A 55,841-nucleotide genomic window follows, 5' to 3' on the forward strand; every position below is an offset into this window, starting at 1 on the left:
GGGACCCTCGTACGGGACCGAGACGAACTACCTGCGGGTCTACATGGCGCAGCTGCGGCGCAAGCTGGAGCAGGACCCCTCGCACCCGCGGCACTTCGTCACCGAACCGGGCATGGGATACCGCTTCGAACACTGAGTTCGGTGCCGGGTTCGCTGTCGTCGGGGGCCGGTACGCTTTCTGTATGAGTGCTGCACCGCGTACTGAGAAGCCGGTCGGGCGGTTCCGCCGGATGCTCGACCGCCTGTCCACCTCGCAGGAGGAACTGGAGTCGGTGGAGCTCCAGGAGGACTCCGCGGCGTCGGGGTGCACGCGCATCTCCGACTGCTCGGACCGCCAGATAGTCAAGGTGACTGGTACGTTGCGGACGGTCACCCTGCGTCCCAGGGCCGGTGTGCCCGCGCTGGAGGCCGAGCTGTTCGACGGCACGGCCCCGCTGGACGTCGTGTGGCTGGGCCGCCGGTCCATCGTGGGCATCGAGCCGGGCCGCAAGCTGATCGCCTCCGGCCGGATCTCCATGAGCCACGGCCGGCGGGTCCTCTTCAACCCCAAATACGAGCTCCGACCGCTCGGACAGGAGTAGCCGGTGACGTCAGTCGACAAGCCGACCGCCGACAAGCCGCCCACCGACAAGCCGACCGCCGACCAGGACGCCCAGGCCGACAGGGCGGTGACCGAGGCCGCCCTCTTCGAGGCGTTCGGCGGCGTGCGCGGCATGGTGGAGACGGTCCTGCCGGGCCTGCTCTTCGTCACGATCTACACGATCAACAAGAACCTGCACTTCTCGGCGATCGCCGCCCTCGCCGTGTCCCTGGTCCTCGTCGCCGTCCGGCTGATCCGCCGCGACACCGTCAAGCACGCCTTCAGCGGCGTCTTCGGCGTGGCCTTCGGCGTGGTCTTCGCGATGATGACCGGCAACGCCAAGGACTTCTACCTGCCGGGCATGCTCTACACGCTCGGCCTCGGCCTCGCGTACATCATCACGACCCTCGCGGGCGCCCCGCTGATCGGCCTGATCCTCGGCCCGGTCTTCAAGGAGAACCTCTCCTGGCGCACCCGTAACCCCGGCCGTAAGAAGGCGTACGCGAAGGCCAGCTGGGCCTGGGGCCTGATCCTGCTCGCCAAGTGCGCGATCCTCTTCCCGCTGTACTGGTGGGCCGACACCACCCAGCTGGGCTGGGTCCTGGTCGCCCTGAAGATCCCGCCGTTCCTGCTCGCGGTCTATCTGACCTGGGTCTTCCTCGCCAAGGCGCCGCCGCCGATCGACGTCTTCGCCGAGATGGAGGCCGAGGAGAAGGCCGAGAAGGCGGAAAGGGCCGAGAAGGCGGAGCAGGCCCGCAAGGCCGAGGCTCAGGGCCGCCCGGAGGCGTAGACCCGCTCGGCCTGCTCGCTCGTACGCGAAAGGGGCCCGGGACCTGTCACAGGTCCCGGGCCCCTCCTCGTACCCCTGCACGGGTCAGGACTCGGTCGGCTCCCGGCGGACCGACAGCAGGTCCTCCAGCTGCTCCTCGCGCGCCTGGGCGGCCACGAACAGCAGCTCGTCGCCCGCCTCCAGGGTCTCCTCCGCGCTCGGCGTGAGGACCCGCGAGCCGCGGATGATGGTGACCAGCGAGGTGTCCTGCGGCCAGGCCACATCGCCCACCTGCGTCCCCGCGATCGCCGACTCCGGCGGCAGCGTCAGCTCCACCAGGTTGGCGTCGCCGTGGCTGAAGCGCAGCAGCCGGACCAGGTCGCCGACGCTCACCGCCTCCTCCACCAGGGCCGACATCAGACGCGGCGTTGAGACGGCGACGTCCACGCCCCAGGCCTCGTTGAACAGCCACTCGTTCTTCGGGTTGTTGACCCGCGCGACCACGCGCGGCACGCCGTACTCGGTCTTGGCGAGCAGCGAGACGACCAGGTTCACCTTGTCGTCGCCGGTCGCCGCGATGACGACGTTGCAACGCTGGAGCGCCGCCTCGTCGAGCGAGGTGATCTCGCAGGCGTCGGCGAGCAGCCACTCCGCCTGGGGCACCCGCTCCACCGAGATGGCGGTCGGCGCCTTGTCGATGAGCAGGACCTCGTGGCCGTTCTCCAGGAGCTCGCCCGCGATGGAACGGCCCACCGCGCCGGCGCCGGCAATAGCGACACGCATCAGTGACCGCCCTCCTCAGGACCCTCGGCGAAGGCTGCCTCGACCTTGTCGATCTCGTCCGTCCGCATCATCACGTGCACGAGGTCGCCCTCCTGCAGCACCGTCTGCGAGGTCGGAAGAATCGCTTCGCCCAGCCGGGTGAGAAACGCCACGCGCACCCCCGTCTCCTCCTGGAGCCGACTGACCTTGTGACCGATCCACGCGGCGGAGGTGTGCACCTCCGCGAGCTGCACCCCGCCGCTCGGGTCGCGCCACAGCGGCTCGGCCCCGGACGGCAGCAGTCGCCGCAGCATCTGGTCGGCGGTCCAGCGGACCGTCGCGACGGTCGGAATGCCCAGGCGCTGGTAGACCTCGGCGCGCCGCGGGTCGTAGATACGGGCGGCGACGTTCTCGATGCCGAACATCTCGCGCGCGACCCGCGCGGCGATGATGTTGGAGTTGTCACCGCTGCTCACCGCGGCGAAGGCACCGGCCTCCTCGATCCCCGCCTCACGCAGCGTGTCCTGGTCGAAGCCCACGCCCGTGACACGGCGGCCGCCGAAACCGGAGCCCAGACGGCGGAAGGCCGTCGGGTCCTGGTCCACGACCGCGACCGTGTGCCCCTGCTGCTCCAGGGTCTGCGCGAGAGCGGCTCCCACTCGCCCGCAGCCCATGATGACGATGTGCACGTCCCCTTACCCCGCACTCCTGATCGCCCTACTGACCTGCGAAAACACCCTGCTCACAACTTTCTGGCCACATCTCGGCCATGTACCCGGCCCGACCGGCCCGGGCCATGGCGGACACGCACAAGCGTGCTGTCCGGTCCGAGCTTATGCGGCAACGATGGCCGGGACCTCATCCGAGGCGGTAACCAGGGAGATTCGGTGCCTATCGGGGGTGCTGGTCGGCATGGCTCTTTTCGAACGCTTACGATCCTCTGCGTGTCCAAACTGACCGACGTGCCCAAACGGATCCTCATCGGGCGGGCCCTGCGCAGCGACAAGCTCGGCGAGACCCTTCTGCCGAAACGCATCGCCCTCCCCGTCTTCGCCTCCGACCCGCTGTCCTCGGTGGCGTACGCACCAGGTGAGGTGCTGCTCGTCCTCTCCGTCGCGGGCCTGTCGGCCTACCACTTCAGCCCGTGGATCGCGCTGGCCGTCGTGGTGCTGATGTTCACGGTCGTCGCGTCGTACCGGCAGAACGTCCACGCCTACCCGAGCGGCGGCGGCGACTACGAGGTCGCCACTACCAACCTCGGCCCGAAGGCCGGACTCACCGTCGCGAGCGCCCTGCTCGTCGACTACGTCCTCACCGTCGCCGTCTCCATCTCCTCCGGCATCGAGAACCTCGGCTCGGCCGTGCCCTTCGTCGTCGAGCACAAGGTGGCCTCCGCCATCGCGGTGATCGTGCTGCTCACGCTGATGAACCTGCGCGGCGTGAAGGAGTCCGGCGGTCTGTTCGCCATCCCGACGTACGTCTTCGTCTTCGGCGTCTTCGCCATGATCGTCTGGGGGGCCTGGCGCGGCATCGTCCTCGACGAGACCATGCGCGCCCCGACCGCCGACTTCGAGATCAAGGCCGAACACCAAGGGCTGGCCGGATTCGCGCTGATCTTCCTGCTGCTGCGCGCCTTCTCCTCCGGCTGTGCGGCGCTCACCGGAGTCGAGGCCATCTCCAACGGCGTGCCCGCCTTCCGCAAGCCCAAGTCGAAGAACGCGGCCACCACCCTCGCGCTCATGGGCGGCCTCGCCGTCACCATGTTCTGCGGCATCATCTTCCTGGCCATGGCCACCGACGTCCGGATGGCCGAGAAGCCCGCCGAGGACCTGCTGCACAACGGTCAGCCGGTCGGCGCGGGCTACGTCCAGGACCCGGTCATCTCCCAGGTCGCCGCCGCCGTCTTCGGCCAGGACACCTTCTTCTTCATCCTGCTGGCCGCCGCCACCGCGCTCGTCCTCTTCCTGGCCGCCAACACGGCGTACAACGGCTTCCCGCTCCTCGGCTCGATCCTCGCCCAGGACCGCTACCTGCCGCGCCAGCTGCACACCCGCGGCGACCGCCTCGCCTTCTCCAACGGCATCGTGCTGCTCGCCGGCGCCGCGGCGCTCCTGGTGTGGATCTACGGGGCCGACTCGACGCGACTGATCCAGCTCTACATCGTCGGCGTCTTCGTCTCCTTCACGCTCAGCCAGATCGGCATGGTCCGGCACTGGAACCGGCACCTGCAGTCCGAGCGGGACCCGGCCAAGCGCCGCCACATGATCCGCTCCCGCGCGATCAACACCTTCGGCGCCTTCTTCACCGGCCTCGTCCTGGTCGTCGTCCTGGCCACCAAGTTCACGCACGGCGCCTGGGTCGCCCTGCTCGGCATGGTGATCTTCTACGTGACGATGACCGCGATCCGCCGGCACTACGACTCCGTCGCCGCCGAGATCGCGGCAGCGGAGGAGCGCCCCGACGAGTACGTCCGCCCCTCCCGGGTCCGCTCGATCGTCCTCGTCTCCAAGCTGCACAAGCCGACCCTGCGCGCCCTGGCGTACGCCAAGCTGCTGCACGCCAGCGAACTGGAGGCGCTCACGGTCAGCGTCGACGCGGCCGAGACGAAGGCGCTCAAGGAGGAGTGGGAGCGGCGCGGCATCAACGTGCCGCTGAAGATCCTCGACTCGCCGTACCGCGAGATCACCCGGCCGGTCGTCGAGTACGTGAAGAACCTCCGCAAGGAGAGCCCGCGCGACGCCGTCTCGGTCTACATCCCCGAGTACGTGGTGGGCCACTGGTACGAGCACCTGCTGCACAACCAGAGCGCGCTCCGCCTCAAGGGCCGCCTGCTCTTCACGCCGGGCGTGATGGTCACGTCCGTCCCGTACCAGCTCCGTTCCTCCGAGGCCGCGAAGAACCGGGCGAGGAAGCGCCAGGAGTGGAACGCGCCGGGATCGGTGCGCCGGGGCCCGGTGGAGAAGCGCGCGAAGGAACCGGCCGCGAAGAGCAACTAGACTGGTGGGCTGCTGTCCGAACAGCAGCCCACGGTCTCTCTTTCTCCTCATCTGATCTCCCTGGAGCCCCCGATCATGCAGAACACCCCTGTTTCGTCGCTGGTCGGGGAGGAGTACGAGGTCGAGGTCGGCCCGGTGGCCCACGGCGGCCACTGCATCGCCCGTACGGAGGCGGGCCGGGTCCTCTTCGTCCGCCACGCCCTTCCGGGCGAGCGGGTGCGGGCCCGGGTCACCGAGGGCGAGGAGACCTCCCGCTTCCTGCGCGCCGACGCTGTCGAGATCCTCGAGGCCTCGAAGGACCGGATCGAGGCGCCGTGCCCCTTCGCGGGCCCCGGCAAGTGCGGCGGCTGCGACTGGCAGCACGCCAAGCCGGGCGCGCAGCGCCGCCTCAAGGGCGAGGTCATCGCCGAGCAGCTGAAGCGGCTCGCGGGCCTCACGCCCGAGGAGGCCGGCTGGGACGGCACGGTCGTGCCGGCCGAGGGCGACAAGCTCCCCGCCGGGCAGGTCCCGCAGTGGCGCACCCGCGTCCAGTACGCGGTCGACGTCGAGGGCCACGCGGGTCTGCGACGTCACCGCTCGCACGAGGTCGAGGTCGTCGACCACTGCATGATCGCGGCCGAGGGCGTCTCCGAGCTCGGCATCGAGAAGCGCACCTGGGAGGGGATGGCGTCGATCGAGGCGATCGCCGCGACCGGCTCCCAGGACCGCCAGGTGATCCTCACCCCGCGCCCGGGGGCGCGCCTGCCCATCGTCGAGCTCGACAAGCCGGTCTCCGTCCTGCGCGTCGAGGAGAAGGACGGCGGCGTCCACCGCGTCCACGGCCGCCCCTTCGTCCGCGAGCGCGCCGACGACCGCACGTACCGGGTCGGCAACGGCGGCTTCTGGCAGGTCCACCCGAAGGCCGCCGACACCCTGATGAAGGCCGTCATGCAGGGCCTGCTGCCCCGCAAGGGCGAGATGGCCCTCGACCTCTACTGCGGCGTCGGCCTCTTCGCCGGCGCCCTCGCCGACCGCCTGGGCGACCAGGGCGCCGTCCTCGGCATCGAGTCCGGCAAGCGCGCGGTGGAGGACGCCCGCCACAACCTGGCCGGCTTCCCGCGCGTCCGCATCGAGCAGGGCAAGGTCGAATCGGTCCTCCCGCGCACGGGCATCACCGACGTCGACCTCATCGTCCTCGACCCCCCGCGCGCGGGCGCCGGCAAGGACACGGTCCGGCACCTGACAAACCTGGGCGCCCGCCGCATCGCCTACGTCGCCTGCGACCCGGCGGCCCTGGCCCGGGACCTGGGCTACTTCCGCGAGGGCGGGTACCGGGTGCGGACGCTGCGGGCGTTCGACCTGTTCCCGATGACGCATCACGTGGAGTGTGTCGCCATCCTGGAGCCGGTGAAGAAGGACGCCTGACCTGGGGTTTTGCGGGTGCGCGGTATGTGCCGTGTGGGCGTTACGGGCGATGTCTTGACGCTGAGATGACGTTCGTGACGCTCATTTGACGCTCGTTCTGATGGGGTGTCAGTCAATTGTCGGGGAGGGCCAGGCCGTGGCGCGCAGCGACGAACAGACGCGCTGCGGCGAAAGCGACGGAGCAACGGCAAGCGAGGCTCGTCGGTTCCGTTTCTCTTTTGTGCGCTCGATGAGGAAGCGTTGCCGACCATTGCCTGAGAAGGCAGTGCCTATCGCCTCGACGCGCGGGCATCGGCCCCTACCGGATCATGGGTCGCCTTGGATCAGGGGGCATGGGCACGGTGTTCGCCGGCCTTGACGACGCCGGTCTACGGGTCGCAGTCAAGGTCGTCCACCCTGCTCAGGCCGACGACGCGGAGTTCCGGGCGCGCTTCCGCCGAGAAGTCCAGCTGTCCGCTCGTGTCCAGGGCCCGTGCCTCATACCCCTGATCGCGGCCGACGTCGAAGCCGCGTCGCCGTGGCTGTCCACTGCCTATGCTCCAGGGCTCACCCTCGATCGGTACATCGCCGCGCACGGGCCGCTGGCCGGTGGAGCCCTCTACGCCTTTGCTACGGGCACAGCCCAGGCTCTCGCGGCCATTCACGCCGCGGGTGTCGTCCACAGGGACGTCAAGCCGCAGAACGTCATCCTGACCCCGGTCGGTCCCCGCGTGCTGGACTTCGGCATCGCTCATGCCGCCGACGGCACATCCGTGACGCGCACCGGCATTCTGACCGGAACCCCAGGATGGATCAGCCCCGAGCACTACCGCACCGGTACAACGGGTCCTGAGGGCGACATGTTCGTCTGGGGCGCCCTCATAGCCTTCGCAGCCACCGGTCGCGCGCCCTTCGGCGGGGGAGCCCCCGACGCGGTCGCCTACCGGGTCATGTCCGAGGATCCTGATCTGCGTGGCCTTCCTGGCGAACTCCACGCCATCGTGCGCAGCGCTCTCGCCAAGGAACCGGGGGACCGAGCCACCGCGTGGGACGCTGCCGAGACATGTGCCGTCCTCCTCGCAGCACAGGCCACACAGGTCGCGCCGACGGGTGCGGAGCTGACACTGGTGGGCGACCCGCTTTCTTCCTTGTGGTCGTCTCCGGTTTGGAGGCCGGAGCCGCACCGGTCACCGTACGGATCATCCTGGAGCCGTTGAAGCACCTGCCCTACCGTCCGAGCAGCAACGTACTCGTCTCCGGCATCAGGGGCGCGCAGAGCCTTGTCTACCCGTTCGAGAGCGTGGAGTAATCCTCGGCCGTGACTGCCATGAGAATGATGACAGCGACGCGAGAACGTGATTTCGGACCGCCCCTTGACGTGGGCGCCGAAGTACCGCAGGGGTGGCGGAGGAGGGGACGTACCAGCATGCGCAGGGTTCCGCCGGAGATGTTCCGGTTCACCACGGGGGAGACGGCCGACCTGAACGGGGCCGTGCTCGAGGCCTTCGGGGTGGCCGGCGAGCACCTGGAGACCGAGCTCGGGCTCGACGGCGTACGGGAGCGGCTGCGTGCGGTGGGCTGGGTCTCGGACCTCGAGGACGAGGAACTGCACGAGACGCTGAAACGGCTGGTGAAGTGGGAACTCCTTGACGTGGTCCACAACCACGCCCAGAACTACCGCACGGCCGAGGAGTACGAGCGGCGCAACCTGCACTACTCGCTGACCCGCCGGGGCGAGGCCGCGCTCGCCGGGGTACGACACGCCCTGGAGGTGCTCGCCTCCACAGGGGCGCTGCAGACCGCGGTGCTGGAGGCGATCGCCGACCGGCTCGACGAGCTGACCGTGCTGTCCGGTGAACCCGCTGCGGCCGACCGGCGGATCTTCAGCACCCTGCGGGAGCTGGAGGGCCATCTGGAAGGCCTGGTGGAGAACACCAAGGCCTTCAACGGCCAGCTGCAGAGGCTCCTTCGCGCCGAAGGAGTGGATCTGGACGTGTTCCGTGAGGTGAAGGCCGCCACCGTCGCGTATCTCCAGGAGTTCCTGGTCAATCTCGACCGGCGTGGCGAGACGGTGGCCGCCGCCGTGGCCCGTGTGGAGGAGCGGGGCATCGCGGTGTTGCGTGAGCGGGCCCTGCGCGGCGCCGAGCTGCCTCCGGCACCGGGAGAGGCCCCGGCGGCCGGCTGGCTGGAGAGCCGACGGGCGCGCTGGGCGGGGCTGAGGGCCTGGTTCCTGCCGGACGACGGGGCGCGCCCCCGGATCGAGCAGCTGCACGACATCGCCCGGCGTGCCATCGTCTCCCTTCTCCAGGTCCTGGAGCGGATCAACGAGTCCCGGCGCCGCTCCTCCAGTGCCGTGCAGGACTTCCGGGAGCTGTCACGCTGGTTCGCGGCGGCTCCCGAGGAGGACGATCTGCACCGGCTGTGGTCGGCCGCCTTCGGCCTCGGCCCCGCGCGCCACGCCCATCTCGCCCACCCGGACCCGGAGCTGATCCCCTCGTCCCATTCCTGGTCCGAGGCACCGCCGGTGGAGGTGTCGGCGCTGCTGCGGACCAGCGGACGGACCGAACGCTTCACCCGTACGGCCAAGGTGCGGGACGTCACGGCGGTCAGGGCGGAACGTGCCGAGCGGGCCCGGGCGGAACGGGCGGAGCTGGCGCGCGCCTGGCAGGCGCTGGAGACGGACGGCCCCGTACGGCTCTCCTCCTTCAGCGCCCTCGACCCCGCGGCCTTCGACCGTCTCCTCGACCTGCTGGGCCGGGCGCTGGCCGCCCGGCCGGACGCGGGTGGCCGGCGACGGGCCACGACCGGGGACGGCCGGGTGGAGGTGGCGCTGTCGCCGCCTCCCGACGGGCGCACCGCAGTACTGCGTACCGCGCAGGGGACGATGGCAGGTCCGGACTACGTCATCCAGGTCACGGCCGCGGGCGGGGCGAAAGCCTTCCCGGCAGCCCGTGCGGCCACGGGACAGGAGGCCGCAGGATGAGCACCCTCGCCAACCAACTGGCCTCCGCCGAACGGGAGGAGGTCGCCCGCGCCATCCGCCTCCTTCTGGTCCGCCCGCTGCTCACCGAGGCAGCCGACCCGACCGGATTCGACCTGGTGCGGCGCCGCCGTGACCCGCTGGCCCGGTGGTTCGACTACACCTGCGGCTGGAATCTGATCGTGGAACCCCGCCGGGGCTACGCCCGTCTCGCCAAGGTCCGCGCCGACCCCGACGGCTCCCGTCCCGCCCGCCGGGCACGATCCGGCCGGGCCCCGTTCGATCGCCGCCGGTACGTCCTGCTGTGTGTGACCGCCGCCGAGCTGCTGTCGATGCCGATGACGACCATCGGCATGCTCGCCGACCGCGTCGTCCAGGCCACGGCGGCCGACCGCGCGCTGGCGGGGTTCGACCCGGTCCACCGGCCGGAGCGCATGGCGTTCGTCGATGTCCTGAAGCTGCTGGAGTCGTACGACGTGCTGCGCGCCGTGGATGGCACGACCGAGACGTACGTCGACTCCGCGGAGGCGAAGGTCCTCTACCGCGTGGACAACACGCTGCTGATGAGGCTGCCCGCCGCTCCGGTCGGTGCCTCCCGGCTCGCCGTGCCCTCGGAGGAGGTGCCCGCGCGGTTCGAGGACCTCCTCGCCGGCCTGGTCAGGGAGCGCCGCTACGGCAGCCCTCCCGCCGACGGGACGGCCGACGACGCGCATGCCGAGACCGCCGCGACCACGGACGCCCAGCGCAATCTGCGGCTGCGCCACTCGGTGCTGCGCCGCCTCTTCGACGACCCCGTGCTCTACCGGGCCGACCTCGCCGGCGACGAACTCGCGTACGCCACCTCCCTGACCGGGCGCCAGATTCTGCGCCGCTCGGTCGAACAGGCCGGTTTCCTCCTGGAGGAACGGGCGGAGGGCTTCCTGCTCGTCGACCCGGACGCCATTGCCACCGACGTCCGCTTCCCCGACGACACCTCCACAGCCCGAGTCGCCGCGCTACTCCTCCTCGCACCGCTCTGCGCCACACCTGCGGGCCTGCTTCCCGAGCAGCTGGCCGAGGCCGGAGCGGAGCTGCTGCGCCGCTTCCCGGGCTGGGCCAAGGCGTACCAGTCGGAGGAAGGCCCGGCCCGCCTTGCTGACGACGCCGTTCGGATCCTGCTCGACGTCGGCCTGGCAGGCAGGGCCCGAGACCGTGTCGTCGCGCGACCGGCCGCGTACCGCTATCGCCTGACAGAGACCACCGGCCCGGTCCCGAAGAACGATCCGGCAGGCACGACCGCCGTCGGCTCCGGAGAAGGAGACAAGCAGTGAACGTGACGGAGCTTCCCCTCCAGCGACGGCCCGAGGAGACCATCGAGCCGTCACCCGTTCACGACGCGGACACCGGCCGAGGACGCTGGCAGCCCCATCGCGCGGGCATCCTCAACGTCTGGCGCTACTACGATGAGACCTTCACCTTCCACCAGGGTCGCCTGCTGCTGCGCGGTCAGAACGGCACCGGCAAGTCCAAGGCCCTGGAACTGCTCCTCCCCTTCCTCTTCGACGCCAGCCTCCGCCCCAACCGCCTCTCCACGTTCGGCGGTTCGGAGCGCACGATGCACTGGAACCTGCTTGGCCAGGGAGCGTCAGGCAAGACCCGCGTGGGGTACGTGTGGATGGAGTTCCGCCGCGTCGGAGACGACGGCACCGAGTACTGGTTCGGTTGCGGAGCCCGCCTGCACGCGAGCGTGCACACCACCACGGCGCACGCCGACTACTTCACCACCACCGCCCGGATCGCCCACCCCGACGGGGTCCATCTCGTCAACGACACCGGACAGCCCCTGACCAAAGCGGCCCTCGCCGAAGCCCTGCGCGACCGCGGCGAGGTGCATCCGTCAGCCGTCGACTACCGCACCACCGTGCGGCGCGAACTCTTCGCCGGCATGGGGGAGCAGCGGTACGAGTCCCTGCTCTCCGCCTTGCTCCAGCTCCGCCAGCCCAAGCTGTCCGAACGGCTCGACCCCTCCCTGCTGTCCACCCTGCTGTCCCGCGCCCTGCCCCCGCTCGGCGAAGGAGAGATCACCGAGCTCGCCGAGGGCTTCGAGCGCCTGGACCGGCAGCGGGACCACCTCGACCGGCTCGACGCCGAGGTGACGGCGGCCGAGAACGTCGCCTCCCGGCAGCGCGCCTACGCCCGTCGGGTCCTGCGGGCCGGCGCGGCAGCGCTGATCTCTGCGACCACCGAGATGGACGACCTCACTCGGGACGCCCGCGTCAGCGCCGAGGAGTACGAGAAGGCGTGCGAGGAGCGCGCCTCGACCCTGGCCCTGCGCGAGGAACTGGAACTGCGGGCGCACGCCTTGGACGAGATCGTCGAAGGGCTCCGGGAGAGCGACGCCTACCAGAAGGGGGAGGAACTCGACCGGCTCCGTCGCGGCACCGAGGAACAGGTCGCGGCCGCCGCGGAGCTGCGTACCGCCGCCCGGTCCGCCGAGGCCGAGGCGGAGGAGGACCGGAAGCACGCCGACGAGGTCGCGGGACACGCCCGCTCGCGCGACGAGCACGCCCGCGCGACCGCGGACGAGGCACACCGCTCGGCCCAGGCCGCAGGCATGGAGTCCATTCACCACGAGGTGAAGACGATCCTTGACGCGGAAGGGGAGGTGAAGCCTCTCGGCAACGGGACGGCGAACACCCCGGTCAGGACGGGGAGCAGGCGGTCCGATGCTCCTGGCACCGCCGCCCGCCGGCTGCTCCGGGGCGCGGTCACCGCCCGACGGGAGCAGGTCGCCGACATCACCGACGCGATCGACGCCCACGACCGGGCGGTACGCGACCGGGGTATCGCCGAGGGCCTGCTGGACGAGGCCCGCACCCGGCTTGCGGACGCGATCGCCCACCGCGACGCGGCCGCCACCGCCGGAGACAACGCCCTCGCCGCCCAGGCGGAACGGCTGCTTGCCTGGGCCCGGGACTGCACGGAGCTGCGCATCCCCGACCTCGATGAACTGGCCGCCAGGGCGGCCGTCGAGGCAGACGTGCGCGAGCTGGTCGAAACGGTCGCACGACCGCTGGACCAGGAGATCACCACTGAGCGGGCAGGAGTCCGCACCGCGCAACAGGGGTTGGAGCAGGAACGGGACCTGCTCGACGCGCGGAGGCGCAAGCTCAGCGGCGAGACCGATCTCCAGCCCGTCGCTCCACCCACCCGCACCACCGTCCGTACGGCCGCGGCGGGCGCGCCGCTGTGGCGGCTGATCGCCTTCCACGAGGACGTCCCGCTCCCCGTACAGGCCGCGGTGGAAGCGGCACTGGAGGCGTCGGGCCTCCTGGACGCCTGGGTGAGTGCATCCGAAGGGCTCACCCTCCCTGGGCACGACACCCGTGCCGAGGCCAACCTCGCCACGACCGCCCCCGGCTCCAGCCTGCTGGACGTGCTGAGGCCCGAGGAGGACATCCCCGTACCGGCCGGCACCGTGACCCGCATCCTCGCCGGCATCGCGTATGGCACCACCCTGCCCGGCGGGCACCCTGCGGCAGTCTCCTCCGACGGCGCCTGGCGCCTCGCGCCTGCCACGGGTTCCTGGAGCAAGCCGGAGCCCGCCCATATCGGAGCCCTCGCCCGGCAGCGGGCCAAGCAGCGTGAGATCGCCGAACTGGCCGAGCTGATCGCCGAGAAGGACGCCTCCCTGACCACCCTCGCCGACCGGCTGCGGGAACTCGACGCCCGCGCCGCCCGGCTGGCGGACGACCGCACCGCCCGGCCCGACCACCGGGAACTCGACGTCCGCCGACGGGACTGGGACCGGGCCGAGGAGAAGGTGGCCGCCCGGGACGACGCCGTACGCGACGCGACCGGGCATCTGGCCGCACGCGAGGGTGACGTGGCCGGCGCGCTGCGCACGCTGAGCCGCCGTGCCGCCGAACACGGACTGCCCACCGACCGCGACCGGCTGCGGGAGCTCGGCCGCAGCGTCGAGCGGTTCCGCGACCTCGCCGACACCTGGGCGGACGCCCGTATCGACGCGACCGCAGCCGCCGACAGGGCCAGAGAGACGGCCGCACAGGCGGACCGGTCACACCGTCTCGCCGAGAAGCAGGCCGCCGACGCGGCCGCCGCTGAGGCGAAGGCGGCCGGCATGACGGCACGCCTGAAGGCGGTGGAGGAGACGGTCGGCGCGGACTACCGGCAGATCGTCGCGCGCGTCGCGGAGACCCGTGCCGAACGGGTCCGCTGCGGCAAGGAAGCCCGCCAGGCAGCCGAGCTCCTCCTGGGCCTGGAACGCCGCATCGGAGAGCTGCGGGCCACCAGTGGCCAGGACGCCGACCGGCAGGAGAAGGCAGTCGAGGCCCGCGACGGCGCGGCGCGGCGGTTCCGGCACCTGTGCCTGGTGGGTCTGGCCGAGGACGCGGGCGTCGTACCCGAACTCGACGCCAGGGACGGTACCAAGGCCACTCTGGAGGCCGCGCGCGCCATGGCGGCACGGTGGCCCCAGGTCCCGCACGCCCCGCGCCACCTCGGCGACGCCGCCACCCGCCTCTCCGAAGCCGTCCACGAGGCCCGCCGCCACCTCGGCGTCCGCGTCGACCTGGAGCTGGAGCCCGACGACGACGTCCAGCTCTTCACCGCCACCCTGGAGGGCGTCCGCGTCGGGGCGACCGGTCTGCTCGCCGCGCTCACCCAGGAGCGCGACCGCAGCCGCGACGACATCAGCACCGCCGAACGGCGCCTCTTCGACCAGATCCTCACCGGTGACATCCGCCGTCACCTCGCCGCCCGCATCCGCCGGGCCGGCGAACTCGTCGCGCACATGAACGGGCACCTGGAGCGGGTCCGTACCGCCTCCAACGTCGCCGTCCAGCTCGTCTGGGACGTCCGACCGGACCTCCCCGACAGCACCCGCACCGCCCGCCAACTGCTCCTGAAGGACCCCGGTCGGGTCACCGAGTCCGACCGGGAGGCCCTGCACGCCTTCTTCCGTGCCCGCATCGAGGAGGCCAAGGGCAGCGACACGGCCGCGAGCTGGGAGGAGCACCTCGGCGAGGTGCTCGACTACACCGCCTGGCACACCTTCACCGTCCGCCTCGACCGGGCGGACGGGAGCGGCTGGCAGCCCCTGACCAAGCGGCTGCACGGCGCGCTCTCCGGCGGGGAGAAGGCCATCGCACTGCACCTGCCCCTGTTCGCCGCGGTCGCCGCCCACTACGAGGACGTGCCCCTGGCCCCCCGCCCGATCCTCCTCGACGAGGTCTTCGTCGGCGTCGACACCGTCAACCGCGGACAGGTCTTCGCCCTGCTCACCGCACTCGACCTGGACCTCGTGATCACCTCCGACCACGAGTGGGGAAACTACAGGGAGCTGCCCGGCATCGCCGTGCACCAACTCCTGACCGACGGAGACGACGCCGTCACCAGCGCGCGCTTCGTCTGGAACGGCACCGGAATGGAGGAAGGATGACCTTGCGAGACCACCCCGTGTCCGGCGGGACGACCTCTCGGGAGCATCTCGCGTCGGGCGACGCGACCCTTCTCCGCCCCGAACTCCATCCCGTCTGGCAGTCGGTCCATGACCGTCTCTCCTCCGGCCGCCCCGTCACACGCGTACGCCTCGGACTGCTGGACGAGACCCAGCGCGAAGCCCTCGCAGACCTCCTCGGCCTGGACCGCCTGCCGGACCCCCGGCCCTCCGTCGCCCTGGCCCGCCTGGAGGAGGCCGTCACCGAACTCTCCGGCCGCACCGTACGAGAAGTCGTCGCCGAACTCATCGGCCCACTCGGCGACAGAGCCGGTGAACGCCGCCGCCAGGAGGCCGAACGCGCCGGTCTGTGGGCCTGGCTGGCTGGTCACGACACGGTACGGACGCAGCCGGTGCTCGCCGACTGGGCTGCGTCCTGTCGAGCCGCAGGACTGGTCGGCGGCTCGGCGGAACGTACCCGTTCGCTCCTCACCGACGCGCTCAAGGTGCTCGCCGAACTACCGGGCCAGGCCGAACCCCTGCCCGTCTTCGCCGCCCGAGTCCTGAACGGCCACGCGCACGCTCTCGACGACGGCGCGCCCGTCTCCACCCTCGTCCTGCGTGCCCTGGCGACTCTGTACGACATTGCTTCACCGCAGTCCGCAGCGGAACGGCGCGCCCTGTGGTCCCGCGCTGGCGTCGCCGACGACGAGCTGTCCGCCACCGTCATCGCCGGCGGGCTGCGCCCTGGCGGCGACGGCCTTCTCGCCCGTGTGGCCCGCCTGTGCACCGAGGCTGGTCAGGCCGCCAGCCTGACCCTCGCCCACGTCAGGAACCCGGGCGAGGTGACCCTGCCTGCCGCCCTTGCCCCACCCATCGTCCACGTCGTGGAGAACCCCAGCATCTTGGCTCTAGCCCTCCGTCGCTTCGGCTCCAACTGCCCACCGCTTGTCTGCACGTCCGGCTGGCCCAACAGCGCAGCTATCCAGCTCCTGCGCCTACTCGCGGACCAAGGCGCTGCTCTCCGTTACCACGGTGACTTCGATGGCGAAGGCATCCGCATTGCCGCATACGTCATGGAGAAAACAGGAGCGCACCCCTGGCGCATGACGGCGGCAGACTACCGATCCGCGATCGTCCGCAACGCGCACGGTCCTCAACCGGGGCGCGTCACCGGAGCACCGTGGGATCCTGAGTTGGCCGAAGCCATGGCGGAGCACGACATCGCCGTGGTCGAGGAGCTGGTAGCCGATGTGCTGTTGGAAGATCTCGCTGCTGCGGCTCGCCAGGAGCACCCCGCTGGCTGTCCGTGACGCTCATTTGACGCTCCAAGCGACCGAAGGGGCGCTCAGAGGAGCCGTATACCGGTGCTGACCTGTGACTATGCCGACTGCCGTTTCGCGTGACATTTCCGATGACCCACCATGCCGAGTGCGTCGCGATCCTTGAGCCTGCTGAAAGGGTCGCTGACCTGCCGTTTCTCCGAGTGTGCATGATGGGCGTTACGGGCGATACGTTGACGCAGATCTGACGCAGATCTGACGCACGTGACGCACGTTCGACGCACGGACGGCGCGGTTTCTGATGGGGTGTCACGCCTGATGGGCGACCGCCGGGCTGAGTCCTTGGCTGTGCGGCCGTAGGTACTTCGAGGTGGCTGGGGTACTGGCTGCCGAGCTATTGGCTGCCCCTGCCCCATCCGATCGCCGGCAGTCGCTTCATCGTGCGGCCGGCCCTCCAGCTTGGGCTGTGTGCCTTCGCCGACGCTAAGGTATGGCGCCGTACTCGGCGGATCGCTCTCCTGAAGAGGTGGGAATGGGGCTCATGGACGCGGATCACGCGGAGCTGGTTGTCGCGGCGCAGGCCGGCGACGATCGCGCGCGCGAGAAGCTGGTCGCCGCGTACCTGCCGTTGCTCTACAACATCGTCGGGCGAGCGCTGAGCGGACATGCCGACGTCGACGACGTCGTACAGGAGACCCTGCTGCGCGTGGTGCGCGACCTGCCCGCCCTGCGTGCCCCGGAAAGCTTCCGGTCCTGGCTGGTGTCCATCACGCTCCGCCAGATCAATACCCACTGGGAGCGGCAGCGCACTCTCGCCGACCGGACCACGGTCATCGACGAGGCACTCCGGGTACCGAACGTCGGTGCCGCTCTCGAGGACGTGACGATCCTGCGTCTGCACATGTCGGACGAACGCCGTCAGGTGGTCGAAGCCGGCCGGTGGCTCGACCCGGATCATCGGGTACTGCTGTCGCTGTGGTGGCAGGAACGCGCCGGCTTGCTGAGCCGGCAGGACATCGCCGACGCGATGGGGCTCGGTGTCGCCCACGCCGGAGTTCGCCTGCAGCGCATGCGTGAGCAGCTGGAAGCGAGCCGGACGATCGTCGCCGCGCTGGAGGCGGACCCGCGCTGTCCGCGGCTGAACGAGACCGTTGTCGGCTGGGACGGTCTGCGTACATCGGTGTGGCGCAAGCGGATCGGGCGGCACACCCGCGAGTGCCCGGTCTGCACGGCGACGACGACGGAGCGGGTTCAGGCCGAGCTGTTGCTCCTCAGCCTCGCGCCGCTGGCCGTCCCGGCCGCACTCGTCGCCGCTCTGACCGCCAAGGGCCTGCTGTCGGGTGCGGCCGCGAGCGCCGCCGGGCTGGCCACGGCACACGTCGCCGCCGGCACGGCGACGGGGGGAGGCGGCCTGCACGGCTCGCTGCTCGGCAAACTCCACGTGGTGACCGCCCATCCGGTGGCGAGCCTCGCCACCGGCGCCGTGCTCGTCGTCGGGGCCGCCACCTACGGGGTCTGGCCCGAACCGGCGCCGCGGGTGCCCGGCGTCATCGCCGCTCCCACGGCCGCTGCCTCCACGAGCGGTACTCCCACGGTCGGTACCCCCACGCCGATCCCGTCGCCCACCACCCCGCCAACCCCGTCCCCGGCGGGTCCGTCCGCCGTCCCAGGCACTGTTCCGCTGGGCGCGCGGTCGCTGGAGTCCGTGGACCAGCCCGGCCTGTTCGTCACGTACGACGGCGACTTCGCGGCGCTCGGCCAGGTTTCCGCGTCAAGCGGCGAGCGGGCACGGCAACGGGTCACCTTCACGGTCGTCAGGGGACTGGCCGACACGGGGTGTGTCACCTTCCGTGCCGCGGACGGCCGGTATCTTCGCCACCATTACCTGCGGCTACGGCTGAGCACCGACGACGGCAGCGAACTGTTCCGGGAAGACGCCACCTTCTGCCCGCGTCCCGGAGCGGTCGCCGGGTCGGTGACCCTGCACGCGCACAACTATCCCGGATCGGCCATCCGCCACCGCGACGGCGGAATCTGGCTCGACGGCTCCGACGGCACTCGGGCCTTCTCCGGCCAGGCTTCCTTCATCGTGCGCGGGCCCTCGGCCTGAGGGCCGCTCCTCGATCAGCAGGGACCTGGCCGTCTCAGTGACGGCGGGTGATCCCGCCGTACGGTCCCGCACCGTACCCCCTCCACCCGGCGGTGAGCCGGGTTCCGTATCCGAACCCGGCTCCAAGCCATGGCGTCGACGGCTGCCTCGCCGTGAGCGGAGTCCTTCGCCGACGAGCGGCGCGGTGCGCCGTTTCCCGGGGACGACCAGATCGCGCGGCCAGGCATAACGCTTTCCTCGTGCGAGATGCATCACCGAGCAATCGTCCGGACGGCGCGAGTTTTCCGTTACGAGACCGCGCGTCCTCAAGCCTCCACTTCAGGGGTGCCCTTCCCGCCGCTCGCCTTGACGTGCCGGCGTAGCGGGTTTCCCGGCTTCCCCCGTTGACCTGTCCCCTGAAGAAAGCCACTCCCATGACACGACACTCCGCGGCGGATCAGGCCGTCCTGGCCGACTCGCGCACGATCACGGCACCCGGGATGACCCGGAACCCCCGAGGAGAATCATGAAGGGCCTGCACCGGCTCCGCCGGCCTCGCCGGACCTGGGCGATTGGACTGTCGGCCACGGCGCTGGTGGCCGGTGTCGTGACGTTTCTCCCCAGCTCCGCCGGAGCCGCGGGTCTGGGCACCCAGGCGGCCTCCTCGGGCAGGTACTTCGGCACCGCTGTGGCCGCCGGCAGGCTCGGCGACCCGACGTACACCGCGATCGCGGACCGGGAGTTCAACATGATCACCCCGGAGAACGAGATGAAGTGGGACGCCATCGAACCGTCCCGCGGCAACTTCCAGTTCGGCCCCGCGGACCGGATCGTCAACCGCGCCCTGGCAAGCGGCCAGCGCCTGCGCGGCCACACCACGGTCTGGCACTCGCAGCTCCCCTCCTGGGTTGGCGCCATCCGGGACGCGGGCACGCTGCGCAGCGTGATGAACCACCACATCACCACGCAGATGACCCACTACAAAGGCAAGATCTACGCCTGGGACGTCGTCAACGAGGCCTTCGCCGACGGCGGCAGCGGCCAACTCCGCGACTCGGTCTTCCAGAAGGTGCTCGGGAACGGTTTTATCGAGGAGGCGTTCCGCACCGCGCGGGCGGCCGACGCCTCGTCCAAGCTCTGCTACAACGACTACAACATCGAGAACTGGTCGGACGCCAAGACCCAGGGCGTCTACCGCATGGTCAAGGACTTCAAGTCCCGCGGCGTGCCCATCGACTGCGTCGGCTTCCAGAGCCACTTCGGGGCGGGCGGCCCGCCGGCGAGCTTCGAAACCACCCTGGCCGGCTTCGCCGCCCTCGGCGTCGACGTCCAGATCACCGAGCTGGACATCGCCCAGGCGTCACCCACCTACTACGCGAACACGGTCAGCGCCTGCCTCTCCGTGGCACGGTGCACCGGCATCACGGTGTGGGGCGTCCGTGACAGCGACTCCTGGCGCAGCGGCGAGAATCCCCTGCTGTTCGACAACAGCGGCAAGCCCAAGCCCGCGTACACCGCCGTCACGCGTGCGTTCTCCGGCTCAGGTACCTCCCCGGTCAACCCGGCCGGCGGTACCGGGGAGATCAAGGGCGTGGCCTCCGGGCGCTGTACCGACATCCCCGGCTCCGCCACGGCCAACGGCACCCAGGCGCAACTGTGGGACTGCAGCGGACGGCCCAACCAGCGCTGGACCTACACCGCCGCCAAGCAGCTGAAGGTCCACGGGAACAAGTGCCTGGACGCCAAGAGCAAGGGCATCACCAACGGCACCCCGGTGGTCATCTGGGACTGCAACGGCGGCGCCAACCAGCAGTGGAACATCATCACCGACGGCACGATCACCGGCGTCCAGTCCGGGCTGTGCCTTGACGCCGTCGGCGCGGCCACCGCGAACGGCACCAGGATCCAGCTGTACACCTGCGCGTCCGTCGGCAACCAGAAGTGGACAGCGCCGTCCGGCGCGGGCGGCGGCACGTGTGCTCTTCCGCCGACGTACAAGTGGAGTTCGACGGGTCCCCTCGCGCAGCCGTCGAACGGGTGGGCCGCGCTGAAGGACTTCACCCATGTGACGCTGGGCGGCAAGCACCTGGTCTACGGGTCGAGCGCGTCGGGAACCTCCTACGGCTCGATGGCCTTCAGCCCCTTCACGAACTGGCCGGACATGGCGGCGGCCGGGCAGACCAGGATGAACCAGAACGCGGTGGCGCCCACGCTGTTCTACTTCGCGCCCAAGAAGATCTGGGTGCTGGCCTACCAGTGGGGGCCATCGCCCTTCAGCTACCGCACGTCGAGCGACCCCACCAACCCCAATGGCTGGTCCGCGCCGCAGCCGCTGTTCACCGGCAGCATCCCCCGCACCGAATCCGGCACCGGCCCGATCGACCAGACGCTGATCGCCGACGAACGGAACATGTACCTCTTCTTCGCCGGCGACAACGGCAAGATCTACCGGGCGAGCATGCCGATCGGGAACTTCCCGGGCAGCTTCGGCTCGTCGTACACGACGGTCATGAGCGACACGGCGAAGAACCTCTTCGAGGCGCCGCAGGTCTACAAGGTCAAAGGCCAGGACCAGTACCTCATGATCGTCGAGGCGCGGGGTGCGCATGAGCGGCGCTACTTCCGCTCCTTCACGGCCACCAGCCTCAGCGGCTCGTGGACCCCGCAAGCCGCCAGTGAAAGCAACCCCTTCGCGGGCAAGGCCAACAGCGGTGCCACCTGGACCAGTGACATCAGCCACGGTGATCTGATCCGCACCAACCCCGATCAGACCATGACCATCGACCCCTGCAACCTGCAGTTCCTCTACCAGGGCAAGTCCCCCACCGCGGACGGCCCCTACGACCGGCTGCCGTACCTGCCGGCTGTCCTCACCCTGCAGCGCTGACCTGCCCGATCCACGGTTGCACAAGGAGAAACACCCCCCATGAACAATCCCACCGACGACGGGCGCCACGGGCGTCACCGCCGTCGCAGGACCGCCACCGCTCTGCTGCTCGGTGTGCCCGCCACCGTCGTGCCGTACCTCCTGTTCGTGCAGGACGACTCGCAGGCCGCGACGGTCGACGGCAACGCCTACTATCGACTGGTCTCCGTACGCAGCGGCAAGGTGCTGGACGTCAACGCCTTCTCCACCGCCGACGGCACCCGCATCCAGCAGTGGACCGACCAGAACACCGCCAACCAGCAGTGGAGGCTGCGGCCCACCGGCAACGGCTACTACGAGCTGGTGAACCGCAACAGCGGCAAACTGCTCGGCATAGCGGGCGATCAGACCGCGCAGGCGGCTGCCGCAGAGCAGCAGACCGACAGCTCCTCCGCCTCCCAGGAGTGGCGGATCGACACGGTGAGCGGTTCCGACGCCGTCACCCTCACCTCCCGCAGGAGCGGCCAGGTCCTGGACGTCTCCGGAGGCTCCACGGCCGACGGCGCGGCAGTCATCCAGTACGGCCGCCATGGCAGCACCAACCAGCAGTGGAAGCTGGTGAAGACGGCCGAGGCCCCGACCACCGGGACCGGACCGTACGTGTGGAACAACGCCCACGTGGTCGGTGGCGGTTACGTCACCGGCCTGGTGTTCAACCCGCGGGAGAAGGGCCTGCTGTACGCACGTACCGACATGGGCGGCGCCTACCGCTGGGACAGCGCAGCCGAGCAGTGGATCCCGCTGACCGACTGGCTCGGCGAGAAGGACTGGAACCTGCTCGGCATCGACGCGCTGGCCACCGACCCCGTCGACCCCGACCGGCTCTACCTCGCGACGGGCACCTACACCAACGAGTGGGCCGGCAATGGCGCGATCCTGCGCTCCACCGACCGGGGCCGTACCTTCCAGCGCACTGATCTGCCGTTCAAGCTAGGTGGAAACGAGGACGGCCGCGGGGCGGGCGAGCGGCTCGTGATCGACCCCTCGGACAACCGCACCTTGCTGCTCGGCACCCGCAAGAACGGCCTGTGGCGCAGCACGGACAGCGGTGTGACGTGGCGGCAGGTCTCCACGTTCCCCGTCAAGGACGGGGCGGGCAGTGGCGCGGGCATCTCCTTCGTGACCTACGGCCCGGCCGGCAGTAGGACGATCTACGTCGGCGTCGCCGACAGGTCCACCTCCCTGTACCGCTCCACCGACGGCGGCAGCACCTGGCAGGCCGTCTCCGGGCAGCCCACCGGTCAGATGCCGCAGCGCGGAGTGCTCTCCGGTGACGGCTCGCTGTATCTGACGTACACCAACGCCCTCGGACCCAACGGCGTGACGGCGGGTTCGGTCTGGAAGTACACACCGGCCGGCCGGACGTGGAGAAACGTCTCCCCGTCCCAGGGCGGCTACGGGTTCTCCGGCCTGGCCGTCGATCCGAACAAGCCGTCCACGGTGATGGTCACCACTCTCGACCGCTGGTGGCCCGAGGACGAGATCTACCGCACCACCGACGGCGGCACGACCTGGAAGGCGCTGGCGGACAAGTCGGTGCGGAACGCCTCGGCCGCTCCGTACATCGGTACCCACACCGGGCACTGGATGACCGCCCTGGCCATCGACCCCTTCGACTCCGGGCACGTGCAGTACGGCACCGGCAACGGCATCTGGCGCAGCAAGGACGCCGACGCCACCGACAACGGCGGCACCAGCCACTGGGCCGTGGGGGCGCGTGGCCTGGAGGAGACCGCGCTGATGGACGCGATCGCCCCGCCCGGCGGTGCCACCGTCATCACCGCCATGGGCGACCAAGGCGGTTTCCGCCACGACGACCTGACCAAGGTGCCCGCCGGGCGGCTGAGCAACCCGATGATGACCAACAGCACCGACATCGACTTCGCCCAGTCCAACCCCTCGGTCATGGTCCGTGTCGGCCGTGGCGGCGCGCAGGACGGCGCCTACTCCACCGACGGCGGCATCAGCTGGAACGGCTTCAAGGCGGAGCCGGTGACCGGCGCCCAGGACGGGCGCGTCGCGCTCTCGGCGGACGGCTCGACCATCGTCTGGACCCAGGCCGGCCAGGTCCCGTACCGCTCGACCGACAAGGGGACGAGCTGGTCGAGGGTCGGTGGCCTGGGCACCGACGCCGTGGTCGTCGCCGACCGCTCGTCGGCCGGGACGTTCTATTCCCTGTCCGGCGGCACGCTCCACGCCAGCACCGACAACGGGGCGACCTTCACCGCCCGGGCCACTGGCCTGCCCGCCGGGGGCCGGCTCACGGCCGTCCCCGGCATCGCCGGAGACCTGTGGATCGCCGGCGGCGGCCGGGGGCTGCTGCACTCCACTGACGGCGGCCGCACCTTCACCAGTCTCACCACCGTGAAGTCCGCCTCCGCCCTCGGCTTCGGAAAGGCCGCACCCGGCGCCTCCTACCACGCCCTGTACGTGATCGGCACCGTCAAGGACGTCACCGGCGTCTTCCGCTCCACCGACAAGGGCGCCACCTGGCTCCGCGTCAACGACGACGCCCACCAGTGGGGCAGCATCGGCGGCGTCGGCGTCATCACCGGCGACCCCGACACCTTCGGCCGCGTGTACGTCGGCACGAACGGACGCGGCCTGCAGTACGGCGACCCGTCCTGACCCCGACGCCGAAGCAGACGCACGTTCGATGCGTGAGCTGACGCGCGATCAGTAACAGAAGGCCGCCCCTCGACCTCGGCCGGAGGGCGGCTTTCTGCCGCAGAATCGCACTGTTGGCGGTGCGTGGGCTGGTGGTTATGGTGCTTTCGTTGCTCCGGTCACAATGTGTGCAGGCGGCTCCAGCCACTTGGCGGGGGGACACCCGACGATCGCCGGATGTCCGACGGAACGCCGGGCTTCCAGGCTGGTGGCATGACACAGCGTGCGCACGAGCAGGAGCCCGATACGGCCCGCCGGCCCCCGTCCGAAGCAGCGTGTCGTCGCAAGCCGCCCAGGAGCACGCTCTGGGAGTCTCTCGGCATGGCGTTGGTCGCGAGTGGTCTAGTCCTGGCCGCCGTACGCCCTGAACTCCGTGATGCCGTTGTGCACATGCTTGCCGCGACGGCCGTCGAACCGGCCCCCTGAGCCGAGCCCAGAGGCCCCGGGCGGGCTGATGCCGTCCGCCGCTGACAAGCTGCGCGGCAGACCACATACGAAAAGGAATCTTGTGAACACCGCATCCGCCCCGGAGGCGACGGGTGCCGAGTCCCTGCGCGTCCGCGAGACGCTCAAGGCGCTGTACGGGTATGTCCGCCCGCACCGGTGGACCGTCGTACTCGGTCTGCTGCTGGCGCTGGCCGGGGCCGCAGGAGGGCTGCTCCAGCCACTGGCCACGAAGGCGCTGGTCGACCGGCTCTCGTCCGGCGGCACGCTCGCCACCGTCCTGCTGGCGCTGACCGTGCTGGTGCTGCTGAGCACGGTGGCCGAGGCGTTCGGCGCCTATGTGCTGGAGCGGACGGCGGAGTCGGTGGTCCTGGCCGCGTGCCGCAGCCTGATCGGCCGGCTGCTGCGGCTGCGGCTGACGGCGGTGGACCGGATGCAGCCGGGCGATCTGATGTCGCGGGTGACCTCCGACACCACGCTGCTGCGGGCCGTCAGCACGCAGGCGGTGGTCAACGCCGCGACCGGGATGCTGACGCTGATCGCGGCGGTCGTGGTGATGGCCTTCCTGGATGCCGTCCTGCTCGGCGTCGCCCTCGTCGTGGTCGTGGTCGTCGGGGCGGGCGCCGCGCTGGTGATGCCGAAGATCGGACAGGCGGCCGAGCGCTCCCAGGCCGCGGTGGGGGAGATGTCCACCGGCCTGGAGCGGGTCTTCGGCGCGTTCCGCACGGTGAAGGCGTCCGGCGCGGAGGAGCGGGAGACCGCCCGCGTCGAGGCTTCGGCCCGGCACGCATCCGGTAGAACAGCCATCTCACAGCGGCATCGGTGATCCGGGACCGCTCACCTCGACGGGCACCGCTGCGGGGGTGATCACCGGAAGGTCGGCTTCGCGGGCGCTGGTGAGCCACTCGTGTACCTCGCGGTCGTGCTGCAGGCCGGGCCGGGCGGTGCCGTGGCTGCGACCACCGCCCAGCCCGGAGTCTCAGGCCGCCGCCGTCACAGGTGCGGCGGCGGGCTCGTGCTCGCAGGCGTCGTCGATGCCGTACGTCTCCCATGCCGGGAACTCGTCCTCGGCCGGGACCGGCTCGCCGGGACTGAGCAGGCAGGCTTCGAGCGCCGCCCTGAGCGCCTCGGCGCGCAGCCCGGTGCCGATGAAGACGAGTTCCTGGCCCTGGGCGGTCTCTGTGCCGCGGGCCCCCGAAGGCTCGAAGCGGGCCACCGCGCCGGCCTGGGACCACAGACCGGTCACCCGGGGGCGGCTGGCGAGCCAGAAGAACCCCTTGGAGCGCAGGATCCTGCCGAACGTGCCGCTCTCGAGGCCCTTGGTGACGAACGTCCAGAGCCTGCGGGGATGGAAGGCCGCGTCGGCGCGGAACACCAGCGATGAGATGCCGTACTCCTCCGTCTCCGGGACGTGGTCCCCGTTGAGCTCCTTGACCCAGCCGGGGGCCTGCTGGGCGCGCTCCACGTCGAAGAGTCCGGTGCCGAGGACCTGTTCGAGGGCCACGTGCCCGCGTACGGCGGGCACGATCCGGGCCTCGGGATTGAGTCGGGCGAGGGTGGCGCGCAGGCGTGCGGCGTCGCCCGGCCCGACCAGGTCGAGCTTGTTGAGGACGATGACGTCCGCGAACTCGACCTGGTCCATGAGGAGGTCACTCACGGTCCGCTCGTCGTCCTCGTACTGGTCGAGGCCGCGCGCCACGAGTTCGTCCCCGCCGGCGAGTTCCGTCAGGAAGTTCGCGGCGTCGACGACGGTCACCATGGTGTCGAGGCGGGCCAGGTCGCCGAGGGTGGCGCCGTCGTCGCGGGGGAAGGAGAAGGTGGCGGCGACCGGCATGGGCTCGGAGATGCCGCTGGACTCGATGAGCAGGTAGTCGAAGCGGCCTTCGCGGGCGAGCCGGTCGACCTCCTCCAGCAGGTCGTCGCGCAGGGTGCAGCAGATGCACCCGTTGGTCATCTCGACCAGCCGCTCCTCGGTACGGGACAGGGCCGCCTCGCCACCGCGCACGAGCGCGGCGTCGATGTTGACCTCGCTCATGTCGTTCACGATCACCGCGACCCTCAGGCCTTCGCGGTTGCCCAGCACGTGGTTGAGCAGAGTGGTCTTGCCTGCGCCGAGGAAGCCGGACAGAACGGTCACCGGCAGGCGGTCGTACGAGGCCACGCGATCAGCCTTCGGGGCGGACGAGACCGCGCTCGTACGCCTTCACCAGGCGCTGCGGGACCTGGTGGACGGAGCCGTCGACGGTGACCGGAACCAGCTGGGGCGTGGTCGCCTTCCACTGGGCGCGGCGGTGGCGGGTGTTGCTGCGGGACATCTTGCGCTTGGGGACGGCCATGGTGTGACTCCTTGGGCTGGGCTGGGTTGTGCGGAGAGGCTATATGAAAACGGATTCCATTACCAAGTGTATGGATGCCCGCGGCTGCAGCGGCTGGACAGGGGGCCGGTCCGTCCGCTCCGACCTCCCGTGACCACCGAGCCGGTTCCGCCCGTGACGGGACGAGGTCCGGCGCGTACGCGTGCGGCACCCTCCGGGTCTTCTGTCCTCATGTCGAGGGGCCGCACGCGTATGCGTGTGAATGCCGACTACCAGGAGGACTTGGTCACTCCCGGCAGGAAGCCGGCGTGCGCCTGCTGCCGGGCCCGTACGCGGGAGAGCCCGAACTTGCGCAGGTAGCCGCGGGGGCGGCCGTCCACGCTGTCGCGGTTGCGGACGCGGGTGGCGCTGGCGTTGCGTGGCTGCCGGCGCAGCTCCGCGAGGGCGGCCTCCCGTTCGGCCGCGGTGGCCGACGGGCGGCGGATGACCTCTTTCAGCTCGGCGCGCCGGGCGGCATACCGCTCGACGATCTCCTTGCGCTTCTCGTTCTGCGCGATCTTGCTCTTCTTCGCCATCAGACCTTCCCTCCCCGGGCGCGGATGCGGGTCACGGCGGCTTCAATGCCGATCGCGTCCACCGTCTTGATGGCCTTGGCGCTCAGTGTCAGACGGACGTGGCGCCCCTCGCTGGGCAACCAGTAGCGCTTGCGCTGGATGTTCGGGTCGAAGCGGCGTGAGGTGCGCCGGTGCGAGTGGGAAATGTTGTTGCCGAAACCGGGCTTGGCGCCGGTCAGTTGGCAGTGGGCAGACATGGGTCCTGCTCCTTCTTCGCGTGGGTCCCCTTGTTGGTAATGGAAACCATTGCCATATAGTAGCGGCATGGCACGCAACGAGATCCGCCCGGTCATCAAGCTCCGCTCCACCGCGGGCACCGGGTTCACCTACGTCACCCGCAAGAACCGCCGCAACGACCCCGACCGGCTGGTGCTGCGCAAGTACGACCCCGTCGCCCGTCGCCACGTCGACTTCCGCGAAGAGCGCTGACCCCCGGCACCCCCCCGCCCCACCGTCGAAAGGTTCCTGCCGTGAAGCCCGGCATCCACCCCGCCTACGGGCCCGTCGTCTTCCGCGACACCGCCTCCGGCACCGCTTTCCTGACCCGTTCCACGATGACCAGCGACAAGACCGTCGACTGGGAGGACGGCAACACCTATCCGGTGGTCGATGTGGAGATCTCCTCCGCGAGTCACCCCTTCTACACGGGCACCGCCCGCGTCCTCGACACCGCCGGCCGCGTCGAGAAGTTCCAGCGCCGCTACGGGGCCCGGTGATGGACCGCGATCACCAGCTTCCCGTCGTGATCGTCGCCGGGATGCACGCCGAGGCACGTAAAGAGGTCGTCGAACGCCTTCTGCAGTCCGTACAAGGGAGCGTGGCGCTGCACCACGATCTGGCCGGGGCGCCTGACGGCACCGTGCTCCGCGTGATCCGCGACGCCTCCGGGACCCTCTCCACCGGTGACACGCCGCTGGTCAACGACTGCGCGTGCTGCGCACTGCGCGAGGACCTGGTGCCGGAACTGGAACGGATGGCGGACAGCGGCCTGACCCGGCTCGCCGTGGTCGAGCTGTGGGACTCGGTCGAACCGAAGGCCATGGCCGAGGTCATCGCCGCGCACGGCGGGGACCGGCTCGTCCTGACGAACGTGATCACCGCCGTGGACCCCGCACTCGTCCTGCCCTGTCTCGGCAACGGCGACGACCTCGCCGAGGCAGGCCTCGCGGCGGCCCCCACCGACCAGCGGACCATCGGGGACACCTGGGCACGCCAGATGGAGTACGCGCCGGTCCTCGCCCTCGTCGACAGCGACGAGGCCGACGACGAGGACCGCGCGCTCCTCGCTCAGCTGCACCCCACCGCCCAGCGGGTACCGGCCGGTTCGGTCGAACTCGCCCGGGCCGCGTTCGCCGGCTTCGACGTCGAGGCCGCCGCGGCGGCCCAGCATCCCGCGTGTGCGCTCCTGCCCCAGGACGCCGACGAGGCCGGCGTCGCCACGCTCGTGTGGCACCGCCGCAGGCCCTTCCATCCCGAACGCCTCTACCAGGCACTGGAGGACCTGTGCTGCGCCGCCGCCCGCAGCCGCGGCCGGTTCTGGCTCGCCGACCGCCCCGACACCCTGCTCGCCTGGGACGCGGCCGGCGGAGCCCTGTGCGTGGAGAGTGCCGGGCCGTGGCTGGCGTCACTGCCGGACGCGGCCTGGGACATGGTCCCGCCCGTCCGCCGGGCGGCGGCCGCGCTCGACTGGCACCCCGAACACGGCGACTGCTGCCAGCACCTGGTCTTCACCTCGCCCGGCCTCGACCGGGACGGGCTGGAACGACTCCTCGACTCCTGCCTCTTGACGGACGCCGAGTACACGGCGGGGCGTGAAGCCTGGAAACACCTGCCCGCGGCCTTCGACTCCCTCCTCGACGCCGCCTGACACCCACCCCATACGACCCGGTCACGGCCCGGCGCGACCGTGACCAAACCTTCCTGCAAGCAAACCTTCTGCAAGGAGACACCGATATGGCCCGACGCCACGACATCCGCAAGCCCGTCACGTCCCGACCCAACCCGCTCGACGCGGCCGGGATCACCTACATCGACTACAAGGACACCGATCTCCTCCGGAAGTTCATCTCCGACCGCGGGAAGATCCGCAGCCGCCGCGTGACCCGGGTCACGGTCCAGCAGCAGCGGGCCCTTGCCACCGCCGTCAAGAACGCGCGCGAGATGGCCCTGCTGCCGTACGCCGGCCGCTGAACGGCACCCCGGGCGCACCGCCCGGAGGTTTCAGCCCGTCCGCTGGAGCGCTTCGCGGCGCGGGGGGATAATCCAAGTGATTGCCATTTCGCTTCCCTCACGCAGGGAGGACGGTATGCGTCATGGCGTGTCGCCCCGCGCACCAGCGGTGGTTCTCGGGCTGTCGCTGGCGTGGGCTTGCGCGTGGGGCGGACCCTCGTCTGCGGCCTCCGCACCGATTCCGGTCGTCGCTTCGACGAACGTGTACGGAGACGTCGTCCGGCAGATCGGCGGCGGGCGTGTCGACATCGTGTCGATCATCAATGATCCGGCACAGGACCCGCATTCCTACGAGGCCGGCACACGCAACCAGCTGGAGCTCTCCCGTGCCAAGGTGGTAGTCGAGAACGGCGGCGGCTACGACGAGTTCGTCGACCGCATGCTGCGCAGCTCGGACAACTCCTCGGCCGAAGTGATCAATGCCGTCCAGGTCTCGGGCAAGGCGCCCGACGGCGCAGGGGAGTTCAACGAGCACGTCTGGTACGACCTGCCGACGATGGGTCGCCTCGCCGACCGGATCGCCCAGGCACTCGGCAAGGTCTCACCCGCAGACGGCGACGCGTTCCGGAAGAACGCGCAGATCTTCAAGGACGGGCTGGCCCGGCTCGAGGCGCGGGCGGACCGGATCGAGGCTCGCCACGCCGGCACCCCCGTGGCGGTCACCGAGCCCGTCCCGCTCTACCTGACCGAGGCCTGCGGCCTGGTGAACAAGACGCCCGCGGCCTTCAGCGAAGCCGTCGAGGAAGGCGACGAGGTCGCGCCCAGGGTCCTGCGCCAGACGCTGGAGCTGTTCCCCCGGCACCAGGTCGAGGCCCTGGTCTACAACGCGCAGACCAGCGGACCGCAGACGGAGAAGGTCAGGGAGGCCGCCGAGGACAGCGGGATACCCGTGGTACCGGTGACGGAGACCCTTCCCGAGGGCAAGGACTACACCGGCTGGATGTCGGACAACATCACCGCCCTCGACCAGGCCCTGGAGCGGTGATGGAACGGCCTGACTCCCTCGCAGCGCAGCTCTCCCCGGCCGTCACGGATCGCGGAGACGGCGCCCAGCCGGTGATCAGGGTGCGCGGCGCCACGCTGGCGTACGGCGACCGCGTCCTGTGGCGGGACCTTGACCTCGACGTGCGCCCGGGGGAGTTCCTGGCCGTGCTGGGCCCGAACGGATCGGGCAAGACCAGCCTGCTGCGCGTGCTTCTCGGCCGGCAGCCGCTCACCGCGGGATCCGTGTCGGTCCTTGGGAGCCCGCCGCACCGCGCCGGCGGGCTCATCGGTTACGTCCCTCAGCAGAAGGCACTGCCCGCCCACACCCTGCTGCGTGCGCGGGACCTGGTACGGCTCGGCCTGGACGGGCACCGCTGGGGGTTGTCGCTCGCCCCGGGACCGGCCCGCCGCCGGGTGGACGAGCTCCTCGACGCCGTCGGGGCGCTGCCGTACGCCGCGACCCCGGTCGGACGGTTGTCGGGCGGCGAGCTGCAGCGGGTGCGGATCGCGCAGGCGCTGGCCACGGATCCGCGGATCCTGCTGTGCGACGAGCCGCTTCTCTCCCTAGACCTGCAGCACCAGCGCACGGTCACCGACCTCGTGGACCGGCGGCGCCGGCTTGCGGGCACGACCGTGGTCTTCGTGACCCATGAGATCAATCCGGTCCTGGGAGCGGCGGACCGGGTGCTCTACCTGGCCGGCGGTGGGTTCCGGATCGGCCCACCGGAGGAGGTGATGACCACCGACGTCCTGTCGCGGCTGTACGGGACCCGGGTGGACGTCGTGCGCGTGCGGGGCCGCCTCGTGGTCGTGGGGGCACCCGATGCGGCCCCCGCCCACCACGCTGCCCGCCCGAACGGGACCAGGCCGCCGTGAGCGCGCTGCCCCTCCAGACCGCCGCCGACGGCAACGATCCCGGCCTCTGGCAGCAGATCTTCAACTTCGACAACTACGGAGACCTGCTGGCCCTGGTCCACAATTCGCTGCTGGCCGGCGCCCTGGTGGGCCTCGTGGGAGGCCTCGTCGGGGTCTTCGTGATCATGCGGGACATGCCCTTCGCGGTGCACGGCATCAGCGAGCTGTCGTTCGCGGGCGCGGCGGCCGCGTTGCTGGCCGGTGTCAACATCGTCGCCGGGTCGATCGTCGGCTCCCTGCTGGCGGCGGCCGCGATCGGCCTGCTCGGGGTCCGCGCCCGCGACCGCAATTCCGTGATCGGGATCATCATGCCGTTCGGCCTGGGGCTGGGTGTGCTGTGCCTGGCCCTCTACAAGGGCAGGGCGGCGAACAAGTTCGGCATCCTGACCGGGCAGATCGTCGCCGTCGACACCCCGCAGACGGCCTGGCTGGTCGGCACGTCCGTCGTGGTGCTGGCGGCCCTCGCGGTGGTCTGGCGCCCGCTGACCTTCGCCAGCGCCGATCCGGACGTGGCCGAGGCGCGCGGGGTGCCCGTCCGGGCCCTTTCGCTGGTGTTCATGCTGGTCCTCGGCCTGGCGGTGGCCCTGTGCGTGCAGATCGTGGGAGCCCTGCTGGTGCTGGCCCTGCTGGTCACCCCGGCGGCCGCCGCGGCGCGGGTCACCGCGTCCCCGGTGCTGCTGCCCGTACTGAGCGTCGTCTTCGCCCTGGTCGCCATGGAGGGCGGCATCCTGCTGGCCCTGGGCAGCAGCATTCCCATCAGCCCGTACGTGACGACCCTTGCCTTCCTGATCTACCTCGGCTGTCGGGCGGTGGGCTCCCGGCGCGCCGCACGCGCTGCCCGGGCTGCGCATCTCCCCGAGCACCGGCCCGTGGCTCGCGTGTGACCGCGCCCCGGCTCGACCCCGGGTGCGCCTCGGGTCCAGACTGGAGAAGAGGTTCCGTCGCGCCCGGCAGGGTGCGTGCGGAAGGAGGCATTCATGCATCCCCTCGCCGTCGTCGGCGCGACCGCCGGCAAGCTGGCCCACTACGCGGTGTCCGGAGTGGTGGGCGCGCTGATCATCAAGAAGCTGCCCGATGCGCAGCCCGCCGCGCGCAAGGCGCTGGTCAGCGGCCTCGCAGGCGGGATCGTGGCGGGCCGCTGGCTGTCCTCGGCCGCCGAGGAGGCCCGGCTCAAGGCCGGGGACATGCTCGCGGAGGCCCGTACCTCGCTGGGCGAGGAGGTCCCGCCGCCCTCGGCCGTCAAGGTCGACCACGACGATCACGGCCACGAGCACTGATCATGTCCGCGGTACTCGTCCGCTCGGTCGCGACGGGGCGGGCCCGGCTGACCGTCCCCTGGCTGCGCGACCGCCCAGGCTGCGCCGGACTCGTCGACGACCGCCTCACCCACCTCGGCGGCTTCCGCGCCCTGCGGATCTTCCCGCGCACCGGCAGCGTCGTGATCTGGATGGAGCCGGACGACCTGGACGTGGACGCGCTGGTCCGCGCCCTGGAGGAGGCGCCGCCCGCATCGGCCCCGGCCAAGGCCACCCGCTCGGCTCCGGACTCCTCCACCGGTGAGATCGCCCGGCTCGTGGTGGGCGGGGCGGTCCTCGCGTTCGTGGCCCTGCGCCGGCTGCTGGCCCGGCCCCGCATCGGTGTCGGCTCCTCCGGATTCCTGGGTGTGGTCACCGTCTTCACCGGTCTGCCGTTCTTCCGCGGGGCCCTGCGTACGCTGCGCGGGCGCAGCCATCCCGGCACCGACACCCTGGTCACCGCCGCGACCGTCATCTCCCTGGTCCTGCGGGAGAACGTGGTGGCCCTCACCGTGCTGTGGCTGCTCAACATCGGCGAGTTCCTCCAGACCCTCACCCTGCGCCGCACCCGCCGCGCCATCGAGGACCTGCTGACCATCGGCGAGGAGCGGGTCTGGCTGGTACGGGGGGAGGATGTGGAGGTCGAGGTCCCGCTGGAGGAACTGGTTCCCGGCGATGTCGTCGCCGTGTACGAGCACCACCGCATCCCCGTCGACGGGCACGTGGCCGGCGGCGAGGCCCTGGTCGACCAGGCCGCCGTGACCGGCGAGGCCCTGCCGGTCTACGCCCGGGCGGGCTCCCACGTCTACGCCGGCACCATCGTCACCTCCGGCTCGTTGACCGTACGAGCCGACTCCGTCGGGAGGGACACCACGGTCGGCCGGATCATCACCCGGGTCGAGGAGGCCCAGACCGACCGGGCCCCGATCCAGACGGTCGCCGCCCGCTTCACCCAGCGCTTCGTCCCCGTGTCGTTCGCGCTGGCCGCCCTGACCTACGTGGTCACCCGCGACGCCCGCCGGGCGATGACGATGTTGCTGATCGCCTGCCCGTGCGCCGCGGGCCTGGCCACCCCGACCGCCATCAGCGCGGCCATCGGCAACGGTGCCCGCCGTGGCACCCTCATCAAGGGCGGTACCCACCTCGAAGGCATCGGCCGGGTCACCGCCGTGGTCTTCGACAAGACGGGCACGCTGACCTTCGGCCGCCCTCTGGTCACCAGCGTCGTCACACTCAACGAGCGCTTCGGCGCCGACGAGGTGCTCAGCCTGGCCGCCTCCGGCGAGCTCCATGCCCGCCACCCCCTCGCCCAGGCCATCGTCACCCACACCGAGGAGCAGCACCTGCACGTCCCGCTCCACCAGGCCTGCGAGGTCGTCCTCGGCATGGGCATGCGCGCCGAACTCGACGGCACCCGGCTCCTGGTGGGCAGCCCCGCCCTGCTGCGCCGGCACGGCATCGAGCTCACCGAGGCCGCCCAGGGCTGGACCGACCACCTGCGCCGCGCCGGCGAGACCGTCATCTGCCTGGCCCAGGACGAGGAGTTCATCGGCCTTCTCGGAGTCTCCGACGCCGTACGGGCGGGCGCCGACGTCGTCGTCCGGCAGCTGCGTGACCTGGGTGTCTCGCGGCTGGTCCTGCTCACCGGTGACGCCCCGGAAACGGCCCAGGTCGTGGCGGACGCCCTCGGCATCACCGAAGTGCACGCCCATGCCCTGCCGGAGGCCAAGCTCCAGCTGATCCGCGACCTCCAGGCCGAAGGCCACACCGTGGCGATGGTGGGCGACGGTACGAACGATGCCCCCGCGCTGGCGCTCGCGGACGTCGGCATCACGATGGGCGAGCACTCGTCCCATGTGGCCCTGGAGACCGCCGACATCGCGCTGGCGGGCAACGATCTGCGCCAGGTCGCGGCCGTGGTCGAGCTCAGCCGTCACACCCTGCGCGTCGTACGGCAGAACTACGGGCTCGCCATCGGCGTCAACCTGCTCGGACTGGTCGCCGGGGCGGGCGGCTCCATGAACCCGGTGCTCGCGGCGCTGCTGCACAACACCAGCAGCATCGCGGTCGTGGGCAACTCCGCCCGCCTGGTCAACCACACGCCGCACCTGCCCCGGGTGGACGAGGACGTACTCAGGCCGGCGCCCCTGGAGGAGCGCCGGGTCACCTGACCACGGCCGGCTCCCGGCCGGGTCCCGTCCCCGGCCCGGAATCCTTTTCCGCCGTGGGCAGCGGCATCTCGAAGTGGACGGTCCCGAAGCCTCCGTGCTCACCGGTGGTGCGGGCGTCGAAGACCTCGGTGGCGATGCTGCGCCAGAAGTGTTCCGCGCCGGGGATGTCGACGTTGGTGTGCAGGTAGATGCGCTCGTAGCCGGGTACCGCCGCGGCGAACGCGCAGGCGGTGTGCACCATGGCGCGGGCGAGCCCGTACCGCCGGTGGTCGGGGCGTACGTACACGCGCAGCAGCTGCGCGGTCCGTCCCGAGGGGTAGCGCTCGACGAGGCTTCGCGGGTGCGGGGGATGGGCGGGGCCGCGCGAGTTGAGCGCGGTGGTGCCGACCACCTCACCGTCGTCGCGTACGGCCACGACGAGGGTATGGCGGGGATGCCGCAGGTAGGTGCCGTCGAGGTCGACGACGTCAGGATGCCAGTCCGGCACGTACCCGTAGCCGAACTCCCGGTAGAAGGTGTCCAGCATGACCCTCCGGGCGCCGGGCAGGTCCTCGGCTCGCGCGTGCCGCACCGTGTACGGCCCGACCCTCTGATCCCGCGTCAGCTCTGTCATCACACTCCGCCTCTCGTGCTCCGGAGGCCGCAGGCTATCGGAAAACTGGTGTATTGGAAATGAAAACGATTTCCTATAACGTCTGCGTCGCACAGAGCCGACGGCAGTCTGGGAGGAAGTCCGGTGGGACATCTGCTGGTGATCGAAAGCTGGGTGGGGTCGATGAGCAGGCTGCTGCCCAGGGCCATCCGCGAAGACGGGCACGAGTTCACCTTCGTCACCCGCGACCTGCACCACTACCTGCGTTCGGCCCCTGCGGGCGACGGGCCGCACCCGCTGCTCACGGCCCGCAACATCATCACGGCGGACACCAACCACACGGCAGCACTCCTGGAGCGACTCGAAGGTCTGCACGCCGTCCTCGGCTTCGACGGGGTGGTCTCCTCGTGCGACTACTACCTGCCGGCCGTCGCGCACACCGCCCGGCGGCTCGGCCTGCCCGGGCCTTCCCCGGAAGCCGTCGAGGCGGCGTGCCGCAAGGACCTGACGCGCCGTGTGCTCGGCGAAGCCGGAGTGCCAGGGCCCCGGTTCGCGATCTGCGAGGGCGTGGGGGAGGCGGTTGCCGCCGCTCGTGAGATCGGCTACCCGCTCGTGGTGAAGCCGGTGGACCTGTGTGCGGGCATGCTGGTACGCGCGGTGGGCGACGAGCGGGAGCTGGAGCTCGCCTGCCAGGCCCTCGCCGAGTTCCCGGTGAACGCGCGCGGCCAGGACCGGGCCCCCGTCATCCTGCTCGAGGAGCTGCTGCACGGGCCCGAAGTCAGCGTCGAGACCGTCTCCTTCGGTGGTGCCACCCATGTCGTGGGGGTCACCGACAAGAGCATCGGCGGTGCGCCCGCCTTCATCGAGACCGGCCACATGTTCCCGGCCGGCATCGAGGAGGCCATGGCGTCGGAGGCCGCCGAGACGGCACTGCGGGCGGTCAAGGCGCTGGGGCTGGACCAGGTGGTCTGCCACACCGAGATCAAGCTGACGCCCGACGGGCCCCGGCTGGTGGAGGTCAATCCCCGCCCGGCCGGCAACCGCATCACCGAACTCGTCAGGCACGTCACGGGCGTCGACCTGGCTGCCGCCTGCGTGGACGTGGCCCTGGGCCGTGTGCCCGACCTGGCACCGCGACCCACGGGCGTGCGCAGCGCCGCCATCTCCTTCCTGCTGCCCGACACCGACGGCATCCTCGCCGGCGTCGAGGGGGCAGAGGCCGTACGAGCCCGGCCCGAGGTACTGGAGCTCAGCCTCGCCGAACCGGGCCGGACCGTGCGTGCCGCCACCAGCAACAACGAGTACCTCGGCCACGTCATGACCGCCGACACCGAGGGCGGCGGCGCCCGCGCGGCCGCCGAGCGGCTGCTCGCCGGACTGCGGCCCTGTTACGAGCCCTCCCCGGCGGTGCCCGCGTGACCCTGCCGGCCCTGCACGAAACGATCACTGCGGGCGAGCGCCCGCATGCCGACCCCGCGGTCCGGACCGTCGACCAGCTGGTCGACGCGGTCCTGGCCGGGGTGTACGGCCCCGATCCCGCCGGCGAGCGCATCTCGCTCGCCTTCACGACCGCCCAGGCCGTCCGGCACGAAGGCCGCAGCAGCGGCTACCGCAACGAGGTGCTCAGCCTGCGGCTCGACGCGGCCGTCGGATCCTGCGCCGTCGAGCCCGGGGCGCTGCCCGAAGGCGCCCTCGACGACTGCGTGGGCGCCACCGCCGCCGACCTCCTCGGCCACCCGCTCCTGCCGGTGCGGATCGCGGCGCTCGACGCCTACCTGGCCCACGTACGCCCGCACACGCCGGACAACGGCGCCCGCCCGTATGCCCTGGCGGCCGGCAGCTCGCTGAGCCGTTCGCGGGCCCGGGCCCGCGCGGTCGTCGACCTGCTGCCCACCGGTACCCCGGAGTCCGGCCAGCGCCGTCCGGTCCTCGTGGTCGGTGTGGTCAACTCGCTTCTGGAACAGCTGCGTTCGCGGGGTCTCGACTACCTGCCATGCGACCTCAAGGGCGGCAGGACCGAGTGGGGCGAGCCCGTCCTGACCGACGCGGCCGCGCACCTTGAACGCTGCGGCGCCGTCCTCGCCTCCGGCATGACCCTCGGCAATGGCTCCTTTCAGGGGCTGCTCGACCACGCCGCCGGAAGCGGGAAGCCCCTCGTGATGTTCGCCCAGACCGGCAGCGCCGTCCTGCCCCGCTTCCTCGGATCCGGGGTGAGCGCCGTCTCCGCCGAGCCGTACCCGTTCTTCTGGCTGGACGGCGGCCCCGGGGTCATCCACCGCTACGGAGACTGCCCATGACCCTCGCTCCGCTCCTACACCGGTCGCATGCCGCTGCCGCCAACCCGGACCTCCTGCCCCTGCTGGGACGTACTCCCGTCGCCCGCATCCACACCGACCTGCCCCACCCCCATCCCGGCTTCTGGGCCAAGCTCGAATGCCTCAGCGCCGGCGGGATGAAGGCCCGCGCGGCGATGTCCATGCTCACCGGCGCCCGCAGCCGCGGTGAACTGCGCCCCGGGGCGCCGGTCGTGGAGTCCACCTCCGGCACCATGGGCATCGGACTGGCCTTCGCCGGACAAGCCCTCGGTCACCCGGTCATCCTCGTCGGCGACACCGAGCTCGAACCCTCCATGCGGCAGCTGCTGCGTACCTATGGTGCCCGCCTGGAGCTCGTCGACCGCCCTGCTGCCCAGGGCGGCTGGCAGGCCGCCCGCATCGCCCGCCTACGCGAGGTCCTGGCCCGCACCGAGGGCGCCTACTGGCCGGACCAGTACAACAACCCCGACAACCCCGCCGGTTACCGGTCCATGGCCGCAGAACTGATCGGGCAGCTCGACCACCTGGACGTCCTGGTGTGCAGCGTGGGCACCGGCGGGCACAGTGCGGGGCTGGTCGGCCCGCTGCGCAGCCGCTGGCCCCGCCTCAAGGTGATCGGCGTCGACTCCGTCGGCTCCGCGATCTTCGGACAGCCGGCCAGGCCGCGTCTGATGCGCGGACTCGGCAGCAGCATCCACCCCGGCAACGTCCGCCACGAAGTGTTCGACGAGGTGCACTGGGTGGGCCCCGCCGAGGCCGTCGACGCCTGCCGCCGGCTCGCCCGCGGCAGCTTCGTCAGCGGCGGCTGGAGCACTGGCGCCGTCGCGCTGGTCTCCGCATGGGCCGCCAGAGCCGAACCTGGCGCCGTCGTCGCCACCGTCTTCCCCGACGGGCCGCACCGCTACCTCGGCACCGTCTACGACGACGACTTCTGCCACGCCCACGGCCTGAACGCAACGGCCCCGGCCGCCCGCCCGCTGGAGATCCCGCACCCGCGTGCGGCCGAGGCCCTCGGCTGGACCCGCTGCCGGAGCGTCGTCGATCCCGGCGCCGTTCCCGGTGGCGAAGCCCGCGCTCCCCGTGTACCGGCCCCCGGAGGTGCCGTATGAGACTCACCTGGCACACCGCCTCACTCGAACTGGCGGAACCTCTGCGGATCTCCCGCTCGGTGATGGCCCGCCGCGACGCGGTCTGGGTCAGCCTGGAACACGGCGGGCTGCGCGGTTGGGGGGAGGCAGTCAGCAGCGTCTACCTCGGACTGCCCACCGAAACCATCCTTCGCCACCTGAGCGCCCTCCGTCCGGCGGTGGAGCGCCTGCCGGACCCCGAGACCGCCTGGGCGGAACTCGCGCCCGCGGGCCCTGTGGGCGCAGACCTGCCCGCGGGAGTCCTCGCCGCCGTTGAATCAGCCGTACTGGACCTCACCGGCAAGCGAGCCGGCGAACCCGTGCACCAACTGCTCGGCAGCCCTCTGCCACCATCCGCCGCCACGGCACGCACCATCGGCATCGTCGCGCCCGTCGCCGCTGCCGCACAGGCCAGTCGGCTCGCCGCCGCCGGATTCGGCGTGCTCAAGGTCAAGGCCGGATCCCCCGACCCGGCCGAGGACCTGGCCCGGGTCGAGGCCGTCCGTGCGGGAGCGCCCGCCGCGGACCTGCTGCTCGACCCCAACGGCGCATGGACCGAGGACCAGGCCCACGCACTGCTGCCCCGTTTCGCGGCCCTCGGCGTCACGGCCGTGGAACAGCCGATCGCCGCCGGGCGTCCCGATGCCCTGGCCCGGGTCGCCACCACCTCCCCGATCCCGGTGATCGCCGACGAGGACGCGGTCTCCTACGAGGACGCCGCTGCCCTCGCCGGGCGGGTCCACGGCGTCAACGTGAAGCTCGCCAAATGCGGGGGCGTACGGGCCGCGCTGCGGATCCACGCCGCGCTGGACGGCAGCGGCACCGACCTCATGCTCGGCTGCCTCGCCGCGAGTTCGCTCGGCATCGCGCCCGCCGTGCACCTGGTGGACCGGGCCCGCTGGGTCGACCTCGACGGGCACCTGCTCCTCGCCGACGATCCGTGGTCCGGGATCGGCGGCTCCGACGGCACCGTACGCCCCGCCCCGCGCGGCGGCCTGGGAGTGCTGCCCCGCGCCGCCATACCCGTGGGCGCTGCGGGATGAGAACCCTTGCCGCGGTGCGCGGCTTCCCGCCGGCCGTGCGCCTCCTGCTCGTCAACCAGCTCGGCGTCAACATCGGCTTCTACCTCCTCATCCCTTACCTGGCCACCCACCTCACCGACGACCTCGGACTGTCGGCGGCGGTGGTCGGCCTGGTCCTGGGCCTGCGCAACCTGAGCCAGCAGGGGCTGTTCCTGATCGGGGGCTCGGCCGCCGACCGGCTCGGCGCCCGCGGCGTGATCATCGCGGGCTGCGGCCTGCGCACCCTGGGCTTCGCGCTGTTCGCCCTCGGCGACGCACTCCCCGTGCTGATCGCCGCGTCGGTGCTGAGCGGGCTGGCCGGCGCCCTGTTCAACCCGGCCGTACGGACGTACGTCGCCCAGGAGTCCGGCGACCGCAAGGCCGAGGCGTTCGCCCTGTTCAACGTGTTCGCCACGGCGGGCGCGCTGGTCGGACCGCTGCTGGGGAGCCTGCTGCTGTTCGGCGGCTTCCGGGCGGCGGCGCTCACCGCGGCGGGGGTGTTCGCGCTGCTCACCCTCGCGCAGGCGATCGTGCTGCCCGCCCGGACCGTGCCGCGCCCGACCGGCTCCGTGCTCGCCGACTGGCGGGAGGTGGCCGGCAACCGGCGCTTCGTGGCCTTCGCCCTGGCCATGGTCGGCATGTACGGCATGGAGAGCCAGCTCTACCTGCTGTTCCCGCATGCCGCGCGGCAGGCCACCGGCTGGGCGGGGACCGTGGGGCTGATCTTCGTCGTCGGGACCCTCGCCAACTTCCTGCTCCAGCTGCGCATCACCCGCAGGCTGGCCGCCCGGGCCGGCGGCCGGGGCCGGTGGATCGCCGCCGGGCTGACCGTCAGCGGGCTCGGCTTCGTACCGCCGATGCTGACGGCGGGAGCAGCGGGGAAGCACCCGATACTGCTGCTGCCGGTCCTGGCCGGAGCGCTGCTCCTGTACGTCGGGTTGATGACCGCACAGCCCTTCGTCATGGAACTCATCCCCGCCTTCGGCCGCGCGGAGCTCACCGGCACCTTCTACGGCCTGTTCTACGGAGTGTCCGGAGTGGCTGCCGCGGGCACCGGCGCGGGGGTCGGCTGGGCCATGGACACCGCGACGCACGGCGGGCCGACGTGGCTTCCCTACGCCTGCTGCACGGCACTCGGCCTCGCCTCGGCGGCGGCCGTCACCCTGCTGCACCGACGCCGGGCCCTGCCCCGCCCGCCTGCCACCGCGGCGGCAGGCGCCGCAACGGACCCGCCGGTCCCGGAGGACCAGGAAGAGCACGCGAAGACGACGTCCGCCACCCCTGACCCACGTCCCCTGAACGAGACCAGATGAGCACCGGAAACCTCCTCACCGACCACCCCGAGCTCTACGAAGAGCGCTTCCCCGACCGCGACCGCCTGGCCGCACGATGGACCGAGGACACCCTGCGCCGCCACGGCGCGGGCCCCCGCGTCCTGGACCTCGGCTGCGGCACCGGCCGCGACGCGGCCTGGCTGCACCACCACGCCGGACGCCAGGTCACCGGGGTCGACACCGCCGAGGCCATGCTCGCCCACGGCCGCCGCCGACACCCCGGCCCCGACTACCGCCGCGCCGACATGCGGGACTTCGACCTCGGCCGCACCTTCGACGCCGTCCTCTGCCTGGACAGCGCCCTGCTCTACTGCCACACCAACGACGACCTCGCGTCCTGCCTCGCCGCCATCCGCCGCCACCTCATTCCCGGCGGACTGCTCATCGCGGAGATGCGCAACGGCGCCTTCTTCCTCGGCAATACCGAGCTCCTCGACGGGCCGCGCACCGCCTCCTTCGCCTGGCGGGGCACGACGTACACCTCCCACACCACCCTGTGGATCGACCACGGCGCCCAACTCCTGTGCCGCCGCCGCACCTGGACCGCCGACGACGGCTCCGAACCGGAAGAGCAGCACTCCGCCTGGCGGCTGCTCTTCCCCCAGGAACTGCGGTACTTCCTCACCACTGCCGGCTTCGAGGTCCTCGCCCTGCACGACGGCCCCGGTCCCCGCACCGAACCGGTGTGGAGCGAAGGCGACTCCCCGTACGGAACCACGAGTTCCGACCGCCTCCACCTCGTCGCCCGGCTCAGTCCCCAGAACAACTCCCAGTACAGCAACGGAGACACCACACCGTGAACAACCACCGCTCCGGCCTTGCCCGTCGAGGCTTCCTCCTCGCCACGGCCACTGCCACTGCCGCCGCACTTGCCCTCACCGCCGGCTGCGCCGGCGACACCGCCAAGACCACCGACACCAAGAACGCTGCCGAAGCCGGCACCCCCAAGCGCGGCGGCACCCTTCGCGCCGCCTTCGCCGGCGGCGGAGCCAACGAGACCCTCGACCCGCACGCCGCCAACCTGTTCGTCGACGCCGCCCGCGCCAAGGCCCTCTACGACAAGCTCGCCGACTTCGGCGCCGACCTCGCGCCCGTCCCGCGGCTCGCCGAGCGCTGGGAGCCCAACGAGAGCCTCGACACCTGGAAGATCACCCTGCGCAAGGCGTCCTTCCACGACGGACGCCCGGTCACCGCAGAGGACGTCCTCTACAGCTACCGCCGGATCGCCGACCCCAAGGGCACCTTCCGCGCCAAGGCCTCCCTGGAGCCCATCGACCTCGCCGCCAGCCGCGCCCTCGACGCGAACACCGTCGAGTTCAAGCTCAAGCGCCCGTACGCCGAATTCCCCAACGTGCTCGCCGCGTTCGGCGCCTACATCATCCCCAAGGGCACCACCTCCTTCGACAAGCCCGTCGGTTCCGGCCCGTTCACCTTCGCCTCCTTCACCCCCGGCAAGTCCCTGGTCGTCAAGCGCAACGACGCCTACTGGGAGGGCGCGCCGCACCTCGACCAGGTCGAGTTCGTCGTCGCCACCGAGGAATCGGCCCGTGCGAGCGCCCTGCTCGGTGGCCAGGTCCAGTACGCCCACGAGCTCAACCCCGCCACCGCCCGCACCCATGAGGGCAAGGGGAAGATCGAAGTCATCCGGCTGCCCGGCAGCTCCATGCAGGGCTTCGTCATGAAGACCGACCGACCCCCGTTCGACGACAAGCGGGTCCGCCAGGCGTTCTTCCTCATCGCCGACCGCAAGGAACTCGTCGACGGGGCCCTCTCCGGCGCCGGCGAGATCGGCAACGACCTCTTCGGCAAGGGCTACCAGTACTACCCGCACGACCTGCCGCAGCGCACCCAGGACCTCGACCGGGCCCGCGCCCTGCTCAAGGAGGCCGGCGCCGAAAACCTCAAGGTCACCCTCGACACCGCCCCCGCCGCCACCGGCTTCGTCGAGGCCGCCGGGATCTTCAAGGAGCAGGCCGCCAAGGCCGGGGTCACCGTCGAGGTCAAGGTGGGCAACAAGGACACCTACTGGAAGGACATCCTCGACAACGGCACCTTCGCCTCCTACCGGTCCGGATCCATGCCCATCGAGTCCCACATCTCGCAGCGGCTGCTCACCGGCTCCACCACCAACGCGACCAAGTGGCAGCAGAAGGACTTCGACGACCTGTACCAGCAGGCCCAGTCCACCCGCGACGAGAAGGAGCGGGCCGCCCTGTACGAGCGGATGCAGCGCCGCCTGTACGACGAGGGCGGCTTCCTGATCTGGGGCTTCGCCGACTGGATCGTCGCCACCGCGCCCACCGTGCACGGCGTCTCGACGAAGGCACCCGCCAACACCCTCGACTGGGCCCGCTTCGACAAGCTCTGGCTCGCGTGACCCGGCAGCTGAACTGGATCGGCCGCCGTCTGCTCCTCGGTCTGGGGCAGACGGCGGCGGTCGTCCTGTTCGTCTTCGTCCTCACCGAGGCGCTGCCCGGCGACGCGGCAGTCGCCCTGGCCGGCGACCAGCCCGACCCCGAGCGCATCGCCCGGATCCGCGCCGCGTTGGACCTGGACCGGCCCGCCGCCGAACGCTTCCTGGACTGGGCCGCCGACCTCGTCCGGGGTGACCTCGGCACCTCCCTGGTCAGCGGGCGGCCCGTCGCCGACTACCTGGCCGGCGGCATCGCGCCCACGGTGACGCTCGCCTGTGCCACTCTCCTCGTACTCCTACCGCTGTCGGTCGGACTCGGCGTGTCGTGCGCCCGCCGCGAGGGCGGCCCGCTGGACCGGACCCTCAGCGCGCTGACCCTGGCAGTGCACTCCGTGCCCGAGTTCGCCCTCGGCGTGCTGCTGGCCACCCTGTTCGGACTGTGGCTGGGCTGGCTGCCGCCCACGGCCGTCGGCGCGGACCCGCTCACGGAGCCTGCCGTGCTGGTCCTGCCCGTCCTCGTACTCATCTCGCGGCCCGTCTGCACCATCAGCCGCCTGGTACGCGCCGGGATGATCGACGCGATGGCCTCACCCTACGTCGCCCAGGCCCAGCGCTACGGCGTCAGCGGCGCCCGCGTCCGCTGGACGCACGCCCTGCCCAACGCCCTCGCTCCTGCGGCACAACAGCTGGCCCGGACCTGCGACTGGCTGCTGAGCGGAGTGATCGTCGTCGAAGCCCTCTTCGTCATCCCCGGACTGGGAACCGTGCTCATCGACGCCGTCGCCGCCCGCGACGTGCCCGTCGTCCAAGGCATGGCCGTCGTCTTCGGCACGGTCACCGTCCTGGCCAACCTCGGGGCCGACCTCGTCGCCCGCCGCCTCGCACCCCGTGCGGAGGTGGTCGCGTGAGGCGTCGTGCACCCAGGTACGCCCTCGCCGTGGGGCTCATCGCCGTGCCCCTGCTGCTGGCCGCCCTCGGACCGCTGCTCACCGGACCGGCCGGACCCCGGTCGGTGTCGTTCGCATCGGGCGCCGGTCACTGGCTGGGCACCGACTTCTCCGGCCGGGACGTCTGGCGGCAGGTCCTGCTCGGCGGCCGCTCCGTCGTCCTCGTGGCGCTCGCCGCCACCGGCCTCGCCTACCTCGTCGCCGTCCCGGTCGGGCTGACCGCGGCACTCACCCGACGCACCTGGCTCGAGGAGACCCTCATGAGGCCCCTCGACGTCCTGATCGCCGTCCCCTCGCTCCTGCTGGTGCTGCTCGTGGCAGCGACCCTGACCCCGGGGGCGACCGGGCTGGCCGCCCTGGTCGGGCTGGCCTCTGTACCCGACGCAGCTCGCGTGGTGCACGCGGCGGCGGCCGAGATCTCCGCCCGGCCCGCCGTCGAGGCCCTGCGGATGCAGGGAGAGACCTGGTGGCGTACGGCGATCGGGTACGTCGCCCGCTGCATGCGCAGGACCCTCGCCGCCGACGCGGGGATCCGGCTGACCGGCGCCCTGTACCTGGTCGCCACGGCCGCGTTCCTCGGCATCGGAGTCCAACCGGACGCCGCCGACTGGGCGGTCATGGTCGACCGCAACCGCCCCGGCCTTTTCCTCCAGCCATGGGCCGTGGTGGTACCCGCCCTGCTCATCGCAGCCCTGTCGATGGGCACCAACCTGCTCTTCGACGCCGCCCTGCACACACCGGCCAAGGCCGCCGGGAAAGGAGACCGGGTATGAAGCCGGTAGCGGAAGTGGACGGCCTGCGCGTGCAGGTGGACGGCAGCACGCTCGTCGACGGGGTGAGCCTGACGGCCCGTGCCGGACGGATCACGGCCCTCGTCGGGCCCTCGGGCAGCGGGAAGACCACCACCGGACGCGCCCTCCTCGGTGAGTTCCCCGCCGGGGCACGGATCGACGGCCGGATCAGCACCCCGGGACCCGGCTCCGTCGGCTACGTACCCCAGCACCCCGCCGCCGTCCTCAACCCCGCCCGCCGCGCCGGAGCCCTCCTGCGGGACATCGCCGCCCAGCGGGGCGGGACCCGCCGCGAGATCCGCGACCGCGTCGAGCACGCCCTGCGCCTGGCCCAGCTCCCCGACCCCGCGATGGTGCTGCGCCGCTACCCCCACCAGCTCTCCGGCGGACAGCAGCAGCGGGTCGTCATCGCACAGGCCCTGCTCCTGGGCGCGAAGGTGATCGTCGCCGACGAACCCACCACCGGCCAGGACCCGGCCACCAAGAAGGGCGTCGTCGAGGCCCTCGCCGACGTGGCCAAACAGGGCGTTGCCCTGGTCCTGCTGAGCCATGACCGGGACGTCGTACGGCAGTTGGCCGACGAGGCGGTCGTGCTGCGGGACGGCCGGGTAGTGGACCGCGGCCCCGCGCACACCGTACTGCCCGCCTCCAAGCGTCCCGTGCTCCCCACGCCGCGAGCAGCCACCCGGCCCGCGGCCACCCGGATCGCGGTACAGGGGCTGACCGCCCGGCACCGAACGGCGCACGGTACCGTTCCGGTGCTGCACGGCATCACGCTGTCGGTCGCGCCGGGAGAGTGCCTCGCCGTGACCGGCCGATCCGGCAGCGGCAAAACCACACTGGGCCGCTGCCTGGCCGGTCTTCACTCCACTTACGACGGTGCGGTCCTGCTCGACGGAACCCCGATGCCGCGCAGCCTCCGCGCCCGCGCCCGCACCGAACTGGCTGCCGTCCAGTACGTGTTCCAGGATCCCAAGGCGGCCTTCGACGAGCACCGGCCGGTCCTGGACCAGGTCGCCCGCACGGCGGTCCGGCTGCGCGGCGCCGACCGGGACACCGCCCGCCGTACCGCCGTACGAACCCTGGAGGACCTGGGCCTGGCCGAGGAGCTGACCCTGCGCCGCCCCGGCGCACTGTCCGGCGGCGAACTCCAACGGGCCGCTCTGGCCCGGGCCCTGCTGGCCGAGCCCGGCGTCCTGGTCTGCGACGAGATCACCTCCGGGCTCGACGCGGCCACGCGGGACGCGATCCTTACCCACCTGGCCGCGCTCCGGGAACGGGACGGCCTGAGCCTGGTGTTCATCACCCATGACGGGGCGGCCGGCGAAGCCCTGGCCGACCGAACCGCAAGCCTCGACGCCGGCCGACTGGTCACCTGCCGGCAGAGATCTGTTCCTGAGACGAGGACGCCCGGGCCCCGCGCCTGAGGCGGCAAGGGTGGCGTCGGCAGGGATTCAGGGTTCGATGACGAGGCGTTCGACGAGGCCGTCGCGGAATGTGAAGCGGTAGCGGCAGGCAGCGGGTGATCACCTCGGGCAGGTGTCCGGGGCGCTGGTCGGGGGCTGGTCGTCGTGCATGACGTTCCTCAGGGTGGTGGCGGTTCAGACGGTGGGGGTGGTGCCGCCGTCGATGACGTGTTCGACGATGGCCGAGGTGCGGTCCGCGACGAGGAAGGCGACGAGCTCGGCGGCCGAGGTCTGCACGAAACCGGGCGAGAGGGTGTTGGCGCGGACGCCGTGCGGGGCGACCTCGTTGGCCAGGCCCTTGCTGTAGGTGCTGAGGGCGGCCTTGGCGGCTGCGTAGGGAAGGTCAGCCGCGTCAGTGACTACGCGGCCGCCGCCGGTGCACTGGGGAAGCGGGCTTCCCAGGCGGCCCGCGCCGGGCCGGGCAGGGCCGGGCAGGGACAGGGCCCGCCTGTGGCTCCGCAGCCCGTCCGCATGCAGCTGGGCGTCCATTCAGGGCTGTGTGGGCCTTACGGGCGATGCGTTGACGCTGGAAAAGGTGGGGTCACATCCAGTCGTCGGGGCCCGGGTCGCCGCCTTCTGCCCAGACCACCAGGCGGCGGATGTAGTGGGTCCAGCCCTCCGCGTGGGCCGTGCATGCCTCGGGGGAGGGGAGGCCGCGGTGGACGAGGCGGAGCAGGGTGCCCTCGTCGACCGGTTCGAGGGTGATCTCCACGGTGGAGGAACCGGGGGGCACGCCCATGCCGCCCTCGGCCCAGCCCCAGGTGAAGACGATCCGTTTGGGCGGGTCGATCTCGATGAACTGGCCCTGGGCGATGTTGTCGCCGGTGACGTTGGTCCGGTAGGTGCCGCCGGGCTCGAAGGTGAACTCGCCGTCCTTGCCCATCCACGCCAGCCACTTGTCGCGCTCGGTGAAGAAGGAGAACACGGTCTCGGGGCGGGCGGCGATGTGTCGCTCCAGCGTGACTGCGTCTGTGCTCACTGCGGGGTCCCTTCGGACTTCTCACTCCGCTCGGCGGCCTCGGCCAGTTCGGCGAGGGTGTCGAGTCTGGTGGCCCACATGGACTGCAGGTAGTCGGCCAGGGGGCCCATGCCTTCGCGGTCCGCGCGGTAGAAGCGCTTCTTGCCGTCCTGGCGCAGCGTAACGAGGCCGGAGTCCCTGAGCACCTTGAGGTGCTGGGAAACCGCGCCGAAGGTGACGTCGAACCGCTCGGCGATCTCGCCCGCCGACAGCTCCGAGTCCCAGACCAGCCGCAGAATCTCGCGCCGCCTGGGCTCGGCGACCGCCCGTACCGCTTCCATGTCAGTCATTTTAGCGCCCGCTGCAATTTGCCAAGTCGCTCAGAGTCATTTTAGTGTGGACTAAAGCAAGGATCCGGCGCTCCCGCCAGATCTCCGATCGAGAGGGACTCCCCATGGCTGACATCGCCCTGCAGATCCGTATCGCCGCCGACCCGGAGACCGTCTACCGCGCGATCTCCACCCCTGAAGGCGTCGCCGGCTGGTTCACGACCGGCGCCGAGATCGGCGAGGGCGTCGGCGCCCTGCACCGCCTGTCGTTCCCCGGTGCCCCGATGACCTGGGACTTCCGCGTCACGGAGGCGGTTCCGGGCAAGCGCCTGGCCCAGACCGTGGTCGCGGGTCCGCCGCAGTGGATCGACACTGAGATCGTCTACGCCCTGGAGCCGCACTCCGAGGGTGGTACGGCAGTCCGGTTCGATCACACGGGGTTCGCCGAGGTCGACGACATGTTCCGGGAGGTCACGATGGGCTGGGCGGGCATGTTCACGCGCCTGAAGGAGTACGTCGAGACCGGTACCCCGGTCCCGTATTTCACGCTCTGACCCACGCCACCACCCGTCCCTCACTCCCCACGAGGAACAGCAATGTCCGAGATCACTTTCCAGACCGACATCGACGCCGACCGCACCGCGGTCCATGAGGCGCTCGACACCCACGACGGCCTCACCGCCTGGTGGACCACCGGAGTGGACCGCGAGGGAGAGATCCTCCTCTTCGACTTCCCGCAGATCCCCGAGCCCTTCCGGCTCCGCAGGGACCGAGCGGACAAGGAAGAGATCGTGTGGACCTCCGTCGGCGCCTTCCCACCCCACTGGTCCGGCACCGTCATCACCTGGCAGCTGACCGACAACCCCGACGGGACGGGCACCCGGGTCGACTTCCGGCATGCCGGGTTCGCGGACGACGACCCCGGCCTCCCGCACACCGCCGAGACCTGGGGCCAGCTGATGACCCACCTCAAGCGGTACGCAGAGACGGGCACCCGGCAGCCCCTGTTCAGTCTCTGAGCGGGCCGGCCATGACGATCGACGTGACGGCCGAGCGGGTGATCCGGCTTCCGCCCGGTCAGGTGGCGGCGCACGCCATGGACTGGCGCCACGATGCCGAATGGACGCAGGGAATCAGGCAGGCGGACCTCTTCCCTCGGCAAGGACCTGCGCGACCTCGAACACAGGCTGCAGGCCCGGCGATGACCACGATCCCTTCGACCCTCACGATCGGAGGTCGGTGATGGCGTACGACGAAGGACTTGCGGAACGGATCCGCGCCCGGCTGGGCGCAGATCCGGCGATCAGCGAGAAGCGCATGTTCGGGGGCCTGGCGTTCCTGCACGAGGGGAACATGGCGGTGGGCGTGATCGGTGACGAGCTGATGGTCCGGGTCGGGCCCGATGCCACCGGCGCCGCGTTGGACCGGCCCGGGGCGAGGGCTTTCGATTTCACCGGCCGTCCGATGCGCGGCTGGGTCGTCGTCGCGTCCTCCGCGCTGTCCGAGGACGAGGCCCTCGATGCCTGGATCGAGGAGGGCGACTCCTTCGCGGCAAGCCTGCCACCCAAATGAGCCGGCGGGGGCGGTCACCGTAGCGGTCGCAAGGGCCGCCCGCCCGCTCTAGCGTGGAAGGAGGGGGTTGGTTTCGCTGCGCTGAAGGAGTGGTCGCCATGGCGGGCCGGAGCCGGAGCGAGGTCGAGGCGGAGATCAAGGAGACGCTGGGGCTGGTACCCCACTTCTTCTCCCGGATCCCGGATGACCTGCTGGACTACGAATGGGAGATCTTCAAGAAGATCGAGCTCGGCGAGACGCTCATCCCGAACAAGTACAAGGAGCTCATCGGGATCGCCTTGCACTCGGAGACGAAGTGCCGTTACTGCACGCTCTTCCACACCGAGGCCGCGAAGCTGTTCGGGGCCACCGACGAGGAGATCCAGGAAGCCGTCCACTACGCGAAGAACAGCCTCGGCTGGAGTGCGTACATCAACGGCATCCGTGAGGACTACGACGTCTTCGAGCAGGAACTCGGTCAGATCAAGGACTACCTGGCATCGAAGGGATGACCATGCAGCTCGAGTGGGCCCGGCCGGGCGTTCTGCGTGCGACCGCTCACGCCTTCGAGTTCGCCGCCCTCGTGGCCGCCGCCCGATTCGTGGCCGAGTCCGCTCCCTCCGACCTTCCCGAGGAGGCGCTGGAACAGCTCCGACAAGTCCTCCAGGACTACGACGCACAGGCATCTCGTCTGCGCGAGGCAGCGCACCGCCCCGGGGGCGGGGCTTGAGCGGAGGCGCGGTGGGGACGCGGCAAGGCGGCGTTCAGGCAGTCCGGGGTCCTCGAATTCCGTAGAGGCGCACGTCGAGTGACGGGGTGTGTGCTGTTACGACCAGAACTCGTCGTATGCCTGCTGGTCGGACCAGAGGTCCCAGCCCTCGGTGACCCTTCCGTCTCGGATGTGGAAGACGACCACGTAGTCCATGTCGAGCTCCTTGCCTTCGCGCGAGGCCGTGGCGTGGAGCAGGGCGACCGTGTGCTTGTCGTTGGCGAGTACGTCGTGGAGTTGTGGGCGGTACGTGCCCCCCGAGAGCTGGAACTCCTTCCGGAACGCGGCGAAGGTGGCCTCACGACCGTGGTACTCGCCGGCCAGCGGGCCCTGGCCGGGGGTATGCCACACCACATCGGGGTGGAAAAGCTCCGCCAGCGCTGTCATGTCGCCTGCTGTGAAGGCGGCCATGGTCCGCCGAAACAGGGCAATGTTCGGATGATCGGCCATCCCAGCGCCTCCTCTGGCTTCCGGCCCCGCGAACGTAACCGGAAGTCCTTTGGACGGCAGCAAACACACCGGTCCGACCGGGCCCCGCCCACTCGATCGGCCGCAACTACGGCCACGGCGACCTCCTACGTCTCGGCGAACCTCTCCGCCTCCACCTCGGTTGGTCCGGGCCGCCCGCGCCGAAGGGGTGCCGGGCCGGCGGGGCAGGTTCTCGCCGTTGGAGGTGCCAGGCGGGCCTCGTCCAGCCCTCACGCCCCCGCGTACCGGCTCGCCGGTCGCTCCAGCCCCAACTGGCCCCGTAGGGTCGTCGACGCGTACGTCGTGCGGAAGGCGCCACGGCGCTGGAGTTCGGGGACCAGGGCCCGGGTGATCGCGTTCAGGTCGTGGGGGAGGGCCGCCGGGCGGAGGCGGTAGCCGTCGAAGCCCGTGGGGTGCCAGTCGAGGAGGAGGTCGGCCAGGGCCGACGGCGTTCCGGTGAAGATCAGCGCGTCCGAGGCCAGGTCGGCGCCGGCCAGCGTGTCCAGGTGCGCCTTGCGGGCCTCGGCGGCCGACGTAGTGTCGTCCAGCACGACCAGCACGTCCGCGAAGCGCCTCAGGGGGCGGGTGCGCAGGTCGCGGCCCGTGGCGTGGACGGCCGTGTCCAGCTCCGTGTGGATGCGCTCGGCGTCGGCTCGGTCGTGGGGCGTGACGAAGACCAGGTCGGAGGCGCGAGCCGCGAAGGCGTACGGCGTCGAGGCGTGCGCCAGGCTGGCGACCAGGGGCTGCCCCTGGGGTGGGCGCGGGGTGATGGAGGGGCCGCGCACGCTGAACAGGGGGCCCTCGAAGTCGACGTGGTGGAGCTTGTCGCGGTCGATGAAGCGGCCCGTCGCCGCGTCCCGTATCTCCGCGTCGTCCTCCCAGCTGTCCCACAGCCGCCGCGCCACCTCCACCACGTCGGCGGCCTCGGCGAACAGCGGGCGCAGGCGCGCGGCGATGCGCTCCTCGCTGCGCACGTCCTCGTCGGTGAGCTGCGGGGTGGTGCGCCGGCCGAAGTGGCGCGCGTCCGCGGCGCGGGAGGCGATCTGCGGGCGCCAGCCCGCGCGGCCGCGCGCCGCGAAGTCGAGGGTCGCGATGCCGGTCGCGAGGTGGAACGGCTCGGTGTGCGTGACGTTCGTCGTCGGTACGAGGCCTATGTGGCGGGTGAGCAGGGCCAGCCTCGCCGCGACCAGGACCGCGTCCATGCCGCCCCTGACCTGGTCCGTCCGGTCGTCCGGGCGGTGGAACGCGGCGGACTGCTGGCCCAGCGCGTCCTCCAGGGTCACGAAGTCGAGCAGGCCGCGCTCCGCCTCCGTCACCAGGTCCGTCCAGTAGCCGGGGGAGAACAGCTCCGCCGGGCGCGCGCCCGGGGCACGCCAGGCCCCCGGGTGCCAGCCCGCGCCGTCCAGCGCTACGGCCAAGTGGAGCGTCATGACGCCTCCTTCGGGGAGCCCAGGCCCAGGTGGTCGCGGAGCGTCGTGCCCTCGTACTCCTCGCGGAACACGCCCTTCTCCTGGAGCAGCGGAACCACCCGATCCACCACTTCGTCCAGGCCACCGGGCGTCAGATGCGGTACGAGGACGAAGCCGTCGGCCCCGTCCGTCTGCACGAAGTGGTCGATGGCGTCCGCGACCGTGCGCGGGCTGCCGACGAAGGTCTGGCCGCCGTGCACCTCGATCATCAGCTCGCGGATGCTCAAGTCCCGCTCCTCCGCCAGCTTCCGCCACCTCCGGGCCGTCTCCTCCCGGCCCTTGCGGAAGACCGAATGGCCCTTCAGGACCAGGGAGTCGGGCTCCGGGTCCACGTCCGGCAGCGGGCCGTCCGGGTCGTACGCGGACAGGTCGCGGCCCCACACGCCCTCCAGGTGGGCGATCGCCGTCTGCGGGCTCACCTGCGCGCGCGTGATCTCGTCCGCGTACGCCGACGCCTCCTCGTCCGTGTCCGCCACCACGGCGGTCGCCGTCGGAAGGATCTTCAGGTCGCCCGCGGAACGCCCGTACTTGGGGAGTCGGCTCTTCACGTCCTCGTAGAACGTGCGCGCTTCGCTCAGGCTGTTGTACTTGCTGAAGATCACGTCCGCGTCCGAGGCCGCGAACTCCCTCCCCGCCTCCGACTCCCCGGCCTGGATCACCACCGGATGGCCCTGCGGGCCGCGCGGGGTCGTGAAACGGCCCTCGATGTCGAAGTGCCGGCCCCGGTGCGCGAACCGGCCCGCCCCCGTCCGTACGAACTGGCCGGACGCCGCGTCGGCGAGCACGTCGCCCTCCGTCCAGCTGTCCCACAACTCCCTTGTCGTACGGAGGAACTCCGCCGCCCGTGTGTACCGGTCGGCCTCCTCCAGGAAGCCGCCTCGGCGGAAGTTCCCGCCCGTGAAGGCGTCGTAGCTGGTGACCACGTTCCAGGCCGCCCGGCCGCCGCTCAGCAGGTCCAGGCTGGCCAGCCTGCGCGCCACCTCGTACGGTTCGTTGAAGGTGGCGTTGACGGTGGCGGCGAGCCCGAGCCGGTCGGTGACGGCCGCCAGGGCCGCCAGCACCGTCAGGTTCTCCGGGCGGCCCACCACGTCCAGGTCGTAGATCCGGCCCTTGTGCTCGCGCAGCCGCAGTCCCTCGGCGAGGAAGAAGAAGTCGAACCTGCCGCGTTCGGCGGTCTGCGCGAGCCGTACGAAGGAGTCGATCGCGATCTGGCTCCCGGACCTCGGGTCAGACCAGACGGTCACGTTGTGGATGCCCGGCAGCTGCGCCGCGAGGTGCACCTGTTTCACCGTGCTGCTCCTTCGTGTACGAGGGACGGGGAGGGGGAGGGCGGGGTCGGTCAGGTGAGACGAGCCTGCCTCGGCCGGGGTGCCGGCGCCCAGGGCAACCGGCCCTCCTTCATGAGCTGTTCACGAGCCGGAGCCGGTCAGGAGAGGCGCGCGGGAGCCACGTACTTCACCGTGTTCTCGAACGCCACCCCGTGGCTCTTCACGTCGATCGCGATCCGGTCCCCGTCCGCGATCCGGAACCCGTCGTGGAAGCTCGCCTCGTCCGCGCCCAGCAGCACGTAGTTGACCAGGCCGGGCCGCCGCACCGCCGGGAACGAGAAGAGGTGCTCCGCCATGTCCTTCACCCGGAAGTACAGCGCGTCCCCGCCGCAGTCGAAGCTTCCCTCCCACGCGGTCGCCCCGCCGCGCGAGATCGTCACCCGGCCGGTCACCGTGCGCGGCGGCTCGCCGAGGAACAGCCAGGGCGTGAGGGCCGTGTCGCACAGCTTGCAGTACGGGTTGTAGCCGGGGTCCTTGCGGTGCAGGCCGATGTCGCACAGGTCGTTGCCGAAGGTGTAGCCCGCGTAGTGCGGGGTGCCCTCGGCGTCGTTGACGTACACGAGGGCGACCTCGGGCTCCTCGATGAGGGCGATCGGGTTCGCGGGCACCGTCAGCGTCTCGCCGGGCAGCCGCACCCAGTCGCCGAAACCCTTGAAGAACCACTTCGGCGGGGTGAACTCCCCACCCTCCGGAGCGGTTTCACCGCCCCACTTCTTCTTGTGGGTGCCCATGAAGCCGCTCAGGAGCGCGTTCCCGGTGGCCGTCGGCAGCAGCGGCGGGAGCAGGCGGAGCTCCGGGTCGTCGGTGGTGACGGTGACCTCTGCCGCGCCCTCGGTGACGGCGGCCCGGATCGACGCCTCCGACCCGTCGGTGGCGACGAAGGCCGCGGCCAGCTGCCCGTCCGCCACCCGGTACAGGGTCTGGCGTGCGCCCGGCTCGGGCGTGCCGAAGCCCACGTAGCGCTCGCCCCGGTACAGGGCCTCGAACAGGGTCGGAGTAGGGGTCGGGAGTGACATGGAGGGACCTCCAGGGAGTGGGGTGAGGATGAGGGTGAGGGGTGTGGGGGCGTTCGGGGGAAGGGGGAGGCCGGGGATGGGTGCGGGAGGCGCGGGAGGGCGGAAGGGAGCAGGGCGGGCAGGGGAGGGAGCAGGGCGTGCACGGGACGGGCGGGGAAGGGGCCGGGGGGCCTACGCCGTCAGCGCCGCCACCGCCTCCCCGACCCACGCCACCGACTCCCGGATCCACGGCAGCGCCAGCGGATCCGGTGCGGCCAGCGCCGCGAGCCGCTGCTCCTCGGTCTCGCCGTACAGCCTGCTGGTCGCCACCCGGATGCGCGGTGTCTCCGCGCGCTCGCCGAAGGCGCTCGCGGGCAGCACGCCCACCCCGTGGCGCTCGCCGAGGAAGCGGGCCACGTCGTCGCCGTCGCGGATGCCGTGGGTGCGGGCGAGGCGGTCCACGACCGGGGTGAAGTCCGGGTAGAGGTAGCAGGTCGCACGGACGGGGGCGAGGTGGGCGCCCGCCGCCGTGAAGTGCCCGGCGACCGCACGTGCCACCGACTCGTGCAGCCGGCGGCTCGCCACGATGCGCGCCGTGACCTCCGGTGGCTCCGTGAACGCGTACGCCGCCGCCGTCTGCACCGGTGCGGGCGGGCTCGACCAGATCTGGCTGGCGACCGGGACGAGACGCGCGTGCAGGTCCCGGCCGAGCTCGCCGTCCGGGAGACGGGCGACCCCCGTGCGCCAGCCGCCGAGGGCCAGGTTCTTGGTGAGGCCGGTCGTCACGACGGTCCGCTCGGGCGCGTGCAGCGCCGGGGTCTCGGCGGGCGTCGACGGGTCGTACACGAGGTCGCCGTAGATCTCGTCGGAGACGATGACCAGGTCGAGTTCGCGTGCGACCGCCGCGAGGCGCCGCACCGTGGCCGGCGAGGCGATGGTGCCGGTCGGGTTGTCCGGCACCGTCACGACCACGGCCCGCGGGTCCCGCCCCTCGGCCCGCGCCGCGACGACCGCCTCGCGCAACCGGTCCGGGTCGGGCACGCCGCCCTCGCCCGGCAGGATCGGTACGGGCAGGGGGCGCGCCCCGGC

Annotated in this window: 52 protein-coding genes and 1 pseudogene (2 of these 53 running past the window's edge); 38 read left to right on the plus strand and 15 right to left on the minus strand. The window is 71.3% G+C overall.

Annotated elements, in window-relative coordinates; all coding sequences use genetic code 11:
- The 3 genes in view from ACIGEZ_RS15305 to ACIGEZ_RS15315 are tightly spaced (at most 46 nt apart) and all read left to right on the plus strand, a layout consistent with a single transcriptional unit that may run on beyond the window.
- Window positions 1-136, plus strand: partial view of a response regulator gene (locus tag ACIGEZ_RS15305; RefSeq protein WP_399830848.1) — the 3' end only. Its footprint begins 551 nt before the window's first position; 136 of the gene's 687 nt are visible here — the last part of the coding sequence; the start codon falls outside the window, past its left edge; it ends in the stop codon at window positions 134-136.
- Window positions 137-182: 46 nt separating this feature from the next.
- Window positions 183-581 (plus strand): OB-fold nucleic acid binding domain-containing protein, encoded by a 399-nt coding sequence (locus ACIGEZ_RS15310; RefSeq protein WP_399830851.1) that lies wholly within the window; start codon window positions 183-185, stop codon window positions 579-581.
- Between the two features lie 3 nt (window positions 582-584).
- Complete coding sequence (locus tag ACIGEZ_RS15315) at window positions 585-1,370, plus strand: DUF3159 domain-containing protein (RefSeq protein WP_399830853.1); 786 nt, start codon at window positions 585-587, stop codon at window positions 1,368-1,370.
- Window positions 1,371-1,454: 84 nt separating this feature from the next.
- Here the strand turns inward: ACIGEZ_RS15315 and ACIGEZ_RS15320 are convergent, their stop codons facing one another.
- A complete protein-coding gene (locus ACIGEZ_RS15320) occupies window positions 1,455-2,132 on the minus strand; it encodes a potassium channel family protein (RefSeq protein ID WP_399830855.1) in 678 nt (225 codons plus the stop codon).
- The gene (locus ACIGEZ_RS15325; protein WP_399830857.1) at window positions 2,132-2,800 is read right to left on the minus strand and encodes a potassium channel family protein; all 669 of its coding nucleotides are present in this window, start codon (window positions 2,798-2,800) and stop codon (window positions 2,132-2,134) included. Before ACIGEZ_RS15325 ends, ACIGEZ_RS15320 begins: the two co-directional genes overlap by 1 nt.
- 255 nt (window positions 2,801-3,055) lie before the next feature.
- Here ACIGEZ_RS15325 and ACIGEZ_RS15330 point away from each other — a divergent pair, with 255 nt between their 5' ends.
- The 11 genes and pseudogenes from ACIGEZ_RS15330 to ACIGEZ_RS15380 all read left to right on the plus strand — a co-directional run.
- On the plus strand, window positions 3,056-5,107 hold the full coding sequence (locus tag ACIGEZ_RS15330; protein ID WP_399830860.1) for an APC family permease: 2,052 nt from the start codon (window positions 3,056-3,058) through the stop codon (window positions 5,105-5,107).
- 75 nt (window positions 5,108-5,182) lie between these two features.
- Complete coding sequence (locus tag ACIGEZ_RS15335) at window positions 5,183-6,511, plus strand: class I SAM-dependent RNA methyltransferase (protein ID WP_399830863.1); 1,329 nt, start codon at window positions 5,183-5,185, stop codon at window positions 6,509-6,511.
- Window positions 6,512-6,843: 332 nt separating this feature from the next.
- Window positions 6,844-7,707, plus strand: coding sequence for a serine/threonine-protein kinase (locus ACIGEZ_RS15340; protein ID WP_399830865.1), 864 nt, complete (start codon window positions 6,844-6,846; stop codon window positions 7,705-7,707).
- Between the two features lie 209 nt (window positions 7,708-7,916).
- Window positions 7,917-9,473, plus strand: a complete 1,557-nt coding sequence (locus ACIGEZ_RS15345) for a TIGR02677 family protein (RefSeq protein ID WP_399830868.1) — start codon at window positions 7,917-7,919, stop codon at window positions 9,471-9,473.
- Window positions 9,470-10,780 (plus strand): TIGR02678 family protein, encoded by a 1,311-nt coding sequence (locus ACIGEZ_RS15350; RefSeq protein ID WP_399830870.1) that lies wholly within the window; start codon window positions 9,470-9,472, stop codon window positions 10,778-10,780. Before ACIGEZ_RS15345 ends, ACIGEZ_RS15350 begins: the two co-directional genes overlap by 4 nt.
- Window positions 10,777-14,910 (plus strand): TIGR02680 family protein, encoded by a 4,134-nt coding sequence (locus ACIGEZ_RS15355; protein WP_399830873.1) that lies wholly within the window; start codon window positions 10,777-10,779, stop codon window positions 14,908-14,910. The genes ACIGEZ_RS15350 and ACIGEZ_RS15355 overlap by 4 nt, the downstream gene beginning before the upstream one ends.
- The gene (locus ACIGEZ_RS15360; protein ID WP_399830876.1) at window positions 14,907-16,220 is read left to right on the plus strand and encodes a TIGR02679 family protein; all 1,314 of its coding nucleotides are present in this window, start codon (window positions 14,907-14,909) and stop codon (window positions 16,218-16,220) included. Before ACIGEZ_RS15355 ends, ACIGEZ_RS15360 begins: the two co-directional genes overlap by 4 nt.
- A 460-nt stretch (window positions 16,221-16,680) precedes the next feature.
- Complete coding sequence (locus ACIGEZ_RS15365; RefSeq protein ID WP_399830879.1) at window positions 16,681-18,300, plus strand: sigma-70 family RNA polymerase sigma factor; 1,620 nt, start codon at window positions 16,681-16,683, stop codon at window positions 18,298-18,300.
- A 505-nt stretch (window positions 18,301-18,805) separates the two neighbouring features.
- Entirely contained in the window at window positions 18,806-21,166 is a 2,361-nt protein-coding gene (locus ACIGEZ_RS15370) for a non-reducing end alpha-L-arabinofuranosidase family hydrolase (protein ID WP_399830881.1), read from the plus strand.
- A gap of 39 nt (window positions 21,167-21,205) precedes the next feature.
- On the plus strand, window positions 21,206-23,833 hold the full coding sequence (locus ACIGEZ_RS15375) for an RICIN domain-containing protein (RefSeq protein WP_399830884.1): 2,628 nt from the start codon (window positions 21,206-21,208) through the stop codon (window positions 23,831-23,833).
- 547 nt (window positions 23,834-24,380) lie between these two features.
- A pseudogene (locus ACIGEZ_RS15380) lies at window positions 24,381-25,106 on the plus strand (ABC transporter transmembrane domain-containing protein); the annotation flags it as partial.
- A gap of 189 nt (window positions 25,107-25,295) precedes the next feature.
- On the opposite strand, the gene ACIGEZ_RS15385 reads toward ACIGEZ_RS15380, so the two are convergent.
- The 4 genes from ACIGEZ_RS15385 to rpmB all read right to left on the minus strand — a co-directional run bounded on the left by ACIGEZ_RS15385 (window position 25,296) and on the right by rpmB (window position 27,442).
- Window positions 25,296-26,477: a GTP-binding protein gene (locus ACIGEZ_RS15385; RefSeq protein ID WP_399830887.1), complete on the minus strand. Its 1,182-nt coding sequence runs from the start codon at window positions 26,475-26,477 to the stop codon at window positions 25,296-25,298.
- Between the two features lie 4 nt (window positions 26,478-26,481).
- Complete coding sequence (rpmF, locus tag ACIGEZ_RS15390; protein WP_399830890.1) at window positions 26,482-26,652, minus strand: 50S ribosomal protein L32; 171 nt, start codon at window positions 26,650-26,652, stop codon at window positions 26,482-26,484.
- Between the two features lie 248 nt (window positions 26,653-26,900).
- On the minus strand, window positions 26,901-27,206 hold the full coding sequence (gene rpsN, locus ACIGEZ_RS15395) for a 30S ribosomal protein S14 (RefSeq protein ID WP_399830893.1): 306 nt from the start codon (window positions 27,204-27,206) through the stop codon (window positions 26,901-26,903).
- Window positions 27,206-27,442: a 50S ribosomal protein L28 gene (gene rpmB / locus ACIGEZ_RS15400; RefSeq protein WP_399830897.1), complete on the minus strand. Its 237-nt coding sequence runs from the start codon at window positions 27,440-27,442 to the stop codon at window positions 27,206-27,208. Before rpmB ends, rpsN begins: the two co-directional genes overlap by 1 nt.
- 67 nt (window positions 27,443-27,509) lie before the next feature.
- On the opposite strand from rpmB, the gene rpmG reads away from it, so the two are divergent.
- The 9 genes from rpmG (at window position 27,510) to ACIGEZ_RS15445 (ending at window position 34,839) form a co-directional block, all read left to right on the plus strand.
- Entirely contained in the window at window positions 27,510-27,674 is a 165-nt protein-coding gene (rpmG, locus tag ACIGEZ_RS15405; RefSeq protein ID WP_150529996.1) for a 50S ribosomal protein L33, read from the plus strand.
- Window positions 27,675-27,715: 41 nt separating this feature from the next.
- The gene (locus tag ACIGEZ_RS15410; RefSeq protein WP_150529997.1) at window positions 27,716-27,961 is read left to right on the plus strand and encodes a type B 50S ribosomal protein L31; all 246 of its coding nucleotides are present in this window, start codon (window positions 27,716-27,718) and stop codon (window positions 27,959-27,961) included.
- Complete coding sequence (locus tag ACIGEZ_RS15415) at window positions 27,961-29,112, plus strand: CobW family GTP-binding protein (RefSeq protein ID WP_399830902.1); 1,152 nt, start codon at window positions 27,961-27,963, stop codon at window positions 29,110-29,112. Before ACIGEZ_RS15410 ends, ACIGEZ_RS15415 begins: the two co-directional genes overlap by 1 nt.
- Before the next feature lie 86 nt (window positions 29,113-29,198).
- Window positions 29,199-29,435 carry a 30S ribosomal protein S18 gene (gene rpsR, locus ACIGEZ_RS15420; RefSeq protein ID WP_399830905.1) on the plus strand — a complete coding sequence of 79 codons (237 nt, stop codon included), beginning with the start codon at window positions 29,199-29,201 and terminating at the stop codon, window positions 29,433-29,435.
- 115 nt (window positions 29,436-29,550) lie between these two features.
- Entirely contained in the window at window positions 29,551-30,459 is a 909-nt protein-coding gene (locus tag ACIGEZ_RS15425; protein ID WP_399830908.1) for a metal ABC transporter solute-binding protein, Zn/Mn family, read from the plus strand.
- Window positions 30,459-31,334, plus strand: coding sequence for a metal ABC transporter ATP-binding protein (locus tag ACIGEZ_RS15430; protein ID WP_399830910.1), 876 nt, complete (start codon window positions 30,459-30,461; stop codon window positions 31,332-31,334). Before ACIGEZ_RS15425 ends, ACIGEZ_RS15430 begins: the two co-directional genes overlap by 1 nt.
- Window positions 31,331-32,257 (plus strand): metal ABC transporter permease, encoded by a 927-nt coding sequence (locus ACIGEZ_RS15435; RefSeq protein WP_399830913.1) that lies wholly within the window; start codon window positions 31,331-31,333, stop codon window positions 32,255-32,257. The genes ACIGEZ_RS15430 and ACIGEZ_RS15435 overlap by 4 nt, the downstream gene beginning before the upstream one ends.
- Window positions 32,258-32,350: 93 nt before the next feature.
- The gene (locus ACIGEZ_RS15440) at window positions 32,351-32,650 is read left to right on the plus strand and encodes a DUF1490 family protein (protein ID WP_399830916.1); all 300 of its coding nucleotides are present in this window, start codon (window positions 32,351-32,353) and stop codon (window positions 32,648-32,650) included.
- Window positions 32,651-32,652: 2 nt separating this feature from the next.
- Entirely contained in the window at window positions 32,653-34,839 is a 2,187-nt protein-coding gene (locus ACIGEZ_RS15445) for a heavy metal translocating P-type ATPase (RefSeq protein WP_399830919.1), read from the plus strand.
- Here the strand turns inward: ACIGEZ_RS15445 and ACIGEZ_RS15450 are convergent.
- The gene (locus ACIGEZ_RS15450) at window positions 34,832-35,452 is read right to left on the minus strand and encodes a GNAT family N-acetyltransferase (protein ID WP_399830922.1); all 621 of its coding nucleotides are present in this window, start codon (window positions 35,450-35,452) and stop codon (window positions 34,832-34,834) included. The two genes, ACIGEZ_RS15445 and ACIGEZ_RS15450, sit on opposite strands and share 8 nt — an antisense overlap.
- Before the next feature lie 123 nt (window positions 35,453-35,575).
- Between ACIGEZ_RS15450 and ACIGEZ_RS15455 the strand changes: the two genes are divergently transcribed.
- The 10 genes from ACIGEZ_RS15455 to ACIGEZ_RS15500 are packed head-to-tail and all read left to right on the plus strand — an operon-like array spanning window position 35,576 to window position 46,846.
- A complete protein-coding gene (locus ACIGEZ_RS15455; RefSeq protein ID WP_399830925.1) occupies window positions 35,576-36,850 on the plus strand; it encodes an ATP-grasp domain-containing protein in 1,275 nt (424 codons plus the stop codon).
- A gap of 23 nt (window positions 36,851-36,873) precedes the next feature.
- Window positions 36,874-37,728, plus strand: coding sequence for a Rossmann-like domain-containing protein (locus ACIGEZ_RS15460; RefSeq protein WP_399831471.1), 855 nt, complete (start codon window positions 36,874-36,876; stop codon window positions 37,726-37,728).
- On the plus strand, window positions 37,725-38,855 hold the full coding sequence (locus ACIGEZ_RS15465) for a PLP-dependent cysteine synthase family protein (RefSeq protein WP_399830928.1): 1,131 nt from the start codon (window positions 37,725-37,727) through the stop codon (window positions 38,853-38,855). The genes ACIGEZ_RS15460 and ACIGEZ_RS15465 overlap by 4 nt, the downstream gene beginning before the upstream one ends.
- Window positions 38,852-39,916: a dipeptide epimerase gene (locus tag ACIGEZ_RS15470; protein ID WP_399830931.1), complete on the plus strand. Its 1,065-nt coding sequence runs from the start codon at window positions 38,852-38,854 to the stop codon at window positions 39,914-39,916. Before ACIGEZ_RS15465 ends, ACIGEZ_RS15470 begins: the two co-directional genes overlap by 4 nt.
- A complete protein-coding gene (locus ACIGEZ_RS15475) occupies window positions 39,913-41,247 on the plus strand; it encodes an MFS transporter (protein WP_399830934.1) in 1,335 nt (444 codons plus the stop codon). Before ACIGEZ_RS15470 ends, ACIGEZ_RS15475 begins: the two co-directional genes overlap by 4 nt.
- The gene (locus tag ACIGEZ_RS15480; RefSeq protein WP_399830937.1) at window positions 41,244-42,068 is read left to right on the plus strand and encodes a class I SAM-dependent methyltransferase; all 825 of its coding nucleotides are present in this window, start codon (window positions 41,244-41,246) and stop codon (window positions 42,066-42,068) included. Before ACIGEZ_RS15475 ends, ACIGEZ_RS15480 begins: the two co-directional genes overlap by 4 nt.
- Window positions 42,065-43,645, plus strand: coding sequence for an ABC transporter substrate-binding protein (locus ACIGEZ_RS15485; RefSeq protein ID WP_399830941.1), 1,581 nt, complete (start codon window positions 42,065-42,067; stop codon window positions 43,643-43,645). The genes ACIGEZ_RS15480 and ACIGEZ_RS15485 overlap by 4 nt, the downstream gene beginning before the upstream one ends.
- The gene (locus ACIGEZ_RS15490; RefSeq protein ID WP_399831473.1) at window positions 43,633-44,589 is read left to right on the plus strand and encodes an ABC transporter permease; all 957 of its coding nucleotides are present in this window, start codon (window positions 43,633-43,635) and stop codon (window positions 44,587-44,589) included. The genes ACIGEZ_RS15485 and ACIGEZ_RS15490 overlap by 13 nt, the downstream gene beginning before the upstream one ends.
- A complete protein-coding gene (locus ACIGEZ_RS15495; RefSeq protein WP_399830944.1) occupies window positions 44,586-45,401 on the plus strand; it encodes an ABC transporter permease in 816 nt (271 codons plus the stop codon). Before ACIGEZ_RS15490 ends, ACIGEZ_RS15495 begins: the two co-directional genes overlap by 4 nt.
- Complete coding sequence (locus ACIGEZ_RS15500) at window positions 45,398-46,846, plus strand: ABC transporter ATP-binding protein (RefSeq protein ID WP_399830946.1); 1,449 nt, start codon at window positions 45,398-45,400, stop codon at window positions 46,844-46,846. Before ACIGEZ_RS15495 ends, ACIGEZ_RS15500 begins: the two co-directional genes overlap by 4 nt.
- Before the next feature lie 174 nt (window positions 46,847-47,020).
- Here ACIGEZ_RS15500 and ACIGEZ_RS15505 read toward each other — a convergent pair whose 3' ends face one another.
- From ACIGEZ_RS15505 to ACIGEZ_RS15515, 3 genes are read right to left on the minus strand one after another with little or no spacing between them, the layout of a single operon-like run.
- Window positions 47,021-47,374 carry an SDR family oxidoreductase gene (locus ACIGEZ_RS15505; protein WP_399830949.1) on the minus strand — a complete coding sequence of 118 codons (354 nt, stop codon included), beginning with the start codon at window positions 47,372-47,374 and terminating at the stop codon, window positions 47,021-47,023.
- A gap of 52 nt (window positions 47,375-47,426) precedes the next feature.
- Window positions 47,427-47,864 (minus strand): SRPBCC domain-containing protein, encoded by a 438-nt coding sequence (locus ACIGEZ_RS15510; protein ID WP_399830952.1) that lies wholly within the window; start codon window positions 47,862-47,864, stop codon window positions 47,427-47,429.
- Window positions 47,861-48,184 carry an ArsR/SmtB family transcription factor gene (locus ACIGEZ_RS15515; protein WP_399830955.1) on the minus strand — a complete coding sequence of 108 codons (324 nt, stop codon included), beginning with the start codon at window positions 48,182-48,184 and terminating at the stop codon, window positions 47,861-47,863. The genes ACIGEZ_RS15510 and ACIGEZ_RS15515 overlap by 4 nt, the downstream gene beginning before the upstream one ends.
- 113 nt (window positions 48,185-48,297) lie before the next feature.
- Here ACIGEZ_RS15515 and ACIGEZ_RS15520 point away from each other — a divergent pair, with 113 nt between their 5' ends.
- The 5 genes from ACIGEZ_RS15520 (at window position 48,298) to ACIGEZ_RS15540 (ending at window position 50,453) form a co-directional block, all read left to right on the plus strand.
- The gene (locus ACIGEZ_RS15520) at window positions 48,298-48,726 is read left to right on the plus strand and encodes an SRPBCC domain-containing protein (protein ID WP_399830958.1); all 429 of its coding nucleotides are present in this window, start codon (window positions 48,298-48,300) and stop codon (window positions 48,724-48,726) included.
- A 42-nt stretch (window positions 48,727-48,768) separates the two neighbouring features.
- Window positions 48,769-49,191 carry an SRPBCC domain-containing protein gene (locus ACIGEZ_RS15525; RefSeq protein ID WP_399830961.1) on the plus strand — a complete coding sequence of 141 codons (423 nt, stop codon included), beginning with the start codon at window positions 48,769-48,771 and terminating at the stop codon, window positions 49,189-49,191.
- Window positions 49,192-49,414: 223 nt separating this feature from the next.
- Window positions 49,415-49,744 carry a TfoX/Sxy family protein gene (locus ACIGEZ_RS15530; protein ID WP_399830964.1) on the plus strand — a complete coding sequence of 110 codons (330 nt, stop codon included), beginning with the start codon at window positions 49,415-49,417 and terminating at the stop codon, window positions 49,742-49,744.
- A 98-nt stretch (window positions 49,745-49,842) separates the two neighbouring features.
- Complete coding sequence (locus ACIGEZ_RS15535) at window positions 49,843-50,235, plus strand: carboxymuconolactone decarboxylase family protein (RefSeq protein ID WP_399830966.1); 393 nt, start codon at window positions 49,843-49,845, stop codon at window positions 50,233-50,235.
- Window positions 50,232-50,453: a hypothetical protein gene (locus ACIGEZ_RS15540; protein WP_399830969.1), complete on the plus strand. Its 222-nt coding sequence runs from the start codon at window positions 50,232-50,234 to the stop codon at window positions 50,451-50,453. The genes ACIGEZ_RS15535 and ACIGEZ_RS15540 overlap by 4 nt, the downstream gene beginning before the upstream one ends.
- A gap of 96 nt (window positions 50,454-50,549) precedes the next feature.
- Here ACIGEZ_RS15540 and ACIGEZ_RS15545 read toward each other — a convergent pair whose 3' ends face one another.
- The 5 genes from ACIGEZ_RS15545 to ACIGEZ_RS15565 form a co-directional block, all read right to left on the minus strand.
- Window positions 50,550-50,942: a nuclear transport factor 2 family protein gene (locus ACIGEZ_RS15545; RefSeq protein WP_399830971.1), complete on the minus strand. Its 393-nt coding sequence runs from the start codon at window positions 50,940-50,942 to the stop codon at window positions 50,550-50,552.
- Between the two features lie 248 nt (window positions 50,943-51,190).
- Complete coding sequence (locus ACIGEZ_RS15550; RefSeq protein ID WP_399830973.1) at window positions 51,191-52,390, minus strand: LLM class flavin-dependent oxidoreductase; 1,200 nt, start codon at window positions 52,388-52,390, stop codon at window positions 51,191-51,193.
- Complete coding sequence (locus ACIGEZ_RS15555) at window positions 52,387-53,718, minus strand: NtaA/DmoA family FMN-dependent monooxygenase (protein ID WP_399830975.1); 1,332 nt, start codon at window positions 53,716-53,718, stop codon at window positions 52,387-52,389. The genes ACIGEZ_RS15550 and ACIGEZ_RS15555 overlap by 4 nt, the downstream gene beginning before the upstream one ends.
- A 137-nt stretch (window positions 53,719-53,855) precedes the next feature.
- Window positions 53,856-54,773, minus strand: a complete 918-nt coding sequence (locus ACIGEZ_RS15560) for a fumarylacetoacetate (FAA) hydrolase (protein WP_399830977.1) — start codon at window positions 54,771-54,773, stop codon at window positions 53,856-53,858.
- Window positions 54,774-54,944: 171 nt separating this feature from the next.
- Window positions 54,945-55,841 carry the 3' portion of a pyridoxal phosphate-dependent aminotransferase gene (locus ACIGEZ_RS15565; protein ID WP_399830979.1) on the minus strand. It continues 372 nt past the right edge of the window, so the window shows 897 of its 1,269 coding nt (coding positions 373-1,269); its start codon lies beyond the right edge, outside the window; it ends in the stop codon at window positions 54,945-54,947.

Origin of the sequence: Streptomyces sp. NPDC085481, from assembly GCF_044541845.1 — a bacterium.
Taxonomy (GTDB): domain Bacteria; phylum Actinomycetota; class Actinomycetes; order Streptomycetales; family Streptomycetaceae; genus Streptomyces.

Bases quoted from the DNA above. Each gene is read 5' to 3' on its own strand.
- ACIGEZ_RS15310 (WP_399830851.1), top strand. From the start codon at position 183: ATGAGTGCTGCACCGCGTACTGAGAAGCCGGTCGGGCGGTTCCGCCGG.
- ACIGEZ_RS15320 (WP_399830855.1), bottom strand. From the start codon at position 2,132: ATGCGTGTCGCTATTGCCGGCGCCGGCGCGGTGGGCCGTTCCATCGCG.
- ACIGEZ_RS15335 (WP_399830863.1), top strand. From the start codon at position 5,183: ATGCAGAACACCCCTGTTTCGTCGCTGGTCGGGGAGGAGTACGAGGTC.
- ACIGEZ_RS15340 (WP_399830865.1), top strand. From the start codon at position 6,844: ATGGGCACGGTGTTCGCCGGCCTTGACGACGCCGGTCTACGGGTCGCA.
- ACIGEZ_RS15345 (WP_399830868.1), top strand. From the start codon at position 7,917: ATGCGCAGGGTTCCGCCGGAGATGTTCCGGTTCACCACGGGGGAGACG.
- ACIGEZ_RS15350 (WP_399830870.1), top strand. From the start codon at position 9,470: ATGAGCACCCTCGCCAACCAACTGGCCTCCGCCGAACGGGAGGAGGTC.
- ACIGEZ_RS15360 (WP_399830876.1), top strand. From the start codon at position 14,907: ATGACCTTGCGAGACCACCCCGTGTCCGGCGGGACGACCTCTCGGGAG.
- ACIGEZ_RS15365 (WP_399830879.1), top strand. From the start codon at position 16,681: ATGGCGCCGTACTCGGCGGATCGCTCTCCTGAAGAGGTGGGAATGGGG.
- ACIGEZ_RS15370 (WP_399830881.1), top strand. From the start codon at position 18,806: ATGAAGGGCCTGCACCGGCTCCGCCGGCCTCGCCGGACCTGGGCGATT.
- ACIGEZ_RS15375 (WP_399830884.1), top strand. From the start codon at position 21,206: ATGAACAATCCCACCGACGACGGGCGCCACGGGCGTCACCGCCGTCGC.
- rpmF (WP_399830890.1), bottom strand. From the start codon at position 26,652: ATGGCCGTCCCCAAGCGCAAGATGTCCCGCAGCAACACCCGCCACCGC.
- rpsN (WP_399830893.1), bottom strand. From the start codon at position 27,206: ATGGCGAAGAAGAGCAAGATCGCGCAGAACGAGAAGCGCAAGGAGATC.
- rpmB (WP_399830897.1), bottom strand. From the start codon at position 27,442: ATGTCTGCCCACTGCCAACTGACCGGCGCCAAGCCCGGTTTCGGCAAC.
- rpmG (WP_150529996.1), top strand. From the start codon at position 27,510: ATGGCACGCAACGAGATCCGCCCGGTCATCAAGCTCCGCTCCACCGCG.
- ACIGEZ_RS15415 (WP_399830902.1), top strand. From the start codon at position 27,961: ATGGACCGCGATCACCAGCTTCCCGTCGTGATCGTCGCCGGGATGCAC.
- rpsR (WP_399830905.1), top strand. From the start codon at position 29,199: ATGGCCCGACGCCACGACATCCGCAAGCCCGTCACGTCCCGACCCAAC.
- ACIGEZ_RS15425 (WP_399830908.1), top strand. From the start codon at position 29,551: ATGCGTCATGGCGTGTCGCCCCGCGCACCAGCGGTGGTTCTCGGGCTG.
- ACIGEZ_RS15430 (WP_399830910.1), top strand. From the start codon at position 30,459: ATGGAACGGCCTGACTCCCTCGCAGCGCAGCTCTCCCCGGCCGTCACG.
- ACIGEZ_RS15440 (WP_399830916.1), top strand. From the start codon at position 32,351: ATGCATCCCCTCGCCGTCGTCGGCGCGACCGCCGGCAAGCTGGCCCAC.
- ACIGEZ_RS15445 (WP_399830919.1), top strand. From the start codon at position 32,653: ATGTCCGCGGTACTCGTCCGCTCGGTCGCGACGGGGCGGGCCCGGCTG.
- ACIGEZ_RS15450 (WP_399830922.1), bottom strand. From the start codon at position 35,452: ATGACAGAGCTGACGCGGGATCAGAGGGTCGGGCCGTACACGGTGCGG.
- ACIGEZ_RS15465 (WP_399830928.1), top strand. From the start codon at position 37,725: ATGACCCTCGCTCCGCTCCTACACCGGTCGCATGCCGCTGCCGCCAAC.
- ACIGEZ_RS15470 (WP_399830931.1), top strand. From the start codon at position 38,852: ATGAGACTCACCTGGCACACCGCCTCACTCGAACTGGCGGAACCTCTG.
- ACIGEZ_RS15475 (WP_399830934.1), top strand. From the start codon at position 39,913: ATGAGAACCCTTGCCGCGGTGCGCGGCTTCCCGCCGGCCGTGCGCCTC.
- ACIGEZ_RS15480 (WP_399830937.1), top strand. From the start codon at position 41,244: ATGAGCACCGGAAACCTCCTCACCGACCACCCCGAGCTCTACGAAGAG.
- ACIGEZ_RS15500 (WP_399830946.1), top strand. From the start codon at position 45,398: ATGAAGCCGGTAGCGGAAGTGGACGGCCTGCGCGTGCAGGTGGACGGC.
- ACIGEZ_RS15505 (WP_399830949.1), bottom strand. From the start codon at position 47,374: ATGGACGCCCAGCTGCATGCGGACGGGCTGCGGAGCCACAGGCGGGCC.
- ACIGEZ_RS15515 (WP_399830955.1), bottom strand. From the start codon at position 48,184: ATGGAAGCGGTACGGGCGGTCGCCGAGCCCAGGCGGCGCGAGATTCTG.
- ACIGEZ_RS15520 (WP_399830958.1), top strand. From the start codon at position 48,298: ATGGCTGACATCGCCCTGCAGATCCGTATCGCCGCCGACCCGGAGACC.
- ACIGEZ_RS15525 (WP_399830961.1), top strand. From the start codon at position 48,769: ATGTCCGAGATCACTTTCCAGACCGACATCGACGCCGACCGCACCGCG.
- ACIGEZ_RS15530 (WP_399830964.1), top strand. From the start codon at position 49,415: ATGGCGTACGACGAAGGACTTGCGGAACGGATCCGCGCCCGGCTGGGC.
- ACIGEZ_RS15535 (WP_399830966.1), top strand. From the start codon at position 49,843: ATGGCGGGCCGGAGCCGGAGCGAGGTCGAGGCGGAGATCAAGGAGACG.
- ACIGEZ_RS15540 (WP_399830969.1), top strand. From the start codon at position 50,232: ATGACCATGCAGCTCGAGTGGGCCCGGCCGGGCGTTCTGCGTGCGACC.
- ACIGEZ_RS15545 (WP_399830971.1), bottom strand. From the start codon at position 50,942: ATGGCCGATCATCCGAACATTGCCCTGTTTCGGCGGACCATGGCCGCC.
- ACIGEZ_RS15550 (WP_399830973.1), bottom strand. From the start codon at position 52,390: ATGACGCTCCACTTGGCCGTAGCGCTGGACGGCGCGGGCTGGCACCCG.
- ACIGEZ_RS15560 (WP_399830977.1), bottom strand. From the start codon at position 54,773: ATGTCACTCCCGACCCCTACTCCGACCCTGTTCGAGGCCCTGTACCGG.